The organism is Allobosea sp. NPDC055594 (assembly GCF_053618995.1).
In genome coordinates this window covers 1-57,671 of record NZ_JBSHIO010000014.1, presented here as the reverse complement: position 1 = coordinate 57,671, position 57,671 = coordinate 1, and the positions used below count along the sequence as shown (strand labels likewise).

Below are 57,671 nucleotides of genomic sequence, written 5' to 3'. Positions count from 1 at the left end.
GGGAAGTCGACTTTGGCGCGGATTGCGACCGGCATCCTGCCGCCGACCGAAGGCGAGGTCTTCTACAAGGGCCGCTCGGCCGCAGCGCTGAAGGGCAGGGACCGGCTCGATTATCTGCTCAAGGTGCAGATGGTCTTTCAGGACCCCTACGCCTCGCTCGATCCGCGCATGCGGGTCAGCCGCATCGTCGGCGAGGCGCTCTCGGTCCACAAGCTCGTGCCGAGGGCAGAACTCGACGGCGCGGTCGACCGGGCGCTGACCGAGGTCGGGCTCGATCTCGCCTATCGCGAGCGCTATCCGCACCAGTTCTCCGGCGGCCAGCGCCAGCGTATCGGCATCGCCCGCGCGCTGGCGGTGAAGCCCGAATTCCTGGTCTGCGACGAGCCGGTCTCGGCGCTCGACGTCTCGATCCAGGCGCAGGTGATCAACCTGTTCATGGATGTGCGCGAGCGGCACGGGCTGACCTATCTCTTCGTCAGCCATGATCTCGGCCTGGTCCGCCATATCAGCGACCGCGTCGCGATCATGTATCTCGGCCGCATTGTCGAGATCGGCAGTGCGACCGCGATTTTCGCCGAGCCGGCGCATCCCTACAGCGCGGCGCTGATCAAGGCGATTCCCTCCGCAGAACGCCGCAAGAGCAGCTTCCAGCCGCTGAAGGGCGAATTGCCCTCGCCGCTTTCGCCGCCCTCGGGCTGTCCCTTCCACCCGCGCTGCGAGCACGCCATGGCGGTCTGCCGCGAGGTCCGTCCGGAACTCGCCGAGATCGCCCTAGGTCGCAGCGCCGCCTGCCACCTGCACACGACACCGAAGGCCGCATGACTACGCTCAAGCTCGATCCGCCGCAGGGGCGCAGCACCCTGCCATTCACCGATGCGCGCCATCCGCAGCGGCCGCTGGAGATCAATTTCTATCGCCCGGCCGCGCACGGCCCGGATGACGAGGTCGTCTTCGTCCAGCACGGCATGCTGCGCAATGGCGACGAGTATCGCGATTTCTGGATCGAGGCCGCCGAGAAGCATAATCTGCTGATCGTCGCGCCGACCTTCGGCAATGCGCATTTCCCGCAGCCCGAGAGCTATAATAACGGCCTCGTCGTCGGCGAGGACGGCACGGTCGCCGCGCAGGACGACTGGCTCTATGCGGTGCCCGGGCGCGTTCTGGCGGCTCTGCACCAAGCCGGCGTCACCAGGCGCGACAAGGTGAGGCTGTTCGGCCATTCCGCCGGTGGCCAGTTCGCCCACCGCCTGCTGGCGACGCAGGCCGAGACGCCGTTCTCGGTCGTCTTCGCCGCCAATTCCGGCTGGTACACGCTGCCGACGCTGGAGCGGCGCTTTCCGGAAGGATTAGGCGGGCTCGGCTTCGGCGAGGCGGAGCTGGCGCGCTGGCTTGCCCTGCCGATGGTGATCTTCGCCGGCGATCAGGACATCGTGACGGGCGATCCCAGCCTGCCTTCCCAGGCCGAGGCGCTGGCCCAGGGGCCGATGCGCTATGCCCGCGCCCATTTCATGCTCGACTTCGCCAGCAAGGAAGCCGTCCGGCTCGGCCTGACCTGCAACTGGTCGCTGCTCACCGTGCCGGGCATCGGCCATGATGGGGCGGCGATGTCGCGCGCCGCGGCCGCCTATTGGTATGAGGGGCGGATTCCCTCGGTCGAGGAATTGAAGCCGGAGGCGATGGCGGTCGCCTGATCCGCGCGACCGGGCCCGGCCCGTTCCGCCGCACTGCAGCCAGCTATGGTGGCTGCGATCGGTGCATGACGTTCAGGTGATCCGGCGCACGCTTGCGCGGATCTCCTCCGGTTCGAACAGGCGCTTCCAGTCCGGCTTCAGGATGGTGTCCTTGCCGAAGACGATCGCCTTGTTGCAGGCGTCGGAGAACACGCCCTGAACCTCGCCGAAGGTCACGGCGGCGAGGATGTTCATGTGGCCGAGCAGGAAGTCGCGGGCCGCCTCGCGCGGCACGCCGCGCGCGATCGCCTCCTCCATCGCCTCGCGCATGGCGTCGAGCAGCGTGGCGCAGACCGTTTCCGACAGGCCGGGCTCGAGGATCGCGATCTGCTCGACCGTGACCCGGTGCGAGCGCATCACCGGCGCCCAGATCGTACGGGCCACCTCCTCGCCGAGGGCATAATGCTCCTCCGGCCCCTGCATCAGCGCGTTGACGATGTGCTGCTTGGCGGCGATGCCGCCGAAATGATCAGCCTTGGCCGCCGGGTCGGTCTCGTCGTTGAAGATCGGCGGATGGCAGGGATGGGTGATGAAATAGGTGATGTCGGCCCGTTCGGGCAGATGTCCGGCATGCGGCGCGGCGGCGTCGAGAATCACGACGATGCTGCCCGCGGCGAGCTTCGGCAGCAGATCCTTGGCGACTGCGCCGACATGGGTGTCCGGAACCGCCAGGATCACCACCTCGGCGCCGGTGATCGCCTCCTCGGCCGGCACGCAGTCGACGCCATGGGCGTCCTTCACGCGCTGCTGCCCGGCGGGGCTGACCTCGACATGGCGGGTCTGGAAGCGGGAGCCGGCGAGGTTGCGGCCGAGGCGCATCCCCATCTTGCCGCCGGCGCCGAAGAGCGCAACCGTGGTCATTCCTCACTCCCCTGATATGGCACTGGCCGGGCGAACCTCTTGATCGGGTCGTTCCCATGGAGGCGCTTCGGCCGCCAATCCGGGATGATGACCATATGGTGATCCTTTTGCCAACATTGCGCGGGAGCGCGCCTGCTGACGGCGTATACGCGATCGGAGCTGCGTGTCCGCGCCGATGCCGGCGCGATACGCACCAAAGCGCTGCGGCAGGTCGATCTTCGTCGCGCCGCGGATATGTCACCCGAGAGCCCATGACCGTGATGGCCCGCCCGCAAATCGGGACTTGGTGACTAGCTTTGGGATTCCCTGCTGATCCGCCTTTTGGACAGGGCAGGCATAATCAGCGATGGGTCGCATGCGTGGTCGGTCGCTGCTACCGGTATCGTTGGATCCGCGGCGCGGTGGTACCGGCCCGGCAGGATAGATGGTGCAAATCATGGCGCAGCATTCAAGCAACAATTCCAGCCACAGCCTCGCCCGACTGGTTTCGGGCAAGCTGATCGCGCTGGGCATCGTCCTCATCGTCGCCGGGATCGCCGCGATCGCGAGCCCGGCGCTGTCGACCATGGCCGTGACCCTGTTCCTCGGCCTGCTGCTCGCCATCGTCGGGGCGCTGAAGCTGTTCCATGCCTTCTCCATCAAGGAATGGGGCGGTTTCCTCTGGCAGCTGCTGATTGGGCTGGTCGAACTGCTCGGTGGGCTTCTGGTCTATTTCAACCCGATGAAGGGGGCGATCGCCATCACTCTGGTGATTGCGCTGGTGCTGATGGCGGAGGGCATCGCCCAGCTCGGCCTCGCGATCAGGATGCGGGCGCAGAGCGGCGTCGTCTGGATGTTCCTGTCGAGCATCGTCACCATCATCGTCGGCGTCGCCCTGGCGATGCGGCTCCCTGCCGGCGGCATCTACACGCCCGGTACGCTGGTCGGCGTCTCGCTTCTCTTTGCCGGCTGGGCCTATATCGCGATCGCGCTCGCTACCAGGCGGGCGGCGGCCTGAGCTCAGATCGCCGAGCGTTCTGCCGGACGCGAGCTGGCGATCCATCCCTTTGTTCAGGCATCGGGTCTGCCCGAAAAGTGGGTTCCACTTTTCGGGCAGACCCGATGCTCTAGCGCTCGGTCGGCAGCGGCAAGGTCTCGAAGGTTCAGGGCATGCGTAGTTTCATCGGCAAGACGTTGAAGCGCGGGGGCGCCGTTCTCGTGATCGTCGCGCTGTCCCTGTTGGGCCTGCGCATCTACGACACCCAGAGGGGCGCGCCGCTGGAGCCCTGGCACACCTTCGTGCCGGAGGAACTCTCGATCAAGGAACTCGACCGCGCCGGCTGGACCGACTATCTCAAGGCCGAGGACAAGGCCTTCGCCAGCGTGCGGGCCGAAGTCACGCAGAAGCTCGACCCGGAGGAGCGGGTCCCGGTCAACCGCTATTTCGACGGCAGCGCGATCCACCCGGCCCATTTCAAGCAGGACTGGAACCGCTCCTATGTGATGGAGCCGGAAGGCAAGCCGGTCGGCGTCGCCGTCTTCCTGCACGGGCTGACGGATTCGCCCTACAGCCTGCGCCATGTCGCGCGGCAATATCGCGAGCGCGGCTTCGTCGCCATCGCCATCCGGTTGCCCGGGCACGGCACGGTTCCGGCCGGGCTGACCGAGGTCGAATGGCAGGACTGGCTGGCGGCGACGCGCCTTGCCGTCAGGGAGGCGCGCAAGCGCGTCGATGCGGCCGCGCCGCTGCATCTGGTCGGCTTCTCCAATGGCGGGGCGCTCGCCCTGATGTATGCGCTGGAAGCGCTCGAGAACAAGGAGCTGGCGCGGCCGGAGCGGCTCGTGCTGATCTCGCCGATGGTCGGGATCACCGCCTTTGCGCGCTTCGCCGGGCTGGCGGGCCTGCCGGCGATCCTCCCGGCCTTCGCCAAGGCGGCCTGGCTCGGCGTGCTGCCGGAGTTCAACCCGTTCAAATACAACTCCTTCCCGGTCAACGGGGCACGGCAGTCGCATCTGCTGACCCAGGCGCTGCAGCAGAAGATCGTCCGGCTGGCGCGCGAAGGGCGGTTGACGGAGCTCGCGCCGACGCTGACCTTCCAGTCGGTCATGGACTTCACCGTGAGCACGCGGGCGATCATCACCTCGCTCTATGCGCATCTCCCGGCCAATGGCAGCGAGCTCGTGCTGTTCGACCTGAACCGAGCGGCCAAGTTCGGGCCGCTCTTGAGCACCACTTCGGACACGCTGCTGACCCGAATCCTGCCGGCTGCCCCGCGGAACTTCCGGCTCACGGTGATCACCAATGCCAACGAGGATTCCAGTGATGTCGTCGAGCGCGTGACGGAAGCCGGTGCCTCGACCGAGACCGTGCGCGATCTCGGCCTGTCCTATCCCTTCGACGTGTTCTCGCTGTCCCATGTCGCGCTGCCGTTCCCGGTCACCGACTCGCTCTATGGGCTGAAGCCCGATCCGACGGAGGATTTCGGCATCAAGCTCGGCTCGGTCGCGGCGCGTGGCGAGCGCGGCACGCTGATCGTCAACCTGGATTCGCTGCTGCGGATGTCGTCCAATCCGTTCTTCCCCTATCTGATCGACAGGGTCGACGAAAAGCTGCGGGCGGGCTCTTCCGCGGCCACGGCGGTGCCGGCGAAGAACTAGAGCCAGTTTCGCTCGGGTTTGCTCGTCGTTCCGGACAAGCCGCGAAGCGCGCCCGGCTCCGGAAACCATCGTAGATCATCGATCCCCACGATGTATTCCGGCGTTCCGCTTCGCTCCAGCCGGAAGGACGGTCCAGCTGATTGGAACCTGCTGCAGCCTTCAGAAGCGCCAGACCAGCGGCACGTAGAAGACCGCGATGACGAAGAACCAGATCATCAGCGGCGTGCCAAGCTTCCAGTAGCTGTTGAAGCTGTAGCCGCCTGGGCCCATCACCATCATATTGGTCGAGGTCGCGATCGGCGTCAGGAAGGAGGCCGCGCCGGCGACGCACAGGCTCATCAGGATCGGGCGCGGCGAGACGCCCATGCCGGATGCCGCCGCCATGGCGATCGGGATGACCAGCATTGTCGTCGCGGTATTGCTCATGATCTGGCCGAGGCTGGCGGTCAGCACGAAGAGCCCGGCGAGGAAAACGGCCGGGCCGGCGCCGCCGGTCAGCGCGACGAGATGGTCGGCGACGAGTTGCGCCGCGCCGGACTGCACCATGGCGGTCGAGAGCGGCATCATCGCCCCGACCAGGATCACGGTCGTCCAGTTGATGGCACGATAGGACTGCTCGACCGTGATCGTGCCAGCGAGGATCAGCAGGCCGGCGCTGACCAGCCCCGCCACGGCGGGCGGCACGATGCCGGTGGCGAGCATGACGACGAGGCCGGCCAGCACCGTGACGGCGACGCCGGCGCCGGCGCCCATCGGTACGGCCTGGCGTCGGACGAGGTCGGGCGAGTTGACGACGAGCACGTCGGGGTCTTCGAGATGCAGGTCGAGTGCCTTCCAGCTGCCTTCCAGCAGAATGGTGTCGCCGGCCTGCAGCACGTCTCCTGTTTCGAGATCGACACCGCCGCGCTGCACCGCCAGCACCACGAGGTCGCCGCTATCGGTGATCATGCCCGGGAACATCGGCCGGCCGATCAGGGCGGAGCGCGGCGGGATGACAACTTCGGCGAGGCCGGAGCGGCGGTTGAACAGGCTCGGCCCGGTTTCGTCCTCGGCTCCGTCCTCGCGCAGGGCGAGATGCTTCTCGGCGGCGAGATTGGCGATCGCTTCGGCCTCGCCCTTCACCAAGAGATAGTCGCCGACGGAAATGGCGGGTGCGCGCAAGGGCTTGCCGGTGGCGCCTTCCTGGACGGCGATGAGCTGGAGACGCGGATCGCCGGTGAGATCGAGCTCGGCGGGCGCCTTGCCGAGATAGAGCGAGCTCGCGCGCACGCGCAGGCGGAAGACGCCGTCGCTGAGCCCGTAATGCTCAACCAGCGTTTGGGCGTGGCGGCTGAAATCCGCGGGCAGCCGGGCGCTGCTCTGCGCCGGCAGCAGGTGTTTTCCGAGCAGGAGGATGATCAGCATCGTGCCGGCGAGCAGCGGCAGGCCGACCAGCGCGAACTCGGCGAAGGCGAAGCCCTTCATGCCGGCATCCTCGAGCGCTTCCGAGACGAGGATGTTCTTCGGCGCGCCGGTGAGCAGCAGGTTCGAACCGGCATGAGCGGCGAAGGCGAGCGGCATCAGGAGCTGCGAGGGCGACTGGCGCAGGCGGATCGCCGCCATCACCACGACCGGCATCAGCGCCGCGACCGCGCCGCCGCCGCTGATCAGGGCGCTGAGGCAGCCGACCGCCGCCATGATGATGATCAGCAGGCGGGTGCTCCTGTTCTCGCCGGCCTTGGCGATGAGCAGCTGCCCGGCCCAGGCGGTGACGCCGGTCTTCTCCAGCGCGGCGCTGACGATGAACAGGCTGGCGATGAAGAGCACGGCGCGATCGCCGAAGCCGGCCATCGCCTGTTCGAGCGTGACGGCACCGGTCGCCCAGAGCGCCAGCGCGGCGCCGATGGCGACGATGATCACCGGCAGCCTGTTCCAGGCGAAGAGCGCGATGGTGATCGCGGTGACGACGGCTGTGCTCTCGATCGGGGTCAAATCGGGTCTGGTCCTGTACTTGCTCTGCGCGGTCCGTCAGGCCTGGAGCATCAGGGCGCCGCCAATGAGGATGGCGAGCGCCAGCAGCAAGAGCCCGGCCACAGGCCAGCGGCGCAGATGAGCATCGGCCCGCTCGACGAAAGCGGCAAGACGGGCGATGGCGGGTGTCCCCGCTTCGGCGAGGACGACGATATCGCCTTCCGGAATGGCTCCCGGCAGGCGCTCAAAGCGCCTGACCAGCAGCAAGGCGAGAGCGCCGAGCAGCATCGGCCAGAGCAGCTTCCAGAGCGCGTCGGGCTGGATCAGGCTCGCCAGCGGCTCTCCGGAAATCGCCGGGTAGAGCGACCAGGGCAGGATCAGCGAGGCGGCGGCGACCGCGAGCCAGGGGACGAGCTGTCCAGCCGGTGCGATGGAGGCGGGATTGTCCCTGACATCGCGGGCGACAATCAGGGTGAAATGCAGCATCAGCATCGTGCTGCCGGCGCCGGCCAGCGCCATGGCATGGCTGACGAGCCCGTATCCGAGCATCGGCTTGCTCGCGAGCTTGGCCAGTGCACCGCTGGTCAGGGGCATGCCGCCGAGGCTGAGCGCGAGGACGGCGGTCAGCAGGAGCATCGGCCTCAGCCGCTGCCCGCCGGTCGCGGCGAGGACACCGACGGCGAGAAAGAGCGCACCCTTCACCAGCGTGTGATGGACGGCGTAATAGGCGACGAGGCTGGTCGAGCCCGGGTCGGCGTTTTCCAGCCCGGTGCCGAGCAGTACGGCGAGCAGGCCCATCTGGCTGACCGTGGAATAGGCCAGGATGGTCTTGGCGCGTGTCTGGGTGACGCCGACGATCGCGGCGTAATAGGCGGTGATGAAGCCGGCGCCGATCAGCAGCGTGCCCCAGAAGGGCAGGCCGGCCTCGAAAGGCAGGAAGCGGATCAGCCCGATCGCGCCGGCCTTGACCACGACGCCGCTGAGCACCGCCGAAGCCGGCATCGGCGCGGCCGGATGGGCGAGCGGCAGCCAGACATGCAGCGGGACGAGGCCGAGCTTCAGGGCGAAGCCGAGCACCAGCAGGGTGACGATCGCATCGCGCAGCGGCGCGGCGGGCAAGGTTGCGACCACGTCCCGGATCGCCGGGTTGGGGTCGGGATGGCCGGCGGCGAGCATAACGAAGGCGAGCAGCAGGAAGGCCTCGGCGAGCAGCGCCAGCACGACATAGACGGTTCCGGCCCGGTGGGCCCGCGCGGTCTGCTCATGGACGATCAGCCCGTAGGCAGCGAGGCTCGCCAGGGTGAAAAGCAGGTAGAAATTGGCGATGTCGCGGACGATGAACAGGCCGAGGCTGCCGGCGAGGGTCAAGAGCCACCAGACCGCGAACCCGGCCCTGGCCGGATCGCTGCGCATATAGGAGGCGGCGAAGGCGCCGGCGGCGCTCCACAGCAAGGCGGCGCCGCCGAGCAGGATGGCGCCAGGGCGGTCGAGCATCAGCGACAGGCGCAAGGGCGGCGGGAACAGGGCCGAGGTCCCATCCGGCACCAGAAGCGCGGCGAGCAGCGCGGGGAGCGGGGCGAAGACGAGCAGGGACGGCGCCCGCGCCCGGAAACCGCTGGACAAGCAAAGGGCCGCCATGGCCAGCGGCAGCAGGATGGTCGCGGCGAGGAGCGAGCCGGAGCCGGTCATGGCGCCACCACCGTCGCAAGGCCGGAGCGGCCGATCTGCAGGAGATCGAAGGGCTCGAGCGGGATGAAGCCGAGCAGCACAGCCGCCACGGCGAGAGCGAGCGCCGTCATCTCGAGACGTCGCGGGATCGGCCTTTGCACGGCGAGCGGCGTGGCGGGGCTGGCGAGGGCGGTGTTGATCACCCGGAAGACATAGCCACCGGCAAGCAGGCCGCCGGCCAGGATGGTGGCCGCCAGCCAGGGATGGCCGTTGATCACGGCTGCGGTCAGCAGCAGGCATTTGGCGATGAAGCCGCCGCTCGGCGGAATGCCCATCAGAGAGAGGCCGGCGAGGCCGAAGGCGGCGGCGCTGAGCGGCAGGGCGCGGCCGAAGCCGCCGAGACCGGCGATGCGGTCATGACCGAAAGCCTCGGCGACGACGCCTGCCGCCAGGAACATCGCGGCCTTGGCTAGCGCATGCGAGACGAGCTGGAGCGTGCCACCGGTCCAGGCGATGGTCTCCCAGGGCGGTGTCCCGTCCGGCCCCGAGGCGAGCGGGAAGACGATGAAGAGATAGCCGATCTGCGCCACCGTCGAATAGGCGATCATCAGCTTGAGCCGTGCCTGCCTGAGCGCCATGACGCTGCAGAACAGGATGGAGGAAGCCCCGAGCACGGCGAGGAGCTGTCCGGCGAAGGCTGCCGCCTCAGGCGGCGCGACATCGAGCACGAGGCGCAGGATCAGGAAGACCGGCGCCTTGATCACCAGCGCCGAGAGCACGGCGCTCGCGGCCGCCGGAGCCCCCGCATGGGCGGGCGGCAGCCACAGATGCAGCGGGAACAGCGCCGCCTTGGCGAGCAGCCCGGCGATCATCAGCGCCAGCGCGACCGACAGGGCCGAGCCGCCATCGCTCAGCCCGGACAGGATCCTGATGTCGAGCGTGCCGAAGGCGCCATAGATCAGGCCGACGCCGAGCAGATAGAGCAGCGATCCGAGCAGCGCGAACATCAGATAGCGCAGCGCTGCCGCCATGGTCTCGGCCCGGCCGTCGAGGCAGACCAGCGGCACGGCGGCGAAAGTCAGCAGCTCCAGCGCGACATAGAGGTTGAACAGGTCCTCGCCGAGGAAGACGGCGTTCAGCGCGCTCCAGGTCGCGAGCAGCAGGGCCCAGAAGGTCGTCGCTGCCCGGCCATCGCGGGTCTCGGGCGAAAGATCCTGCATGCCCCGCGCGAACAGGCCGGTTGCCGAGATCACCAGCGCGGTCATCGCGATCAGCGCGGCGGAAAGCCCGTCGGCGCGCAGGGCGATGCCGAGCGGGGGCTGCCAGCCGCCGACGACATAGGTCAGCGCATCGCCGGTGCGCAGGAGTTCGGCGAGGATCGCGATAGCGACGGCAAGGCCTGCCGCCATGCTGGCGAGGGCAACCTGCCTCGCGCGGTGCGGTGCGAGCGCCAGGATCGCCAGCACGCCGATGACCGGCAAGGTCAGCGCCAGCACGAGCAGATAGCCGCCCGGGGTCGTGACATGGACAGGGGCGAGGGCGAGCGGCATCATGACTCGGCTCGCGGCGTTTCGCCGGCCGCCGGCGGCTCCAGGCTTTCGCGGCCGGTCAGATCGAACAGGCGCCGCAGCAGCGCCACGGCGAGCGCGCTCGCCGAGAAGGCGACGACGATGCCGGTGATCACCATGGCCTGCGGGACGGGGTCGCCCGGCAGGCCGGCCGCGGCGCCGCGGCGCGCCACCGCCCCGAAGACCATGAAGATGCCGGCGCCGAGGATGTTGAAACCGACCAGCCGGCGCAGCAATCCAGGATGGGCGATCACGACGAACAGGCCGATGCCGGCGAGCGCCGCACCGCACAGGCCGAACAGGCTGGCGCTGTCGGAGATGACAGCGCTCACGGTGCCGGCGCCTTGTTGGACGGCCCGGCGACGAGCAGGCCGAGCGCCAAGGCGATCGCGACCGTCAGGGCAGCTTCGATGCCGACGATCAGCGCCTTGGCCAGGGGCTCGGGATAGGCGAGGAAGCCGTCGGCGACGGCAAAGCCGAGGAAGCCGATGGCGAAGAACAGCGCTGGCCCACCGACCAGGAGCAGCCGCAGCAATCTGCTGCGCGTTTCGGGCGCCGGGCTGAGCCCGGCCAGCATGACGAGCAGCCACATCGCGGCGAGGATGCTGCCGGCCTGGAAGGTGCCGCCCGGCGCGTCGGCGCCGACCCAGACCATGTAGACCGCAATCAGCACCCCGAAGGGCGGTAGGGTGCGGGCGAGATAGAGCAGCGGCTGCGGCGGGTTCGCTTCCTTCAGCGCTGGCGCGCCGCCCCAGAGATGATCGGGGGTGAGCGCCCAGACGCCGAGCAAGGCGAGCAGCACGACGACCTTTTCGAGCAGCGTGTCCAGTGCCCGGTAGGCGAGCAGCACCGCCGTCACCGGGTTGCCGAGCCCGGTCGCGTCGATCGCCGCGAGCGCCGGCGGCGCCAGCGTCGGTGCTGGCGAGGGAAAGGCGAGCACGGCGACGCCAAGGCCGAGGGCGACCGCGGCGCTGGCCAGGGCCGCGACGATGGTCGTGGCAGCATTGCTCTGACGTTGGGCGCTGCCCGCCTGCCGGCCGCGGCGCAGATGCGCTTCGGCGCGCAGCAGCAGCAGACCGGTGATGCCGCCGCCGATCGCCGCCTCGGTCAGCGCGACGTCGATCGCCCCGAGACGGGTCCAGGCCAGGCCGAGCAGCAGCCCGAAGGCGATGAAGGCGATGATCGCATTGCGGTCGTCGCCGGTGCGGGCGACATGGATGGCCAGCACGATGAGCCAGGCGACGAGCGCGAGGTCGAGGAGCAGGTTCATCGGCCGGACTTGCGGCGATGGAGGGCGCCGGCGATCAGCTGGCTCGCGGTCGCGGCCGAAAGCTGGGCGAGCAGCCAGACGCAGACCAGTTTCAGCCCGCCGGCGATGCTGTCGACCTGGGGCAAGAGCCCGAGCACGATCAGGCCGAGGCCGAGATTATCGGCCTTGCTGAGCGCGTGCAGCCGGCTCAGCGTGTCGGGAAAGCGTAGCAGGCCGAGCGTTCCGGCGAGGAAGAGCAGCGCGCCGCCGGCAACCATGACGAGGGTAAAGAGATCGGCGAGCGTGCTCATGGCTCGTCGCCCTTCGGCGCGGCAGTGTCGGCCGCCTCATCCGATTGGCCGAGGGTGAAGGCGGCGCAGGAGAAGGCGGCAAGCAGCATCAGCAGCAGTGCGACATCGGTCATCGCCGAGGTATTCGAGGCCGCGCCGAGCAGGAGCAAAGCAGCGGCGGCGCCGGTTCCGAGCAATTGCACCGCCATCATGCGTTCGACCGCGAGTTCCGAGCGCAGCACTCTGAACAGGCCGAGCGCCGTGACGGCCAGGATGAAGAGCGCCGCCCCGGTGAGGAACTCAGCCATTGCGGCCTCCGTCCTGCAAGGTCTCGCAGAAGGCGGCTTCGTCGGCGGCGAGCTGTTCGGCCACAGGCTCGCGCAGATCAAGGCAGTGGATGTGGAGCGTGCCGTCGGCCTCGGCCGCGACCGGCAGCTTGCCGGGTTGCAGGCTCATCACCGCGCAGCAGGCCTGGCGCGCCATGCCGGCGGGCAGGGCGGTCCGGTAGGTGACGAAGCCCGGCTGCAGCGGGGGCACGGGTGCGAAGGCGCGGCGCGCGACATCGATGCCGGCCGCAACCGATTGGGGCAGGAAGCGGACGAGAAAGCGCAGCACGCCGGGAAAGGATAGACTGCCACGCGCCGGCCAGAGAACCGTGCTCGTCCAGGCTGCCGCCGCGGCTGCGACGACCCCGACCGGCAGGTCCTTCATGGCGGGTCCCATCAGGACCAGCCACAGCCCGAGAAAGCCGGCCCCGCGGGTCAAGAACACATGCCTCGGGGTGGAGTTCTCGGGCATCGATGCCGTTTCTCGCGAGCCTTCATGCCGGCGCGTTGCCATGTCGGGGGCGACGGCGTCCGACCGAAGGCATGTCGACGCTGCGCCAATCCGTGGTTCACGGGCCGGAATCGGCCTGATGATCCGCGGTCAAAGTACCGTTCGGTCATGCCATCGGCATCAGCCCCCTGTCTCAATCCTGTGCCCGGCGTCCCATTCTCGCCTTCTGCCGCCCGGACTGGCTGCCGGGAGGTGCAAGGCCGTGCGCGGGCGGCTATCCCTTGGCAAGGGCCGATCGGAATGACGGGTAGGCCGGGGGAGCGGACGATGCGGACCAGACAGCGAGGCACATCGGCAACAACCGATCGTGGGCGGAGCGTATGAGCATGGCACCGCTGATCGAGCCGCGCGCCGGCGACGCCGAGGATGATTTCAGCAGCACCAAGAAGCGGTCGCTGCTGGCGATCGCGGGCAGCCTGCTCGGCGAGATCAATCTGCCGAAGCTGGCGCTGGCCTGGGTCATCCTGGCACTGGTGCCCGGGGTGCTGCTGGGGCTGGCGCCGCTGGTCGCGACCGCGTGGTTTGCCTCGGTCGCCGATCGGCTCTTCGCGCTAGCCGGCATCGGCTCGCTGCTGCTGCTGGCGCTGATCGCGGTGGCCGGCTGGTATGGCTTCAGGCCGCTCTTGCGTCTGGTCGAACGCAGCTTCTGGTCGCTGAACTCGCTCGCCGTGCAGCCGGTCTACGCATTGTGCCGCGAAGGGCTGCGCCATCTCGCCGAACGTTTCCTGACGGTCGGCGCGAGCGAGGACAAGCGGGCCGCCCTGCGCGCCGCGACCGCTATCGGCGCTGGCCTGCTCGCCAGCGCCGGCGCTGCCACCGTGGTGGGCCTGGTCTGGCCGGCGACGCGCTGGTCCGGCGAGTTCGCCGATCTCGTCCATCCCCTGCGTCTGCTCGTGCCGGCGCTGGCCAATACGGTCGCGGTCATGGCGGCCTACCTCGCGCTCGCCTCGCTCGCCTGGGGCCTGGCCGACGGGCTGATGGACCAGCCGCGCGATCTCGGCGGCTTCGACGAGGCTCCCGAGCAGGCGCGGCGCTGGCGGGTGGTGCACCTGTCCGACATCCATATCGTCGGCGAGCGCTACGGCTTCCGGATCGAGAGCGGCCGCGCCGGGCCGCGCGGCAATGAGCGCCTGGGCCAGGTGCTCGACAGGCTGGACGAGATCCATGCCGCGGAGCCGCTCGACCTCCTGCTGATCACCGGCGACATGACCGATGCCGGGCGCTCGGCCGAATGGGCGGAATTCCTCGATCTGATGGTGCGCCATCCGGCGCTGGCGGAACGCTGCCTGATCCTGCCCGGCAACCATGATCTCAACATCGTCGATCGGGCCAATCCGGCCCGGCTCGAACTGCCGACGAGCCCGGGCAAGCGTCTGCGCCAGATGCGGACGCTCTCGGCCATGGCGGCGATCCAGGGCGAGCGCGTCCAGGTGCTCGATCGCGAGCGCGCGGGGCTGGCGGGCACCCTGGCGGCGGCGCTGGAGCCGCATCGCGAGGCGATCGGCGTCTTCGCCGATGCCGGCACGCTGCGGCTATCGGCCGGGCTTTCCACGGTCTGGGCCGATGTCTTCCCGATGGTGCTGCCGCCCGCCGAGGAGGACGGGCTCGGCGTCATCCTGCTCAACTCCAATGCCGAGACGCATTTCTCCTTCACCAATGCGCTCGGCCTGGTGGCGGAGGAGGATCTGCAGGCGATGCTCGCCGTGCTGCGGCGCTTCCCGAAGGCGCGCTGGATCATCGGCCTGCACCATCACCCGGTCGAATACCCGCAGCCCGCCAAGGCCTTCTCGGAGCGGATCGGCACCGCACTGATCAATGGCAGCCGCTTCGTGCGCCAGCTCAAGCCGATGGCGCATCGGCTGGTCGCGATGCACGGGCATCGCCATGTCGACTGGATCGGGCGCTGCGGGCCGCTGAAGATCGTATCGGCCCCGTCCCCGGTGATGGAGGCGACGGACGACATGCCGACGGGCTTCTACATCCACACTCTGGCGGCCGCCGCCGATGGCGGGCTCGCCTTGCTCGCGCCGGAGCGGATCGAGATCGCGCCCCGGCCGCCGGCCGCTCTCAGTTCCTGAGGGCGGCGGCAGCTTCTTCCGGCACCGCGTCGTTCTCCGGCGATCCGAACAGCTCGGCGAGCCAGAGGCTCGACGGATGCTGAGCGCAGAAGGTCAGGAAGGCGATGGTGATCGGCACGCCGATGAAGGCGCCGAAGACGCCCCAGAGATAGCTCCAGAAGAACACCGAGAACAGCACCATCGCCGGCGAGATCGAGAGCGCGCTGCCGGCGACGCGCGGCTCGATATAGCTGCCGACGGTGAACTGGATCAGGTTGAGGCAGGCGAAGACGCCGATCATCGCCTGCCAGGAGCCGAACTGCGTCATCGCGAACAGGGTCGGGAAGACCGTGGCGACGAGCGGGCCGAGGAAGGGGATGTAGTTCAGCAGGAAGGCGATGAAGCCCCATTCCTCGGCGAGCTGCAGACCGATGAGCTTGGCGAAGGCCCAGACCAGGACGCCGGTGATCAGGCTCATCCAGGTCCGAACCAGCATGTAGCGGCGGATCTTGCGGGCGGTCGCCATGGCGCCGCCGAGCAGGACCTGGCTGGTTTCGCGGTTGCGCATGCCGCGCAGCTTGCGTCCGAAATCGTCGACCTCGAGCAGGCCGAGGATCACATAGACCATCACGACAATCCAGAAGCTCATCGTGGTGTTGAGGCGCCCGGTGATCGTCTGGGCGGTGCGCAGCATCCAGGAGACGTTGAAGTTCTCCGACCAGACGCCGGCGACCGCGATGCCATGGCCTTCGAGCCAGACCACGCCCTGGTCGTAGAACATCTGGAAACGCGCGGCGTCGTTGACGATCCAGCGGCCGACGCGGCCGAAGGCCCAGGCGATCAGCCAGCCGAAGGCGAAGAAGACGACGACCATGACGGCGATGCTGATCACAAGCGCCAGCATTCGCGGCAGCACGGATTGCAGGCGCTTCTGCAGCGGCCAGACCAGTGCGATGATGAAGAGCGCGAAGGCGACCGGGGCGAAGACCGAGCTCGCGATCGAGAGCGCGGCGACCGCCAGTATCGTGGCGATCAGGATCTGCGAACCGTGAAAGATCTTGCCGGTCGTCATCTCTTGTCCTGGTCAGGCTGGGCGTTGAGGCGGGAGGGCGGTTCCGTTGGCGAGGCGAGTCGTCTCAGACGCCGTCGGTCAGCTCGTCGAGATCGAGCGTCGAACTCTTGCCGATAGCATCGCGATGCTCGCGATAGAAGGCTTCGGCGGAACGCCGGCCTTCATTGTGGAGCATGGTCAGGAACTCCCATTCGGCGTTCAGCTTGGAGGAGTAGCCGAGCTCCGCCATGGCAGAACTGGTGATGCGGTGCAGGCGCATCCGGGCCCAGCGTGCGCTCTCGCCGGTCGCGGTCTGGGCGCTCTGGCGCAGCAGCGCCATCATCCGCAGCTCTTTCAGCAGCACGGCGTTGAACGAGACCTCGTTGAGCCGGTTCAGGATGTCGCGGGCCGTGCGCGGCGTGCCGGGACGCTCGACCGGGTTGATCTGGACCAGGATGGTGTCGAGCGCGTCGCTCTCCCGGATCAGCGGAGTCATGGTCGGATTGCCGGAATAGCCGCCGTCCCAATAGCTCTCGCCATCGATCTCGACGGCCTGGAACAGCGTCGGCAGGCAGGCCGAGGCGAGCAGCACGTCGGGCGTGATCTCGGCATTGCGGAAGACCCGCCCGCGGCCGGTGCGGACATTGGTGGCGGTGATGAAGAGCTTGATCGGGCTTTTTGCAAGGCCGTCGAAATCGATGACCTCGGCGAGGATGTCGGTCAGCGGATTGGTGCCGGCCGGATTGAGGCTGTAGGGTGAAACCACCCTCGACATCATGTCCATGGCGACGAAGAGCGGCGAATTGTCGAGCGTCCAGCGGCCGAGCAGGATGTCGAGCGGGCTGCGCTGGAAGGGGCTGAAGCGCGCCGCCTCCGAGACCTTGCGCCAGAACAGGTCGAGCGCCTCGCGCGCGCCGGCCCGGCCTCCTCTGGCGAAGCCGGAAGCCAGCACCGCCGCATTCATGGCACCGGCCGAGGTGCCCGAGATCGCCTCGATCTCGAGCCATTCCTCCTCGAGAATGCGGCAGAGCACGCCCCAGGTGAAGGCGCCATGTGCTCCGCCACCCTGGAGAGCGAGGTCGATGCGCAGCGAGGGGCGCTCCGCGGGCTTGCCGTTCTTGCCGGCGCGTAGCGGTGAAAGGGTGCTGGTCACGTCGTAGCCATCCTGATTGCGAGGCGTGCCGGGGACGTCATGCCGACTTCACCAGGCCGGAGAACCCGGCGACGGCGAGCAGGCTCAACGCCCAGCCGACCAGCGACTGGAAGTAGAAATAGGTGATCGCGACCCGCCCGCCCGGCTTGGAGGGGTTTGGCCGCCAGAAGGTTCTCTGGCCCATGTCGAGCACGGGCAGCAGCGTGTCGAGCGAATACATCCACGGGCTGAAGGCCGGATAGCTCGAGGCCTCCCAGCGTTCGCGGAAACAGGCGAGCTGGGTCTGGCCGGGGGCGGCCAGCCCCTGCGACTGGTTGCTGGCGAGGAGCGTGCGCTGCTCGCTGGTTTCGATGCCGCAGAGCGTCCATTCGGGGGCGCGCAGCACCACGGCACTGTTCGGCATCACGGCGCCCTGTCGTTCGGCATAGGCGAAGATGCCGACGCCGAGGACCCAGAACAGCAGGAGCCAGACGAAGGCGAGCAGCGGCTGGCGGCCATAGGCCAGGGTCATGCCGAGAATGCCGTCGGTCGCGGTCAGGAGTGCGCGCAGGACCCGGTTTTTGGCGCGCTTGCGTCTTGCCTGGCGCTGCAGGCGCTCCTTGACGATGAGCACGGCGCGAGCGTCCTCGCCATGGCCCATTTCGCGGAAGACCGAGGCCAGTTGCTCATAGGGCTGCGGCCAGAAATCCTCGCCCCAGCGCTCGGGCTCCTGGCGCGCCAGCCAGTCGAGCCGGCTTGCGGCATCGACCGGTCCATCGATGAAGGCGCCGTAGCGGCAGCGGTTCAGCAGCAGGTCGCCGGGCCCCGGCCAGCATGCGGCTTCATCATGGATGGTGCCGAGGGTGGCGCCGGTCAGGGCCAGCGTGCCGTTCACCTTGGCGCCCCGGCGCAGGAAGAAGGCGCCCTTGATCACGCTGCGTGCCAATTCGAGCGCAATGCCGCCGGGCACGCCGAGGACCGCACCGGATGCGTCGACATCGCCGCCGATCTGTGCGGCGCTGAGGCGTGCTTCGCCTTCGAGCCGAGCGCTGCGGAGCACGACGCTGCCGCGAATTTCGGCCTCGCTGGCCTCGATCGCCGTCCCTTCATCACGGGTGATCGCGGCGCCGGCGCAGTCGAGATCGGCCGTCAGGACCGCGCCGGAGAGATTGATCCCGCCGCGCATCGTCGTGCCGCGGGCAAGGACATTGCGGACTTCGAGGCTCGGCGCGAGCAGGGCATAGCCGTCGGAGACGCGCAGGGTCGCGCCATCGCATTCGAGATTGCCGCCGAGGCGCGCCTGGACGAGATTGACCTCGCCGCCGATCTCGGCGCCACGCAGATAGATGCCGCCGCGCGCTTCCAGACGCTCGGCCTGCAGGCCGGGCAGCTGCGAGCCGTCGAGGAACAGCCGGTTGATGATCGCCGCCCTCAGGACCGGCGTTTCCTCGAAATGACAGTCGTTCAGGCCGATGTCGCGGAAGACGCGGCAGGCCTCGAGATCGAGAATGCCGCTGATCCAGGCGCCGCTGATCCGGACGCCCTTCTCATGCGGCCGGCAGCCTTCCTCGCCGCCCAGCATGAGGAAGCGCAGGAAACCGGCGCGGACGACCCGCGCCGGATCGGGCTCGGGCGGGCGCGAGCCGTCGCCCAGCCGGTCGAAATTGCCGGAAAGCAGCTTGGCGACGACTTCCTCCTCCGCCGGGAGGAGTGGCCGGAAGTCGTCGAGGCGCGCGGTCGGATTGGCCCATTGGGCCAGTTCGCCTCCCGCTCCGGCGCCCCATTCCAGCGTCATGGGGTGGCGGGCGCGGCCGTCTCGGTCGCGGCATGCGCGGACAGCGCCTCGCGCAGCGCCGCTTCCTTGGTCTCGTCGAAGGAGGTGCGCATCAGCGTGCCGCCGACGCCCTTGAGATCGGCGAGGACCTTGTCGGTGGTCATCTTGCGGATCAGGAGGAAGAGCCCGGCCGAGTTCGGCTGCAGCGCGCCGGCGGCATCCTTCATGAACTGGTCGTTGATGCCGACATCGCTGAGCTTGCCGCCGAGCGCGCCCGAGGCGGCGCCGATCGCGGTGCCGAGCAGGGGCGCCAGGAAAATGAAGCCGATCAGCGTGCCCCAGAGCGCGCCCGAAGCGGCGCCCGCGGTGGTGAGGTTGAGCATCTGGTTGAGCTTGACCTGGCCCTTTTCGTCCTTGGTGACGACGACGGCGTCGCCGAGCTCGATCAGATATTCGCGCTGGAGGGAAAGGACCTTCTGGCGGACCTCCTCGGCCTTCTGCTCGGAGGGGAAGGCGATGAAGACGAGATCGCTCATCAGTGCAGCTCCATGTTTGCACGGGGGGGTCGACCCTGCGCCGCCACTCCGGCGGCGCGGCCAATGAGAAATTCGGCCAGCAGCGGGACGGGGCGACCGGTGGAAGCCTTGGCGGCGCCCGCGGTCGAGGCGGTGCCGGCAATGTCGAGATGTGCCCAGGGATAGGCCCTGGCGAAGCGGGAGAGGAAACAGGCTGCGGTGATCGCGCCCGCCGCGCGTCCACCGAGACTGCCGGCGTCGGGCAGACTGCCGCCGGGCTGGCCGAAATAATCGTCCCAGAGCGGAAGCTGCCAGGCGCGATCGCCGGACATGCCTCCGCAGTGCAGCAGTTCGGCGGCCAGGGTCTCGTCATTGGCGAACAGGCCGCTCGCATGCGAACCGAGCGCCGCGACGCAGGCCTCGGTCAGGGTGGCGACGTCGATCACGCAGGCCGGCTTGAAGCGCTCGGCATAGGTCAGCACGTCACAGAGCAGCAGCCGGCCTTCGGTGTCATCGGACCCCATCTCGATGGTCTGGCCGGACATCGAAGTCACCACGTCGCCGGGTTTGCCGCCATGGCCGCCGGGCATGTTCTCGGCCGCAGCGATCAGGCCGACGACGTCGAGCGGCAGGCCAAGCCGGGCGACCGTGCGCAGCGCGCCGAGCACGCTGCCGGCACCGCTCATGCTGAACCGCGCATTCGGGGCCTCGGCGCCCGGCGGCGGGGAGAGGCGGGCGGGACCAGCGCTCATGCCCTTGCCGACGAGCACGATCGGCTTGCGTGAGGCCTTGCGGCCCTGGGGCTGCATCACGATGAGCTTGCAGGGATTGGCGGCGCCCGTGCCGGCCTGGAGGAAGGCTCCCATTCCGAGGGCTTCCAGGGCCTGGCGCTCCAGCACCTCGACCGCGAAGCCGAATTCTTCGCCCATGTCGCGGGCGGTCCTGGCCAGGAAGTCCGGAGTGCAGACATCACTCGGCAGGTTGCCGAGCTCCTTTGCCAGGGCGACTCCTTCGGCGACGGCGATGCCTTGCCGCAGAGCCAGGACGAGTTCCAGGGTCAGGGTCTGCGGGAGGAGCAGCATGATGCTGCGCATCGGCCGGCTCCGCGCCTTTCGAGCCTGAGCCGAGGCCGGAGGGAAGAAATTGTAGCTGCCAGAGGCGAGGTGCTGGCCGGCCTGCCGGACGCGCCAGCTCAGCGAGCGTCCGGGCACTTCATTCTCGGCCAGCGTCACGACGGCTTCCGAAACGGCGCCCTCGGCGATGACACTTGCCGTCGCGGCCAGAGCCCGCCAATAGGCGCTGTCGGAAAAGGCCTCGCGCTGGCCGAGGCTGACCAGCAGCGTCCGGGGCGCAGGCGAGCCTGGCAGATGATGCAGCAGCACGGTGGCGCCGGGCATCTCGGCGAGCTCGCCATGCGCCATGATCTGGGAGAGCCGGCCTGCGGTGCTGGCATCGAGGCGAGCGGCGGAGCCGCTCACCGGTCCGGTGCTGAACAGGCCGATGACGAGCAGCTCGGTCCGGAGTCTTTCGGCATCGCCGACCACCGGCATGATCTCCAGAGAATGTCTCCAGGAAGGCATCGGCGCATCGCTTGGTTGAGGAGGATTCTGCCGGACGGCGGGCGGAATACAGCTCTCCACGAGCCGCGGAGCGAAGGACGCTCCGCTTATGTGGGGGGTAAGGTCGGGCGGCCCTCCTGGCTTCCAACCGCGGCGGTACGGTCGGGAGCCGTCGGCAACTGGCGGATGCGCTGTCCCGGCAGCAGCGCCTGGATCCCGCCGCTGACCACGATCTCGCCGGGGGTGAGGCCCTGCGAGACGATGACCTGGTTCGGGTCGAAGCGCATCACGTCGATGTTGCGCAGGGAGACGGTCGATTTTGCGGGATCGACGACCCAGACCGCCGGCGAGGAGCCCTGCTGGGTCAGGGCGCTCGCCGGAACGGCGATGATCGCGGCAGTCGCGGTCTCGACGGTGCCGACGACGGTCGATCCGAGCCGCATCGCCTCCGGCGGGTCGCTCAGCCCGACCCGGATGGCGAAGGTGCGCGTGACGGGGTCGGCCTGCGGCGCGATCTCGCGGACACGACCGAGCGCGGTGACACCGGGAGCATCGGCGAGAGCGACGCGGACCATGGTCTCGCCCGACTTCTTCTCGAGCAGGCTGGCGGGAATGTTGAAGACGGCGTCGCGGCCGTCATCGCGGGCGAGCTGGGCGATGACCTGGCCGGGCTGAACGACCTCGCCGGGCTCGACATTGCGGGCGGTCACCGTGCCGGCGACGGAGGCCCGCAGCTCGGTGAAGCCGAGCCGGTCCTGCGCCAGTTCGAGCTGGGCCTCGGCATTCTCGAGCTGGGCCTGGGCCGCTTCCTGCGCCTTGAGCGCCTGGTCGAAGCGCGGCCGGGTGGTGAAGCCCTGGGCCATCAGCCGTTCCTGGCGCTCGAAAGTGCTGCGCGCGGTGCTGACCTCGCCCCTGGCCGCCTCCAGCGCCGCCTTGGCCGCGGTCAAGGCGTTGCGCTCCAGCGTCGGGTCGAGGCGGGCGACGAGCTGCCCGGCGGCGACGCGATCGCCGACATTGACCGGTCGTTCGGTGACGCGGCCGCCGATGCGGAAGGCGAGGCCGACATTCTTCTCGGCCTGGATCTCGCCGCTGAGCTGGATTTCGTTGGCGAGCTTGCCGGCCTCGACGGTGACGACGCGGACGAAGCGCCCTTCCGCCGGCGCGGCCGGCTCGTTCTGGCAGGCGGCCAGTGCGAGCAGCAGGAGCGCTGCGGCCGCGGGACGAAGGCGAAATGCCGAAGGATGGGTCATGGCGCAGCAGCTCCCGCGACAGCCTTGGCACCGGGCTCGGCCGCCTTGGGCGCGGCGGAGCCACGGGCGAAGACGGTGACATAGAGGACCGGCAGCAGGATCAGGGTCAGCACGGTCGCGACCAGCAGCCCGCCCATGATGGCGAAGGCCATCGGTCCCCAGAACACCGTCGGCGCGATCGGGATCATGCCCAGCACCGTCGAGACGGCGGTCAGCATGATCGGCCGGAAGCGGGTCGAGGCTGCATCGAGCGCCGCATCCGTGATGCTCTTGCCGCTCTCGCGCTCGCTCTCGATCTGGCCAATCAGGATAACCGCGTTCTTGGTGATGATGCCGATCAGCGCGAGGATGCCGAGCAGGGCGACGAAGCCGAGCGGCATGCGCGAGAGCAGCAGGGCGCTGACCACGCCGATCATGCCGAGAGGCGCGATGCTGAGCACGATCGCCAGCAGGCGGAAGCTGCGGAGCTGCAGCATCAGCACCGTGAACATGATCAGCAGCATCACCGGCACGACCGCGATGACTGAAGCCTGCGAGATCGCGCTTTCCTCGACGGTGCCGCCGAGCGCGATGCCGTAGCCGGCGGGCAGGGTCTTGCGCAGCTCCTCGATGCCGGAGGCGAGCCCGCTGACGACGGTTTCGGGCAGGACGCCCGGCTTGACGTCGGCGGCGACCGTCAGGGTCGGGATGCGATCGCGCCGCCAGATCAGCGGCGAATCGAGCCCGTAGCTGAAGGTCGCGAACTGCGAGAGCGGCACCTGCCGCCCGCTCGGCAGCGCGACCTGCATGGTCCGCAGCGTGTCGAGCGAGAGGCGGTCGGCGTCCTGGGCCCGCACGACCACGTCGACGAGATAGATGCCGTCGCGGATCTGGGTCACCACCGTGCCGGAGACGACCGCGTTGACGATGCTCGCCAGGGCCTGCGAGCTCAGGCCGAGCCGACGGGCCTCGTCCTGGTCGACCCGCAGGCGCAGCTCGCGCATGGGCTCGATCCAGTTGAAGTTGACCATCTCGGTCTTCGGATTGGCGGCGATGACCTGCCCGACCTTCATCGCGATATTGCGAACTTCGGCGAGGTCCGGGCCGCTGACACGGTACTGCACCGGCCAGCCGACGGGGGGGCCGAGCTCGAGCGGATAGACGCGCGAGACGACGTTCGGGAAGTCCTTGGCGAGCAGCGCCTCCAGCTTCTTATGCAGGCGTTCGCGTGCGGCGATGTCCTTGGCGACGACGACGGCCTGGCTGAAGAATTCGTTCGGCAACTGGGCGTTGAGCGGCAGGTAGAAACGGATCGCGCCACGCCCGACATAGGTGCTCCAGCGCTCCACATCGGGATCGCCCTTGAGCGCGGCGTCGAGCCGATGCGCGATGGTCTCGCTGGCATAGATCGAGGCGTTCTGCGGCGCGGTGAGATCGACCAGAAGCTCGGGCCGGTCCGAAGCGGGGAAAAACTGGCGCGGTACCAGAGCCAGCGCCAGGATCGAGGCGACGAAGAGCCCGATGGTGACGGCGATGGTGAGCCAGCGCAGGCGGATCGCTCCTGTGAGCAGGCTGCGGAAGCCGCGTTCGACGCGGCCGGGCCCCGAGGCCGCGGCTTTTGGTGCCTTCAGCATGGCGAGGCCGAGCACCGGGGCGAAGACGACCGCGATGAAGAATGAGACGATGAGTGCGATCGTCACCACCGCGAAGAGCGAGAAGGTGTACTCGCCGGCCGAGCTCGCAGCGAAGCCGATCGGCACGAAGCCGGCGATCGTGACGAGCGTGCCCGCCGCCATGGCAGTGGCGTAGCGCTCGAAGGCGAAGGTCGCCGCCTTCGCTTTGTCCTCGCCGGCTGCGAGCCGTGTCACCATCGCGTCGGTCGTCGTCATGGCGTCGTCGACGAGGAGTGCCAGCGCGATGATCAGCGCGCCCAGCGAGATGCGCTGCATGTCGATGCCGATGATCAGCATGCAGGCGAAGACGACGGCGAGAGTCAGCGGAATCGAAAGCGCGACGACGAGGCCCGGCCTGACGCCGAGGCTGATGAAGCTGACGACGAGGATGATCGCGATCGACTGCCAGAGCGACGTCATGAAGTCGTGGATGGCCTCGTCGACCGTGACGGCCTGATCTGCGACCAGATGCGGCTCGATGCCGTGCGGCAGGTCGGCGGTGATCTTCGCCATCGCCGTCTTGATGTTGGCGCCCAGCGCCAGGATGTCGCCGCCCTCGCGCATGGCGATGCCAAGGCCGATCGCCTCCTGGCCGTTGACGCGGAACATCGGCTGCGGCGGGTCGGCATGGCCGCGGCGCACGGTCGCGATGTCGGCGAGGCGGACCATGCGGTCGCCGACCGGGAAATTGACCTGGAGCAGGTCGGCCTCGGACTGGAAGGCACCCGAGACGCGCAGCGAAATGCGCTCCTCCGGCGTCTGGATCATGCCCGAGGGACGCACGATGTTCTGGGCCTGCAGCGCGGCCAGGAGCGCGCCGCGGTCGACGCCGAGATTGGCGAGCTCGCGCACCGAGAATTCGACGAAGATGCGCTCGTCCTGCGCGCCGATGATCTCGATTTTGGAGACGTCCGGCACCAGGAGCAGACGCGAGCGCGCCGCCTCGACATGGTCGCGCAATTCACGACCGGTGAAGCCGTCTGCCGTGAAGCCGTAGATGATGCCGAAAGTGTCGCCAAAACGGTCGTTGAAGACCGGGCCGAGCGTGCCGGCCGGCAGGGTATGGCGCATGTCGGCGACGAGATTGCGCACACGGTACCAGGTGTCCTGCACCTCGCGACCGGGCACGGACTGCTTCAGATTGACGAAGATCGTGGTGACGCCCGGCGTGGTGTAGCTGCGGACGTTGTCGAGCCCGGGGGTCTCCTCGATCTGCCGTTCCAGGCGCTCGGTCACCTGGCTCAGCATGTCTTCCATCGTCGCGCCGGGCCAGGCTGCGGAGACGACCATGGACTTGATGACGAAGGACGGGTCCTCGTTACGGCCGAGGCGGATGAAGGCGAAGATGCCGGCCAGCACCGAAATGATCATGAGGTAGATCACGACCGAGCGGTTCTTGAGCGCCCATTCCGAGAGGTTGAAGCTCATCGCGATTCCGTCCCGGCCAGCCGCACTTGCTGGCCTTCCTTCAACTGGCTCACCCCGGCGGTGACGACGATGTCCCCGAGTGCGAGGCCCTTGCCGATCAGTGCCGTGGCAGGGTCGGCGCTGATTACTTCGAGCTTGCGCAGCGACACGGTGAACTTGGTGGGGTCGACCACCCAGACGCCCGAATCCTGCCCTTGCCGCGCCAGCGCCGTGGCCGGAATGGCGATGGCCGAGGTCTCGGCGCTGCGGATCGCGCCCGAAACCGCCGTGCCCAGCCGGAAGGATTGCGGCGGTTCGGCAAGGCCGACCCTGACCCTGAAGGTCCGCGTCACCGGATCGGCCTGGGGCGCGACCTCGCGGACGCGGCCGGTGGCGGTCACGGCCGGGTCGCCGGCGAGCGCGATATGGACGCGCGCATCGGGCGGCAGCGCGCGCACGACATCCGCCGGCACCTCGAAGACGGCATCGCGGCCCTCGCGCCGGGCGAGCTGGACGATCATGCGGGCGGGGGCGACGACCTCGCCGGGCTCCGCGCCGATGCGGGTGACCACGCCCGGCGCATCGGCCTTCAGGCTGGTGAAGCCGACGATGTCCTGCGCCGAGCGGACGCGTGCCTGGGCCGCGTCGACCTGGGCCCGGGCGGCGGTGCGGCCCTGCTCCGCCGCCTCGAAATCGGCGCGCGTGGTGACGTTGCGCTCGAGCAGGTGGCTCTGGCGTTCGAACTGGTTCTCGGCCTTGCGCAGCAGGCCCTGTGCCGCGGTGAGGGCGGCGCGGGCCGAGCGCAGCTCGTTGAGCTCGTTCTCCGGATCGAGCCGGGCGACGATCTCGCCCTCGCGCACGGTCGCGCCGACGCCGACGCTCCGCTCGGCCAGTCGCCCGCCGATCCGGAAGGACAGGGCGGCCTGGTCCTGCGCCTCGATATGCCCGGTGAAACTGATGTCACGGGTCTCGCGTGGCGCCTCGACCGTGATCGTGCGCACGGTCCGGACCGGCGGTGCCGGGGCGGCCTCCTCGCTCCGGCAGCCGGCGACGGCGAGCGCGATCGCAGCGAGCGCCGCACCTTGCAGCGAGCGGGCCGTGCGGAACCTGTCGGGCTTGCCCATGCTAACCACCCGTGTGCCGAAACGGCTGCGCGCTGCGCAAGAATCGCATCGGCGTCAGCGCGCAAGCAGACTGGATGTCCTGCAAGCCGTTCAAAGGCATGATCTCATTCCTCTGGCAACCGCAAGACGACGGCGCGGAACCTTGCGCCGAGCAGGATCCGCCGCACCGTACGCTTCGGGTGACGGCAGGAACGCTACCAACAGACTGGCGGAGGCGGATGAGCTCAGAATCCCAACTCTGCGCTGGTCATCCCAATCTTTGGAGGGGCTGCTCGGCTTCGCTCGCGAGGGCCAGTGCGAGCGAGGACCTGCCCCTGAAGCCGAGCGCGACCGGGATCAGCAGCAGGAAGCCGGCCGCCGAGACGGTGGCCATCAGGCAGTAAACATGTTCGCCCCATTCACCGTAGAGATGGCCCGCCAGCGTGGTCAGGACAGCCATGATCCCGGCCCAGCTCGCCGCCAGCCAGGCTTGCGCCTGTGCCAGCAGCCCGACAGGCACGATCCGTGCGAGCAGGAAGACGCTGCTCAGATGCGTCGCTCCGAAGGTCAGCCCGTGGGTGAACTGGAGCAGGACCAGGAAGCCGATCTGCGGATCCTGCGCCATCCCGACCCAGCGCAGGGTCGCGATCACCGCGCTGGCGGCGAGCAGAGCGGCGGCGCCGGCAGAGCCCCGCACGATATAGCCGAGCAGGCTGAAGAAGGCCATTTCCGAGACGATGCCCGCGGCCCAGAGCGCGCCCATGGTTCCGCCAGACATGCCGAGGCTCTGCCAGTGCAAGGTGCTGAAGCCGTAGACCGCGGCATGGCTGGCCTGAACGAGCGCGGCGCCGGCGATGGTGAGGACGAGCAGATGCGGCGAAGCGAGCTTCCCGGCCGGTTGCGTGGCGGCGGCCGGGCGTTCCGGGACGCGAATGACCGCCACGGCCCACGCCGCAAGCGTGGTCGCAAGGGCCGACAGAAGCAGCATTCCGATGATCGAGCTGGCAGGGAGCCAGTCCAGCATCCAGCCGGCGGAGAGGTTCGCAATCGCGAAGCCGGCCGAGCCCCAGAGGCGGATACGGCCATAGCGCAATTCCGGGGTCCGCAGTTCGTTCAGGCTTCGCAAGGTGACGGCGTCGGTGAGGGCGATCAGCGGCCCCTGGGCGAGCGCGATGGCGACGACCAGCAGGAGGATCGGCAGGAAACCGCCGGCGAAGGCGAGCAGCCCCGTACCGATGGTGACCGCGGCCGAACAGATGACCAGCGCCGCCCTCGCGCCTCCGCTGCGGTCGGCCAGCGCGCCGACGACCGGGTTCGCGATGATGCGGGCCAGGAGCGGCGCGGCCAGCATGATCCCGATGGCTTCGTCGCTGAGCGACTGCGCGCGCAGCCAGAGCGGAAAAAACGGCAGGTTGACGCCGAGCTCGAAGAACAGGGCGGCGTAGAGAAAGGAAAGCCGCCCGGTGGCCGCCTTCATGCCTCATGCCCGGCGTCGGCCGGGCCGGCTTCGGGCGTGCGGAGGTCGAAAGGTGCCGCTGAGAGCTGCGCCAGGCTGCGCTCGCGCGCTTCGCTCGGGCTGTGGCCAAATTCGCGCCGGAAGGCCCGGCTGAAGGTGGAGTGGTCGACGAAGCCGACCTCGTTGCCGATGATGTGGATCGACGGTGAATCGCGATGCGAGCTCAGGCGGCGATAGGCCTCGCGCAATCTTTCGCGGTTGATGAAATGGGCGACGCCGCCCGTGCTCTCGAACAGGCGGTAGAGCTTGGAGCGTGACATCGCCATCAGACGGGCCAGTTGCTCGGGGCCGAATTCGGGGGAGGCCATGTTCTGCCGGACCACCAGGCGGGCCCGGTCGATCAGCAGGGAGGCCAGAGAGGCTTCCGCCGCTTCCGCGCGGGCGGCGCGCGGGACGACACAGGCGGCGACGAGGGCGCGCGTCGCCGCGGCGAGATCCTGAGCATGGGCCGGCGGGATATGGGGCAGTTGCCGGGCCAGATTGTCCATGTAGCCGGCGAGCAAGGCGCCGAGCTGGGGATTGATGTCGAGCGCATGCGCCTGTTCTAAATCGTCGCGCTCGTTGCGGCAGAAATCCCTCGGCAGGAACAGGGTCAGGACCTCGGTATCCTCGGCCTGGCCTTCGAATGGCAGGGCGAGCGACCGAAAGCTGATGTTCGGCCGCGCGGCCGCGAGATAGTCGCCGCCCCGTCTCGGATAGGAACGTGCGGACACCACGCACCAATGGTCCAGGAAGGAGCGGGGGCGGTGCCGCCAGTGCCGGGCCGGCGTGTCGGAATACAAGGTTCGCGTGAGGATGATGTTGCCGAAGGTCCAGGAGGAGAATTCGACGGCGAAGGATTCCGAGGTTGCCGGCGTCGGCAGGAGGTCGATCGTGCCCGAAAGCAGCGAGCGCCACGCTTCGAACTGATCGCGCGCAGGCAGATCCCTCGTCGAGAAGCTCTGAACGAAGACGGACCCGGTCGGCGCATGCGGAGTGCTGTGAGTGGAAGTTGTCACGCCGCCTTCCTTTTTTATGGTGCCAATTGGGACTTCCAGGATTGCAGTCAACGCGCGCCCGATTCCAGTTCGTCTTGGATGATTTCGTCAACCTGTATTCGGTCTGATGCGATTTCTTTTGTTTTGGATCAATTCTGAATTTCGATCTGAAGGTCTGATCCGGCTTTGCGCTTCCCGGACCGGACGTTTCCTCTAGCGCAGGGACGCGGCATCGAAGATGCGGATCGGGGCGGTGACGAGGAGGCTGGCCGCCGAACCGAGCGCATCCGCAGCCGCCAGGGGCGGGGATATATCCGTGTCCGTGATGACCTGGCCCTGCAGCAGCCGGTCTCCGATCAGACGGACGGCATCGGGGCTGGCGGCATAGAGATCGTGGTTGATGCGGTCGCCGGCGTTGATGGCGCTGAGATCTAGCACGGTGATGCCCGACAGTCCGGCAAACTGCTGCTGGTACTCGTCGCGGGTCAGGTCGATGCCGCCGAGGCGCGTCGCCCCCCTGGAGATGAAGCGCGAGAGCTGCAGCGCCCGGTCATGCTGGGCGACGAACAGGGTGATCTGCGGCCGGCGCTTGCCCATATCCTCGACCTGGCGCCGGAACACGCCGACATCGAGGTCGGGCGAGGCGAGGATCAGATTGCTGATCTTGCGCGGCACGCCGCCCTGCTCGAGCGCGAGCTGGCGGACAGCCTCGACGGCCGGCCAGCTGCCCATGGAATGGGCGAGGATGACGATGTCGCTGACGGACGGGCTGTTCGCCGCGGCCTTCAAGAGATAGGCGAGGTCCGAGCGCGAATAGGAGGCGTTGTCGAAATCGCGGGCATAGTCGAGCAAATGGCCGCGCGATGGCCAGGAGAACAGGGCCGGCAGCGCATTCGCATCGGCATCGTGTGCGAGTTGCGCAAAGCGGAAGACCGCCCGGTCGAACGGCGTGTTGAAGCCGTGCACGAAAACGAAGACGCGACGCTTCCGGCCATTCGCCTTGTTGAACCAGGACGCCAGCTGCGGCTTGGCGATCGGCGTCACCGAGCTGACGGTGAAATCCGTCTCCGGATTGCCGGGGACAGAACGCGGCAATTGGATGGTGCCGACCTCGCGGTCGCGCGGGATCGAGACGACGATGTTGGAGAAGGAGACGGTGTCTCCGCGATCGCCGCTAAACAGGACGCCCGGCTCGGCCGAAGGCGCGCGCGTCGTCGCGGTGAGCATGTCGACCCGGTCGGTGCCCGGAACAGCGGGCACGATCTGCAGCATGCCGGTCGGTGCGGAAGCGCAGGCGCCTAGGCCGAGCGCGCAGGCCAGCGCCATGACGGCATGTCGCCAGGGTCGGCGGTTTCGATTCGGAGTCACCGACGGACTCCAGAATGTGAACGCCGGGCCGCCGGAGCGTGAGATGGACAGCACAAGAGAGATTCGCTTCGATTTCCGCGCATCGGTGTCACTTTGGCCATCCGCGCTGCGGCTGTGAATCGGAGGCTCACTCAAGGTCATGACAGGATAAAGAAGCCGCCCGATAGCAGCAAGCTTGCGGTCGCCGGGCTTTGGTAGGCTTCGGAGGTAACTTTGGGACAGGCGGCCCACTTTTTGGGATTCTGTGCCGATGCCCATTCCGCAAGGCGATCTAAGTTTCCGAGAATACGCACCGGCTCTGTGCCCGGTCATCACATTTGTACCGACGCAGTCCTTGCAGGGTGCGCCAATGCCAGGCTCGGGGGAGAAGGCACTATGACTGTCGAGAGCACGGCGCCGAAGACGACGATGCAGCGATTTCTCGATACCGTCGAGAAAGTCGGGAACATGGTTCCCCATCCGGTCATCATCTTCCTGATCCTGATCGGCATCGTCATCGTCCTTTCCGCCGTGCTGAGCCTGTTCGGCGCGGCCGTCACCTTCGAGCGGATCAATCCCGACACGCACAAGGTCGAGACGGCCTCCACGGCGATCCGGAGCCTTCTGAACGTCGAAGGCATCCGCTTCATGTATTCCTCGCTGATCCCGAACTTCATGAGCTTCACCGCGGTGGGGCTGATGATCGTCGCGATGATCGGCGCCGGCGTCGCCGAGGAATCGGGGCTCGTCACCGCGCTGATCCGCAAGCTCGTGATCGTCTCGCCGGCCTGGGCGCTGACCTATATCCTGGCTTTCGTCGGCATCCTCGCCTCGATCGCCGCCGATGCGGGCTATCTCGTGCTGATCCCGCTCGCCGGCATCGCCTATCTCGCGGTCGGACGGAATCCGCTGGCTGGCCTGGCACTCGGCTTCGCGGCGGTCGCCGGCGCCTTCACCGTCAACATGCTGATCAAGCCGCTGGACGCGGTGCTGGTCGAGTTCACCAATGACGCTGCGCGCCTCGTCGATCCCAACCGCTCGATCGGCCTCGCCTCCAATCTCTGGTTCTCGATCGCCTCGGTGATCTTCCTCACCGTTGTCGTCGCCTTCATCACCGACAAGATGATCGCGCCGCGCCTGGGCGCCTACGACCCGTCCAAGGCGGCCGAGGGTACCACCACCGAGCAGGGCGCCGTGCTGTCCGAATCGGAGAGCCGCGGGCTGCGCTATGCCGGCTTCGGCATGCTCGGGCTGATCGCGGTCTTCCTCGTGCTCACCGTCCCGTCCTGGGCGCCGTTGCGCAATCCGACCACCGGCGAGCTGATCGGCAACTCGCCCTTCATGAACGGGCTGATCGCCCTGATCATGTTGATGTTCCTGGTCAGCGGCTGGTGCTACGGCATCGGCGCCGGGACGCTGCGGACCCTGACCGAAGTGATCGCGGCGATCGAGAAGTCGATCAAGAGCATGGGCGGCACGATCTTCCTGTTCTTCGTGCTCAGCCAGTTCGTCGCCTATTTCACCTATACCAATATCGGCACGGTGATGGCGCTCAGCCTGTCGGGCGTCCTGCAGGCGGCCAATATCGGCGCGCTGCCGCTGCTGCTCGGCTTCATCGTCGTGGTCGCGATCATCGACCTCCTGCTCACCGGCGCCATCGCCAAATGGGCGATCTTCGCCCCGGTCTTCGTGCCGCTGCTGATGAAGCTCGGCGTCGAGCCCGAGGCGGTGCTGGCGGCCTATCGCGTCGGCGATTCCCCGATGAACGCGATCACCCCGCTCAACGCCTATTTCGCCCTCGTCGTCGGCTTCGCCCAGAAATACGACCGCAATGCCGGCGTCGGCACCATCGTCTCGCTGATGCTGCCCTATGTCGTCTGGATGTTCGTGCTGTGGACCGCGCTCTTCGCGGTCTGGAAGATGCTGGGCCTGCCCTGGGGCCTCTGATCGACCGCCGGATCCACATTTAAAATCAATCCAGACCCAACCCTCGGATGGATGTCATGAGCACTGCCAATATCCCCCTCGATGTCGAAGGCGCGATCGACCACCTGATGAACTTCCTCTCGGTTGAGGGCGTCACCGGCGAGGAGGCTGCGATCGCCGCCGCGGTCAGCGAAGCCCTGAAGAAGGCCGGCGTGCCCGCTTCCGCGATCCGCTTCGACGATGCCAACACGCGCATCCCGGTGCCGACCCAGACCGGCAACCTGATCGTCGACCTGCCTGGCACCAAGCCCGGCCCGCGGCTGATGTTCTCGACCCATCTCGACACCGTCCCGCTTTGTGCCGGTGCCAAGCCGAAGCGCGAGGGTGACCGGATCGTCTCCGATGGCACTACAGCGCTTGGCGGCGATGCCCGTACCGGCGTCGCGCTGCTCGTGGTGCTGGCCGAGACGCTGCTCAAGCACAAGCTGCCGCATCCGCCGATCACGCTGCTCTTCACGGTTCGCGAGGAGAGCGGCCTGCACGGCGCGCGCGAGCTCAACCCGGCCGAGCTCGGCGGTCCGGTGATGTGCATCAATGTCGATGGCCAGCTCGCCTCCGAGCTGATCATCGGCGCGGTCGGCCAGGAGAACTGGGAAGTCGAGATCAAGGGCAAGGCCTCCCATGCCGGCGTCGCGCCGGATAGAGGCATCTCGGCGACCCTGGTCGGCGCGCTCGGTCTTGCCGAGGCGAAGCGCACCGGCTGGTTCGGCAAGGTCGTCAAGGGCGACGAGTTCGGCACCAGCAATATCGGCATTTTCGGCGGCAAGAACGGCAAGCCGGCCGGCGACGCCACCAATGTCGTCACCGACTACGCCTTCCTGAAGGGCGAGGCGCGCAGCCCCGAGCTGAGCTTTGCCACCAAGATCGTCGATGGCTACGAGGCGGCCTTCGCCAAGGCCAAGGCCGAGGTCACGGACCATGAGGGCGAGACCGCGGAGGTGACCTTCCGCCGGGCCGCCGCCTATCCGCCCTTCAAGCTCGCCGACGATGCGAAGGTGGTGAAGCGGGCCGCTCGCGCCCTCGGGATCCTCGGCATTGAGCCGACCTATCTGTTCTCGAATGGCGGGCTCGATGCGAACTGGCTCGACAGGGCCGGTATCCCGACCATCACCATCGGTGCCGGCCAGGCCGAGATCCATACGATCAAAGAGTTCGTGAAGCTCGACGAATACGAGAAGGGCTGCCGGCTCGGCATCCTGATGGCGACGCTCGAAGACTAAAGACAAAATCGAGCGGGCGGTGACGGCCCGAGCAGACGCAACAAGGAGCTGAGCGTGAGCCCGATAGCCTATACCGCCCTGATCATCGCAGTCGCGGTCGTCCTGTTCGTCACGAACAAGGTGCCCGTTGTGCTGGTGGCGATGGGCACGGCGCTCTCGCTCTGGGCGACCGGGGTACTCACCCTGCCGCAATCGCTCGGCGGGCTCGGCGATCCCGCCGTGATCTTCATCGCCTCGCTGTTCATCATCAGCTCGGCGCTCGAGGTCACCGGCGTCACGGCCTGGGCGGGCCAACTGCTGATCAAGGGCGCGGGCGAGGAGAGCCGCACGCGCCTGCTCCTGCTGACCATGACGCTCGTCGCCCTGCTGACCGCCCTGATCAGCGTCAACGGCGCCGTCGCGGCGTTGATGCCGGTCGTCGTGGTGATCGCGGTCAGGCTGCGGCGGAACTCGTCGCAGCTCCTGATGCCGCTGGTCTTTGCGGCCCATGCCGGCTCGCTGCTCGCTTTGACCGGCACGCCGGTCAACGTGCTGGTCTCCGAGGCGGCGGCGGATGCCGGCGTCGGCGGCTTCGGCTTCTTCGAGTTCGCGCTCGCGGGCATCCCGCTGCTGCTCGGCTCGATGGCGATCATGATCCTGTTCGGCGAGAAGCTGCTGCCCCAGCGCAACGGCGCGACCATGCCGGCCGATTTCAGCCGGCATGCCAGAACATTGGTCGAGCAGTACGGGCTCGCCAGCGGCGTCTTCCAGCTGCGCGTGCGTCCGACCTGCCCCTATATCGGCCAGCCTGCGACCGCGGTCGATGTCAGCGGCTATCCGGGCCTGCAATTCGTCGCGATCCAGGAGGGCGAGAGCGGCGGCCCGCTGCGCCGGGGGACGATCGCCGAGGGCGATTACATCCTGCTGCGCGGCGAAGCCGAGGCGGCCGCGAACCTGTCGGTCAAGATGCATCTCGCCTTCCGCGACGAGGGCGCCGCGGCCGGCGAGGGCGAAGAGACGCTGTTCAACCGCCGCTCGGGCCTCGCCGAGGTGGTGATCCCGCCGCGCTCCGGCCTGATCGGGCAGAGCGTGTTCCCGGGCATGGTCACCGAAAGCGGCGACCTGATCATCCTCGCCGTGCAGCGTGCCGGCAATGAGGTCGCCGCCGCGAGCGCGACCAGCGATGGCGGCGGCATCGTGCTGCAGACCGGCGACACCATGCTGCTCCAGGGCACCTGGAAGGCGCTCGACACCCATCTCGACGATCCCGACGTGCTGGTCGTCAGCTCGCCGGAGCTCGTCCGGCGCCAGGCGGTGCCGATGGGGCCGGGGGCGAAGCAGGCGATCGTCATCCTGTTCGCCATGGTGCTGATGCTGGCGACCGGCATCGTGCCGCCGGCGGTGGCCGGGCTGCTCGCGGCCGGCGCCGTCATCCTCTGCGGCATCATGAATGTCGAGCAATCCTATCGCGCGATTTCGTGGACGACGGTGATCCTGGTCGGCGCGATGATGCCGCTCTCGACCGCGATGGTGGAGACCGGTGCCGCCAAGATGCTGGCCGAGCGGCTGGTCTATATGGTCGGCGATGCCGGGCCGATGGCGCTGCTCGCCGGGCTGTTCGTGCTGACCGCGGTCATGGGCCAGCTGATCAGCAATACCGCGACCGCGCTGATCGTCATCCCGATCGGCGTCGCCGCGGCCGCCAGCATGGGCATCTCGCCGCGTCCGGTGCTGATGAGCACGGCGGTGGCGGCCGCCGGCGCCTTCCTGACGCCGATCGCGACGCCGACCAATCTGATGGTGATGGGGCCGGGCGGCTACGCCTTCAGCGATTACTGGAAGCTCGGCCTGCCGCTGTTGATCTGGTTCTTCGTGGTCGCGGTCTTCATCGTGCCCCTGATCTGGCGCTTCTGACGCACCCCACCGCGGCATTCGCGATCTGTTTTCAGTACCGGCCGGCGCGAACCACCGCGCCGGCCTTTGCCGTCTGACGCAGGGCCATGAAGTTGACCTTCGGCTCGTTCCCATTCGACAATCTTCGTCGTGCGGAAATGCGCATAGCGCATCGCGTATCGCTGTTGCTTACTCGTGAGTAAGGTCATGAACAGCGAGTACGAGCGCTGGAGACACCGCGGCGATCAATGATCGCGGGCTCGACGGGAGGATCAGATGAACGAAGCCGGGGCTCCTGTGCTCCTGGCGGTCGAGGGGGCCGTTGCGGTCATCACCCTCAATCGCCCGCAAGTGCTCAACGCGATCGACGCTGCGACCGCGCGCGCCTTCGGTGAGGCCGTGGCGGGCATCGCCGCCGATCCCGCCGTGCGCTGCGTGCTGCTGCGCGGCGAGGGCCGGGCCTTCTGCGCCGGCGGGGACGTTTCCCGTTTCGTCGATGGCGACCCGCTCGGTGCGGTCGAGGCGATCATCGACCCGTTCCATGCCGCTCTGAAACAGCTCGACTCCCTCTCCGTGCCCACGGTCGCGGCGGTACAGGGCGCCGCTGCCGGCGCCGGGTTCAGCCTCGCATTGGCCTGCGATCTCGCGCTTGCCGCCGACGATGCCGTGTTCACCCTCGCCTATGCCCGCATCGGCGCGAGCCCGGACGGCTCGGCGACCTACCGGCTGCCGCGGCTGGTCGGGCCGCGCAAGGCGCTCGAACTCGCCATGCTGGCCGAGCCGGTCAAGGCGCCCGAGGCGCTCGCGCTCGGTCTGGTCAATCGCGTCGTGCCCGCCGCCTCGCTTCAGGACAAGGCGCTGGCGCTGGCGCAGCGGCTCGCCGCCGGTCCGACCGGAGCCTATGGCCGGATCAAGGACCTGATCGGCCATTCGCTCGACAACGCGCTCTCCGCGCAGCTCGATCGCGAGCGCGAAGCGTTCCTCGCCGGTGTGCGCACCGCCGACTTCAAGGAGGGCGCGAGCGCGTTCCTGGCGAAGCGGCCGGCCCGGTTCGAGGGGCGCTGAGATGATGGCATTGCAGGCGGGCCCGGTAGCCCGGCCCATTCTGGAGGTCGCGGGTGTCTCGCTCGCCTTCGGCGGCGTGCGCGCTTTGACCGACGTCTCCTTCCAGGTGCCGGAAGGCTCGATCACCGCAGTGATCGGGCCCAATGGCGCCGGCAAGACCTCGCTGTTCAACACGATCTCCGGTTTCTACCGGCCGCAGGCCGGGCAGATCAGCTTCGCTGGCGAGAGCCTGACCGGCGTGCGCGCGCCGGAACGGGCGGCGCGGGGCCTCGCCCGCACTTTCCAGAACATCGCCCTGTTCCGCGGCATGACCGTACTCGACAACATCAAGCTCGGCCGGCACGCGCATCTGCGCACCGGCGTGCTCGACGCGCTGTTCTATTGGGGCCGGGCGCAGAAGGAGGAGCTGGAGCTGCGGGCTGAGATCGAGGAGCGGATCATCGACTTCCTCGAGATCCAGCACATTCGGAACGCCTCGGTCGCGACCCTGTCCTACGGGCTGCAGAAGCGTGTCGAGCTCGCCCGGGCGCTGGCGATGCGCCCGCGCGTCCTGATGCTCGACGAACCGGTCGCCGGCATGAACCGCGAAGAGACCGAGGACATGGCCCGCTTCATCCTCGATGTGAAGGAGGAATGGGGCGTCACCATCCTGATGGTCGAGCACGACATGGGCATGGTGATGGACATCTCCGACCATGTCGTCGTGCTGAATTTCGGCCAGGTCATCGCCAGCGGCACGCCGCGGGAGGTCCAGGGCAACGAGGCGGTGATCGCGGCCTATCTCGGTGCCGGCGATGTCGGCGAGCTCTCGCGCCGGATCAAGGCGGAGGCGGTGTGATGGACGCGCTCTTCCTCTTCGAAGTCACCCTGGCCGGGCTCGGTGCCGGCGCGCTCTATTCGCTGACCGGCGTCGCCTTCGTGCTGATCTACAAGGCGACCCGCGTGGTCAATCTCGCCATCGGCGAGATCCTGATGCTGGGCGGCTATGCCTTTCTCGGCTTCGCCGCAGGGCTCGGCCTTTCGCCCTGGCTTGCTTTGCCGCTCGCCATCGCGGCCGGCGGCGTGCTCGGCTGGCTGGTCGAGCGCACCATGATCCGGCCGATGCTCGGCGAAAGCCCGATCTCGGTGTTCATGGTGACGATCGGCCTCGGCTCGATCCTCGCCGGCGTCGTCCAGCTCGGCTGGGGCGCCGATCCGCTACGGCTGCCCGAATTCATGCCGTCGACACCGGTCTTCATCGGCGAGGCCTATCTCGCGCCGAAGGTCGCGATCGGCTTCGTGGCGGCGGCCGTGGTGATCGGGCTCTTTCTCGCCCTGTTCCGGTTCTCGCGCGGTGGCGTCGCGCTGAAAGCGACGGCGGCCGACCAGGGCGCCGCCTATTCGGTCGGCATCGACGTGCCGCGTGTCTTCTCCGTCGCCTGGATCCTCGCCTGTGCCACCGCCGCGGGCGCGGGCGTTCTGGTCGGGGCGATCGGCGGGATCTCGCCGACCATGGGCGTGTTCGGGCTTTCGGTGCTGGTCGTCGTGATCATCGGCGGGCTCGATTCGATCGCCGGGGCGCTGGTCGGCGGCCTCTTGATCGGGCTGGTCGAGGCGCTGGCCGGCGCCTTCCTCGGCGGCGAGTTCAAGCTCGTCGTCACCTTCGCTTTGCTGCTCGTGCTGCTGATGGTCCGGCCCTACGGCCTGTTCGGCACGCATGAGATCGAGAGGCTTTAGCGCCATGCGGATCGGCACGCTCAAGACCAGCTATGCCGCCGACGAGGCGCTGTTCGATAGCTCCGTGCAGCGCACGCTGCTTGTGTTGCTCGCACTCGCTGCGGTCGCCTTCCCGTTCGTTGCGAGCCCGTACTGGCTCTTTCTCGCCTGCCTCTGCGCCATCAATGTCGCGAGCGCGACGGGGCTGAACCTGCTCACCGGCTATACCGGGCTGGTCAGCCTGGGGCAGGCGGCGTTCATGAGCGTCGGCGCCTATACGGTCGCGGTGCTGGAGATCCGGCTCGGCACGCCGTTCCTGCTCAACCTGCTGATCGGTGCCGGGCTCGCCGCGATGATCGGCATCCTCGTCGGCATTCCCAGCCTCAAGGTGAAGGGGCTCTACCTCGCCATCGCGACGATCGCGGCCTCGGTTATCCTGCACTTCCTGTTCTCGCACTGGTCGCTGACCGGCGAGGCGCGGGGCCTGTCGATGCCGCCGGCGCGGCTGTTCGGGGTCAGCCTCGACCAGCCCTTCTCGCTCTACTGGCTGATCATGCCGGTGACCTGCCTGATGGTGCTCGGCGCCGCCAACCTGCTGCGGACCCGCATCGGGCGCGCCTTCATCGCGATCCGCGACCGCGACATCTCGGCCGAGGTACTCGGCATCCCGCTGCTGCGCTACAAGCTGACGAGTTTTGCGATCTCGTCCTTCTATGCCGGCCTCGCCGGCGGGCTCTGGGCCTATTTCTTCCGGGTCGTGACGCCGGAGAGCTTTCCGCTGGTCAACTCGATCTTCTACCTCGCCGCGATCATCGTCGGCGGCATGGGGACGATCCTCGGCGGCATCCTCGGCGCGGTCTTCATGACGCTGGTGCCCGAGCTCCTGAAATTCGTCGCGAACTGGGCGACGCCGATCTATCCGGACGCACTCGCGGCACTGGCGCCGGTACGCACCATCGTCTTCGGCGGGCTGATCGTCGGCTTCCTGATCTTCGAACCGCGCGGACTCGCCGAGATCTGGCGGCGGGTGCGGCGCTTCTTCCATCTCTGGCCCTTCAGGACCTGAAGGCGCACGGGACACGTGCCTTTGACGAAACGGCCGTCGCCAAGAGCGGCCATATCAGCGGGAGGACGAACATGAGCAAGATGAGGTTGAACCGGCGGGAGCTTCTGGCCGGGACGGCGGCAACCGCCGCGATGGCGTTCGGGATGGGGCCGCTCGCGGCGCAGGAGGGCGGCGACATCGTGCTCGGCGGCTCGATCCCGCTGACCGGCGTCTTCGCCTTCGCCGGGGTCGGCATCCATGCCGGCATCCAGGACTATCTCAAGATCCTGAACGATGGCGGCGGCATCAAGGGCCGCAAGATCCGGTATGTCGCCGAGGATACCGCCTACAAGGTCGACGCCTCGGTCGCCGCCTTCAACAAGATCACCAGCCAGGAGAAGGTCTCGCTCTACTATGGCGATTCGACCGGCTTCTCGAAGACGATCAATCCCGAGCTCGAGCGCCGCGGCACCATGATCATGGCCGGCGCCTCCTTCGCGACCGAGCTCAACGATCCCAAGAAGTACCCGCTGCAGTTCATGGCGGGGCCGGACTACACCGAGATGTTCGGCATCCTCCTGCGCTACATCGCCAAGGAGAAGCCGGGCGCCCGCGTCGCCTTCGTCTATTCCGACACCGAATTCGGGCGCGACCCGATCGTACCGGGCGAGGCGGTCGCCAAGGAGCTGAAGCTCACCGTCGTCGAGAAGATCGTGACACCGCCGGGCAGCGTCGACGTCTCGACCGAGGTGCTGAAGCTGCGCCGCGCTAATCCCGACTTTACGATCTTCCACGGCTATGTGCTGGCGCCGATCCCGGAATTCGTCACCCAGGCGAAGCAGATGGGCATGAAGAGCCAGTTCATGGGCACCTTCTGGACCATGGACAATTCGACGGTGCAGCGCATGGGCGATGCCGCCGACGGCTTCATGGGCGTGATGCCCTACCGCTACTATTACGACAAGGACGGTACCGCGCCGATGCTGGAGAAGATCCGGCAGATGCGCACCGAGTACCAGTCGACCGGCTACCTGCAAGGCTTCGTCACCGCCATGCTGATGGCCGAGGCGGTGAAGCGCACGCTCGATGCCGGCAAGGAGCTGACCGGCGCCAACCTCAAGGCCGGGCTGAACAGCATCAAGGACTTCGACACCGGCGGCCTGTTCGGCGTGCCGATCTCGATTCCCGGCAATTCCGTGCCGGTCGGCCGGATCTATCGTTTCGACAGCAAGGCCAAGCAGATGCTGCCGGCCTCCGACTGGATCAAGCTTTGATCCTCAGGCGCAGGGTGAGGGGCTGAAGGCATGGCCGGGACCGCGGTGCTCGACGTCAACAATGTCGAGGTCGTCTACAACAGGACGGTGCAGGTGCTGCGCGGCCTGTCGCTGCGCGTGCCGCAGGGGCAGATCGTCGCCCTGCTCGGCTCGAACGGTGCCGGCAAGTCGACGCTGCTCAAGGCCGTCTCGAACCTGCTCGCGCTCGAGGATGGCGCCGTCACCGGCGGCGCCATCCATTTCCAGGGCGACGATATCGCGAGCCTTGCCCCGCATGGCCTCGTCCGGCGCGGCCTGTTCCATGTCATGGAGGGACGGCGCATCTTCGAGGACCTGACGGTCGAGGAGAACCTGACCGCCGCGACTTTCGCGCTGACCGGGCGCAAGCTGCCGGCGGCGGACTTCGATCTGGTCTACAGCTATTTCCCGCGCCTGCACGAGCGCCGCAAGGGGCTGGCGGGCTATCTCTCCGGCGGCGAACAGCAGATGCTCGCCATCGGGCGGGCGCTGATCGCGCGACCCTCGTTGATCCTGCTCGACGAGCCCTCGCTCGGCCTCGCGCCGAAGCTGGTCGAGGAGATCTTCACGATCATCGCCAGGATCAATGCCGAGCAGGGCGTCTCGATGCTGCTCGTCGAGCAGAACGCCGCGGTCGCCTTCGCGGTCGCGAATTACGGCTACATCCTCGAAATGGGCAAGGTCGTGATCGACGGCCCGGTCGAGAAGCTGGTCCGCGACCAGGACGTGCGCGAATTCTATCTCGGCCTCGGCGGCGCCGGGGGCGAGCGCAGCTATCGCGACATCAAGCACTACAAGCGCCGCAAGCGCTGGCTTTCGTGAGGTCGGCAACGATGCGCGAGCTTCTCAATCTCACCCTGCCGCAGATGCTGCGCGAGAATGCGCGGACGATGCCCGAGCGCATCGCCCTGAGGCAGAAGGATTTCGGCATCTGGCTGCCGATCGACTGGGCGGAGTACGACCGCCGCGCCCGGCATTTCGGCCTTGGCCTGCGGGCGCTCGGCCTCGCCGAAGGCGGGCATGTCGGTATCCTCTCCGAGAACCGCGCCGAATGGGTCGTCGCCCAGCTCGGTGCCGGCATGGTCGGGGCGGTGGCGATCGGCGTCTATGCGACCAGCCCGGCCAACGAGGTCGCCTATGTTCTCGGGCATGCGGAAGTCGAGATCGTGGTCTGCGAGGACCAGGAGCAGGCCGACAAGGTGCTGGAGCGCATCGCGGAGCTGCCGAGGCTGAAGCGGATCGTGGTGATCGATCCCAAGGGCCTGCGGCACTACGGCTCGGAGCTGATCATCTCCTTCGCCGATGTGCTGACGAGCGGCGCCGAATACGAGATCGCGCATCCCGGCCTGGTCGAGGCCTGCCTTGCCGCCCAGACTCCGGCCGATATCGGCCTGATGGTCTACACCTCCGGCTCGACCGGCAAGCCCAAGGGCGCGATGCTGAGCTATCGCAACATGCGGGCCCAGGCTGCCGGCGTGATCGAACGGCTCGGCTACGACGCCGACACCACCAACCTGTCCTATCTGCCGCTCTGCCATGTCGCCGAGCAGATGCTGAGCACCATGGCGCCGATCTATGTCGGTTCCTGCGTCTCCTTCGGCGAGTCGATCCGCACCGTGCAGGAAGATCTGCGCGAGATCGCGCCGACGCTCTTCCTCGGCGTGCCGCGGATCTGGGAGAAGCTGCACGCCGCGATCCACATCAAGCTGATGGAGGCCGGCGGTTGGCGCCGGCGTCTGTTCGAGGGGGGTCTCGCCGCCTGCGAGCCCTTCGCCACCAAGCCACCGGCGGCGCGCAGCCTGCGCGAGAAGGCGGTCGCCGGCCTCTACCATCTCGTCATCTTCCGGGCGCTGCAGAACTTCATCGGCCTGCGCAAGGTCAAGGTCGCGCTTACCGGCGCGGCGCCGATCCCGCCGCGCATCGTGCAGTTCTTCCGCACGCTCGGCGTGCCTCTCGTCGAGGTCTACGGCCTGACCGAGACCTCGGGAATGTCCGTCGGCCAGCGCCTTCAGCGCCTGCTGCCTGCTTCAGTCGGCGAGGCGGTTGCCGGTGCCGAACTCAAGCTGGGCGCCGAGGGCGAGCTCCTGCTGCGCGGCGACATCGTCTTCGAGGGCTATTTCCGCAATCCCGAGGCGACCGCCGCCGTGCTGCGCGATGGCTGGCTGCACACCGGCGACGTCGCCGCGATCGAGGATGGCCAGACAAGGATCGTCGACCGGCTGAAGGACATCATGATCACCGCCGGCGGCAAGAATCTCAGCCCCTCCGAGATCGAGAACACGGTGAAGGGCAGCGCCTTCATCAAGGAGTGCATCGTCGTCGCCGATGGCCGGCGCTATCCCTCGGCGCTGATCCAGATCGATGCCGAGACGGTCGGCAAATGGGCCGAGGAGAACCGCATCGCCTTCACCCATTTCCGCAGCCTCGCCGAGCATGGCCGCGTGCGCGAGCTGGTCGCCGCCGAGATCGAGCGGGCCAATGCCCAGCTCGCGCCGGTCGCGCAGCTCAAGCGCTTCCACCTCCTCGTCAAGGAACTCGACCATGACGATGACGAGGTCACCGCGACGATGAAGGTGCGTCGCGCCAACATCGCAAAGAAATACGCCGCCGAGATCGAAGGGCTGTACAAGCCCGAGCGGCAGGCCGAATCCGCCTGAAGGAGCAGTTTCATGAGCCGACATGTCGTCATCACCGCGGGTGTCCGCACTGCCATCGGCACGTTCGGCGGGGCGCTCTCCGGCAATGCCCCGACGCAGCTCGGGGCGCTCGTCGTGGGCGAGGCGCTGAACCGCGCCGGCCTGCCCGCTGCCGAGGTCGGCCATGTCGTCTTCGGCAATGTCATCCTGACCGAGTCCAAGGATGCGTACCTCGCCCGCGTCGCGGCGATCGAGGCCGGGATTCCGGTCGAGGTTCCCGCGATGACGCTGAACCGGCTCTGCGGTTCCGGCGTGCAGGCGATCATCTCGGCGGCGCAGGCGATCATGCTCGGCGATTGCGACACCGCCGTCGCCGGCGGCGCCGAGACGATGAGCCGCGCGCCGCATCTGCTCGCCACGGCGCGCTTCGGCCAGCGCATGGGCGATGCCGTCGTCGCCGACCATCTGACCGGTGTGCTGACCGACCCGTTCGGCAACGGTATCATGGGCATCACGGCGGAAAACGTCGCCGAGCGTTACGGCATCGACCGCGAGGCGCAGGACGCCTTCGCCGCCGAGAGCCAGCGCCGTGCCGCCGAGGCGATCGCCGCCGGCCGCTTCAAGGACCAGATTCTGCCGGTCGAGGTGCGCAAGGGCCGCGACACCATCAGCTTCGGGACCGACGAGCACCCCAAGCCGGCTACGACGGCAGAGTCGTTGAAGGGCCTGCGGCCGACCTTCAAGAAGGACGGAACGGTCACGCCCGGCAACGCCTCCGGCATCAATGACGGTGCGGCCGCCATGGTGCTGATGGAGGAAGGCCGTGCCAGCCGCGAGGGCAAGCCGGTGCTGGCGCGCCTCGTCGGTTATGCCCATGCCGGCGTCGAGCCAGGCGTGATGGGCATCGGCCCGGTGCCGGCTGTGCAGGCTCTGCTCAAGCGCACCGGGCTCTCGCTCGGCGATTTCGACGTGATCGAGTCGAACGAGGCCTTTGCCGCCCAGGCCTGCGCGGTCGCCAAGGAGCTCGGCTTCGATCCGGCCAGGGTCAATCCGAATGGCGGGGCGATCGCGCTCGGCCATCCCGTCGGCGCGACGGGCGCGATCATCACCCTCAAGGCGGCCTATGAGCTTCAGCGCAGCGGTGGCCGCTATGGGCTGGTGACGATGTGCATCGGCGGCGGTCAGGGCATCGCGCTGGCGATCGAGCGGGCCTGAGCCGGATGGCGGCGCCACTCTGGAAGACGCAGGCGCAGCGCGAACAGGAGCGCGCGCTGAAGCGCGAGGCCGTGTTGCGCGCCGCGGCGCGTGCCTTCAGCGAGCAGGGCTTTCACCGGACCTCGCTCGACGATGTCGCAGAACGGCTCAACGTCACCAAGCCGACGATCTACCACTATGTCCGCAGCAAGGACGAGATCCTGTTCGAATGCGTGCGGATCGGACTGGAGCGGCTCGATTCGGCGTCGGCCCAGGCCGAGGCGCAGCGCGGTCGCGGGCGCGGTCTCGAGCGGCTGATCGTGCTCTGGACCGAATATGCGCGGATCGTTACCGAGGATTTCGGGCGCTGCCTCATCCTGGTCGGCGAAGACCCGTTGCCGGCGGAGACGCGCAAGGAGCTGCGCGCTCTCAAGGGCAAGATCGACAAGCGCTTCCGCGGCCTGATCGAGCAGGGCATCGCCGACGGCTCGATCCAGCCCTGCGACCCCAAGCTGCTCGCCTTCGCGGCCGCCGGCGCGCTGAGCTGGATCGCCCGCTGGCATGACTCGGCGGGTTCCTTGCCGGTCGATGAGATCGCCCGGCAGACGATTGGCTTCTTCGTCAACGGCATCGGCGCGAATGGCGCAGGAGCAGGGAACGCTCGCCACGCCGGAAGCATGTGAGCGCGGTGTAAGCCGGTCCTACCGCCTGTCGGAAGCGCGGATTTTCCGAACCGCTTGCAGGCCGAGGCAGCGACACGCGCGCCCGGCTGCTAAAATTTGCGATTGATTGACATCAATTACGCGTGTTCCCGAACACCGCATTGAGGCGGGCAGCGGCCAGGGTCGTTGCTAAAGCGTCTTACGCTGGCGATAGTGCAGTGCGGCAAGCCGCTGCGACGCTCCGACGTACAAGCCCCGTGGCGTGTAGGGAAAAGCGATATGATCGGTCCCTTCTCGGTGAACCCATCCGCCGGTGCAAAGGCGGAAGCCCTGTTTCGCAGTGATCTCGGCGATTATCTGGTCGATGTCGCGCAGCGCAATCTACTGATGCTCGACGTGCTGCGAAGGCGCGGCGACAATTATCTCGAGCATGTGGCGATGATCGCCCCGCATGTCCTGGGCTTCAGCTTCGAGCCCGTGATGAGCGGCCGCAGCCTGCCGCGCCCGGTCAACTACTGGCTGGTCCGGATCATTCCACCGGAGGGCGTCGTCACCAACGAGGCAGCGCGCCCCTTCATCGTCGTCGATCCGCGCGCGGGCCATGGGCCGGGAATCGGCGGGATGAAGCCGGACAGCGAGATCGGCGCGGCGCTCGCCGCCGGCCATCCCTGCTATTTCATCGGCTTCCTCCCCGATCCGGTGCCGGGGCAGACGATCGAGGATGTCGGCTGTGCCGAGGCCGCCTTCATCGAAGCCGTGATCAAGCGCCATCCCGACTACCCCGGCAAGCCCTGCGTGATCGGCAATTGCCAGGCCGGCTGGGCCGTGCTCGGGCTCGCCGCCGCAAGGCCCGATCTGATGGGGCCGATCATGGCGGCGGGCGCGCCGTTGGCCTATTGGAACGGCAAGGACGGCCTCAACCCGATGCGCTATTCGGGCGGCATGCTCGGCGGCTCCTGGCTGGCCTCGCTGACGGGTGATCTCGGCGCCGGCATCTTCGACGGGGCCTATCTCGTCCAGAATTTCGAGAAGCTGAATCCGGCCAACACCTGGTGGGGCAAGCTCTACGACGTCTGGTCGCAGGTCGACACGGAAGCCGAGCGCTTCCTCTCTTTCGAGAAATGGTGGGGCGGCCATGTGCTGCTCAACTGCGAGGAGATCGAATTCATCGTCGAGGAGCTCTTCGTCGGCAACAAGCTGACCAAGGGCGAGGTCAGGCTGTCCTCCGGCAAGACGATCGATCTGCGCGAGGTCACCTCGCCGATCGTGGTGTTCTGCTCCTGGGGCGACAACATCACCCCGCCGCAGCAGGCGCTGGGCTGGATCACCGATCTCTATGCCAGCGATCTCGCTCTGATCGCCGCCGAGCAGACCATCGTCTACTGCATCCATCCGCAGGCCGGCCATCTCGGCGTGTTCGTCTCGAGTTCGGTGGCAAAGAAGGAGCACACTGAACTCACCGAGAACATGGACCTGATCGACATCCTGCCTCCCGGCCTGTGGGAGGCGGTGATCACGCCGCGCGAGCCTGGGCAGGATTATGCCGACCTCGCCGCCGGCAACCATGTGCTGCGCTTCGAGCCGCGCAAGCTCGAGGATATCCGGGCGCTCGGGCTGAACAGCGCCGAGGACGATCGGCGTTTCGCGACCGTCGCCAAGCTCTCGGAAATCAACGCCGATCTCTACAAGACCTGGCTACGCCCCTGGGTGAAGGCCGTCGCCAATGCGCCCGCTGCGGAATTATCGCGCCGGCTCAATCCGCTGCGCTCGCAATTCGAGGCGTTCTCGCACAACAACCCGTTCCTGCGTGGCGTGCCGGTCCTGGCGGAGCAGGTTCGCCGTAACCGCCGCCCGGCAGCCCCGGGCAATCCGTTCCTGGCCTGGCAGCAGATGGCTTCGCAGAACATCGCCGCCTCGCTCGACCTGTTCCGCGACATCCGCGATTCCGCCACCGAACTCCTGTTCAAGCAGGTCTATGGCTCTCCTGCGCTGCAGCAGGCGCTCGGCGTCACCGATGAGACGGCGCGCCCCGTACCCGCCGATCGGGAGCGTGGCGTTGCCGAGCTGGAGGCCGGGCTCGCCGGTCTGCGCCAGCGGGTCAGCGAGATCAACGCGAACATCGCCGTGCTGCGCGCCTTCATGTTCGTCCTGGCAGCAGGCAAGAGCCTCGACGAGCGCATCTTCGCTGCGCTCCGGCGGCTGCAGAAAAAGCATCAGAGCCTCGAAGGCACGACGCTCTGGCAATTCAAGGCTAAGGTCCGGGAGCAGTTCTTCATGCTGCGCTTCGACCGGGACGAGGCCGTCGCCGCGATCGAGCGTGTTCTGCAAACGCAGGCGCCGCCGATCTCGCTGGAGGAGTTCCACGGCATCCTGACCGCGGCCGGCCCGCTCGAAGGCGAGGCGCTCACCCGCTACGAACGCGTCAGCAGGATGTTCCCGGATCATGCGCCGGAGCGCGAGCCGCCGGCGCCGGGCGTCGAGACGTCCGCTTCGACCGTTCGCGCAGCCACGCCCAAGCCGGCAGCGCAGCGGCGCAGGCCCGGCACCGGATCGCGCCGCCGCACCGCACCGCAGAAGTGACCCCGAAAATGGCTCAGACCAGCACGCTCGCCGCCGAAATCGGCCATCCTCGGCGTACCGCTGCCAATGGCGACAAATATGAACGCCTGATCGCCAAGGCCCGCGAAATCCCGCCGGCGCCGACGGCGGTCGCGCATCCCTGTGACGAATCCTCGCTGAGGGGCGCGCTCGACGCGGCGGCGCAAGGCTTGATCACGCCGATCCTGGTCGGCCCCAGCGCTCGGATCGTCGCGACGGCGAAGCAGGCCGGGCTCGACATCGCCGGGCTGGAGATCGTCGATACCCCGCACAGCCATGCCTCGGCGGCCAAGGCGGTCGAGCTGGTGCATGCCGGTAAGGCGGCGCTGCTGATGAAGGGCAGCCTGCACACCGACGAATTGCTGGCCGAGGTCACCAACAAGGAGACCGGGCTGCGCACCGGCCGGCGTGTCAGCCATGTCTTCATCATGGACGTGCCGACCTATCCCGAGCCGCTGTTCATCACCGACGCCGCGGTCAACATCTTCCCCGACCTAGAAGCCAAGCGCGACATCATCCAGAACGCGATCGACCTGCATGTCGGGCTCGGATTGGGGACGCCGAGGGTCGCGATCCTCTCGGCGGTCGAGACGGTGACGACAAAGATCCCGAGCACGCTGGAGGCGGCGGCGCTCTGCAAGATGGCCGATCGTGGCCAGATCTGCGGCGGCCTGCTCGACGGGCCGCTGGCGCTCGACAATGCGATCAGCCCGGAAGCGGCCAGCATCAAGGGCATCGTCTCGCCGGTCGCGGGCAGGGCCCAGATTCTGGTGGTGCCGGACCTCGAAGCCGGCAACATGCTGGCGAAGAACCTGACCTTCCTGTCGGGCGCCGATGCCGCCGGCATCGTGCTCGGCGCGCGCGTGCCGATCATCCTGACCAGCCGCGCCGACAATGTCCGCACGCGACTCGCCTCCTGTGCCGTCGCCGGGCTCTATGCCCATGCGCTGGCCCAGTCGCGCCCGATCGGAGGCTAGGCGGTGAGCGAGGTCCTGTTCGTCGTCAATGCCGGCAGTTCGAGCATCAAGTTCAAGCTCTATCGCGTCGTCGGCGAGGATATCGCGCTGGTCTTCGGCGGCGCTGTCGACGGCATCGGCACAAGGCCGCGGCTCAAGGCGAAGGACCATGCCGGCGAGACACTGATCGAGCGCAGTTTCGGCGCGGAGGAGGTCGCGAACTCCTCACAGGCGCAGCGCATCATCGCCGATTGGGTCGGCGGGCAGATGAAGGACGCGCAGCTGATCGGCATCGGCCATCGCGTCGTCCATGGCGGGCCGGTCTATTCGGCCCCGGTCTTGGTCGACGACGCGGTGATGCGGACGCTCGAGACCTTCATCCCGCTGGCGCCGCTGCACCAGCTCAGCAATCTCGACCCGATCCGCGTGCTGCGCGAGCGCCGGCCCGATCTGCCGCAGGTCGCCTGTTTCGACACCGCCTTCCATCGCGGCCATCCCGAATTGTCGGACCGCTTCGCCCTGCCGCGCGAACTCTATGACGAGGGCGTCCGGCGCTACGGCTTCCACGGCCTGTCCTATGAATATGTCTCGCAAGCGCTGCGCGGCATCGCGCCGGAGATCGCCGAGAAGCGCGTGATCATCGCCCATCTCGGCTCCGGCGCCTCGGTCTGCGCGCTGGAAGGCGGCCGCAGCATCGAGACGACCATGGGCTTCACCGCGCTCGACGGGCTGCCGATGGGGACACGCTCCGGCTCGCTCGACCCGGGCGTCGTGCTGCACCTGATCGAGCAGAAGGGCATGAGCCCGGCCGAGGTCGGGCATATGCTCTATCATGAGAGCGGGCTGCGCGGCCTGTCCGGGATCAGCAACGATGTCCGGGCCCTGCTGGAGAGCGACAGGCCCGAGGCTGCGATGGCGATCGACTTCTTCAGCCTGCGCGTGGCGCAGGCCTTCGCCAGCCTGTCGGTCTCGCTCGGCGGGCTGGATGCTCTCGTCTTCACCGCCGGCGTCGGCGAGAATGCCCATCAGGTCCGGCGCAATGTGGTCGAGCGCCTGCGCTGGGCCGGGTTCGCGCTCGATGAAGAGGCCAACCGTCGCAATGACCGCCGGATCGAGGCACCCGGCAGCCGCGTACCGATCCTCGTCGTGCCCACGGATGAGGAACGCATGATCGGCCAGCACACGCTGCGCCTGCTGCGCCGGCCACAGGATTGCATCGCGAGGCAGGCCGGGGCCCCGCACCGGCCCGAGCTCGGAGAAAGATGATGAATTTCGCCCGCTTATCGCCCGCGACGGCCCTGGCGGCGACGCTCCTGACCTTCGGCAGCGTCATGACCCCGGTCTCTCGCGACGTCTCGCTCAGCACTCCGGCGCAGGCCCAGTCGCGAATCAAGGAATTCCTGCAGCGCTTGCGCAGCGGGGCGCTGCCCGCCGGTATCGCCAAATCGAACGGCCGGATCGAGGCGACGCAGATCGATGTCGCGGCGAAGTATGCCGGGCGGCTGTCGCAGGTGCTGGTCAATGAGGGCGACGATGTCACGGCCGGGCAGGTCGTCGCGAAGATCTCCTCGCCGGAATACGAGGCGCAATTGCGCGGCGCCCAGTCTCAGGTCCTCAAGGCCAAGCAGGGGCTCGCCGAGGCGAACGCCCTGATCGTCCAGCGCAAGAGCGAGATCACCCTGACCCAGGCCGAGCTGGAGCGGGGCCAGCAGCTCGTCGACAAGGGTTATCTGACCCGCCAGACCTTCGATCAGCGCGTCGCCAAGGCCGATACGGCGAAGGCCGCGCTGGTCGCCGCCGAGGCCCAGCGCGAACAGGCTGCGTTCGCCATCAAGAGCGCCGAGGCCGAGGTCGATCGGATCGAGGCCGTGCTGGTCGACATGACCCTGGTCGCGCCCCGCAGCGGGCGGGTGCAGTATCAGCTCGCCCGGGCAGGCGAGGTCGTCGGCGCCGGCTCGCGCATCCTGACGCTGCTCGATCTCAGCGATGTCTACATGACGATCTATCTGCCGGCCGCTCAGGCCGGGCTGTTGGCGCTCGGCGACGAGGCGCGGATCACCGTCGACCCGCTGCCGAACTACGTCATTCCCGCCAATGTCAGCTTCGTCGCGGCCGATGCCCAGTTCACGCCGAAGAGCGTCGAAACCGCTGATGAGCGCGAGAAGCTGATGTTCCGCGTCAAGCTGCAGATCGACCCGCGCGTCCTGAAGAAATACCACCGCCAGGCCAAGACCGGCGTGCGTGGCATGGGCTTTGTGCGCACCAGCGCCTCGATCCAGTGGCCCGAAGACCTCAGCGTGAAGCTCCCCTGATGAGCGACGGTTACATTGCCAGGGTCGAGAACGTCTCGCACCGCTACGGCAAGACGGTCGCGCTCGACGACGTCTCGATCGCGTTCCCGGCGCGCCGGATGGTCGGGGTGATCGGCCCGGACGGGGTCGGCAAATCGGCCCTGCTCGCTCTGGTCGCCGGTGTCCGCCAGATCCAGACCGGCGTGGTCACGGTCTTCGATGGCGACATGGCCGACAAGGCGCATCGCGAGAAGCATGGCGCCCGCATCGCCTATATGCCGCAGGGGCTCGGCCGCAATCTCTACCCGACGCTGAGCGTCTTCGAGAATATCGACTTTCACGGGCGACTGTTCGGTCAGGGCGAGGCCGAGCGGCGACGGCGCATCGACGAATTGCTGCAGGCGACCGGGCTCGACCCGTTCGAGGACCGCCCGGCCGGCAAGCTCTCGGGCGGCATGAAGCAGAAGCTCAGCCTGTGCTGCGCCCTGATCCACGATCCCGATCTCCTGATCCTCGACGAGCCGACGACCGGCGTCGATCCGCTCTCACGCGGCCAGTTCTGGGATTTGATCAACACGATCCGCGGCCGGCGTCCGCAGATGAGCGTCATCGTCGCCACCGCCTATATGGACGAGGCCGAGCGCTTCGACTGGCTCGCCGCCATGGACGACGGCAAGGTGATCGCCTCCGGGCCGGTTGATGAGATCCTTGCGAAGACCGGGCAGAGATCGCTGGAGGCGGCGTTCATCGCGCTGCTGCCGGAGGCGAAGCGGGCGCATCATCAGGAGGTGGTCGTGCGGCCGCGTCCGGCCAGCGACAGCGCCGTGCCGGCGATCGAGGCCGAGGGGCTGACCCGCCGCTTCGGCAATTTCACCGCCGTCGACCATGTCAGCTTCCGCATCGAGCGCGGCGAGATCTTCGGCTTCCTCGGCTCGAATGGCTGCGGCAAGTCGACGGTGATGAAGATGCTCACCGGCCTGCTGCCGGCGAGCGAGGGCACGGCCAAATTGTTCGGCAAGCCGATGGGCTCGAACGACATGGAGACGAGGCGGAACGTCGGCTACATGTCGCAGGCCTTCTCGCTCTATACCGAGCTGACCGTTCGGCAGAACCTCGAGCTGCACGCCAAGCTCTATCATCTGCCGAGCGAGGAGATCGAAGGTCGCATCGCCGAGCTGCTCGAGCGCTATGATCTGAAGGACGTGGTCGATGCCCGTCCCGACAGCCTGCCGCTCGGCATCAAGCAACGCCTGCAGCTTGCTGTCGCGGTGCTGCACCGGCCGGCCATGCTGATCCTCGACGAGCCGACCTCGGGCGTCGACCCGATCGCGCGCGACGCCTTCTGGCGCACGCTGATCGATCTTTCACGCGATGACGGCGTGACGATCTTCCTCTCGACCCATTTCATGAACGAGGCGGAGCGCTGCGACCGCATCTCGCTGATGCATGCCGGCAAGGTGCTCGCCGTGGGCACGCCCGAGGAGCTGGTGCGCGAGCGGGGCAGCGCCTCGCTGGAGGATACCTTCGTCGACTATCTCGCCGAGGCCGCCGGGATCGACCGCGAGGCCAGGACCGAGGCGCCCGATCCGAACGCGGCGGCGCCGGCCCCGGAGCCGATCCGCCCGCCGCGCCGCTTCGACCCGAAGCGGCTCTGGGCCTATTCGCGGCGCGAGACGATGGAGCTCTTGCGCGACCCGATCCGGCTCGCCTTCGCCTTTCTCGGCCCGCTCGTCCTGATGATCGCCTTCGGCTTCGGCATCTCCTTCGACGTCGAGAATCTGCGCTTCTCGGCGCTCGACCACGACAACACGCCCGAAAGCCGGCAATTGGTCGAAGCCTTCTCGGGCTCGCGCTATTTCGAGGAGCGCCCGCCGCTGCGAAGTTCCGGCGAACTCGACCAGCGCCTGCGCACCGGCGAACTCCAGCTCGCCATCGAGATCCCGCCGGGCTTCGGCCGCGACCTGCAATCGGGCCGGAAGCCCGAGGTCGCGGTCTGGCTCGATGGCGCCATGCCGTTCCGCGCCGAGACGACCAAGGGCTATGTCACCGGGCTCGCCGCGCAATATGCGAGGGAATGGCTGGTCCAGAACAGCACCGGCACGAGCGCCGCCAGCCTGATCAATATCGAGACGCGCTTCCGCTACAATCAGGCCTTCAAGAGCGTCAACGCCATGGTGCCGAGCGTGATCATGCTGATGCTGATCCTGATCCCGGCGATCATGTCGGCCATTGCCGTCGTGCGCGAGAAGGAGACCGGCTCTATCGCCAATTTCCAGTCGACGCCGATCACCAAGTTCGAGTTCCTGTTCGGCAAGCAGCTGCCCTATATCGCGATCGCGATGATCAGCTTCGTGCTGCTGGTGCTGCTGGCGCTCTTCCTGTTCGGGGTGCCGATCAAGGGCTCGGCGGTGCTGCTGGCCCTGGGAACCCTGCTCTATGTCACGGCGACGACCGGCTTCGGCCAGCTGATCTCGACCTTCACCAAGACGCAGGTCTCGGCGGTGTTCGCCACCGCGATCCTCTCGATCATCCCGGCGGTGAACTTCTCCGGACTGCTCGTTCCGGTCGCCTCGCTCTCCGGCGGCGCGCGCTTGATCGGGCTCGGCTTTCCCACGGCCTGGTACCAGCCGATCAGCGTCGGCACTTTCACCAAGGGGCTCGGCTTCGACGATCTTTCCTTCAACCTCGTGATGCTCGCCGGCTTTTCACTGCTCTTCCTCGCCCTGGCGCAGCTTCTGCTGCGCAAGCAGGAACTCTGAGATGAGCGCCGAGACTTCCGCCACCACTCAGGGCCGTTCAGGCCAACGCCTGTCCGGGCTGCGCACCCATCTGCAGAACATCGTCCAGCTCGTGATCAAGGAGCTGCGCAGCATCCGCGCCGATCCGGTGATGCTGATCCTGCTGGTCTACTCCTTCTCGATCGCCGTCTACACAGTGGCGACAGGCGCCTCGACCGAAGCCAAGAACCTCTCGGTCGGTATCGTCGACGAGGACCGCTCGGACCTTTCCCGTCAGATCCGCAACGCGCTGAACCCGCCGCTGTTCAAGAGCGCGGTGCCGATCAACGCCGGCGAGATCGACGAGGAGATGGACCATGGCAGGCTGGTCTTCGTGCTGGAGATCCCGCCTTCCTTCCAGGCCGACCTGCTCTCCGGCCGGCGCGCTTCGGTGCAGCTCAATGTCGACGCCACCGCGATGACGCAGGCCGGCAATGGCGCGGTCTATATCCAGTCGATCATCGCGCAGGAGGTGACGAATTTCCTGGCCGGCCGCGAGACGGTGACCAGCGCCCCGGTCAATGTGGTGATCCGCGCCAAGTTCAATCCGAACTTGGATTCGGCCTGGTTCACCTCGGTGATGCAGGTGATCAACAGCATCACCCTGCTGACGGTGATCCTGACCGGCGCAGCCCTGATCCGCGAGCGCGAGCAGGGCACGGTCGAGCATCTCCTGGTGATGCCGGTGGTGCCGACCGAGATCATGCTGGCCAAGATCATCGCCAACGGGCTCGTCATTCTGCTTGCGGCCGGGCTGTCGCTGGCGCTCGTCGTGCAATGGTGGCTGCAGGTGCCGATCGCCGGCTCGCTGACGCTCTTCCTCGCCGGGGCCGCGCTCTATGTCTTCGCCGTCGCGGCGCTCGGCATCATGCTGGGCACGCTCGCCACCACGATGGGGCAGTTCGGGCTGCTTGCCATTCCGATCCTCGTGCTGATGCAGCTCCTCTCGGGTTCGAGCACGCCGATGGAGAGCATGCCGGTCTGGCTGCAATACACCATGCAGGTGATCAGCCCGACGCCGCATTTCGTGGCTTTCGCGCAGGCGGTGCTCTATCGCGGCGCCGGCCTCTCGGTGGTCTGGCTGCAACTCGTCGCGCTGATCGTCATCGGTGGCGTCTATTTCAGCTACGCCCTCAGCCGCTTCCGCCGCGTGATCTTCGGAGATTGACCCATGACGCCGATCGGTGAACTCGTCCGTGGCAAGAAGGGTCTGATCGTCGGCATCGCCAATGAAGGCAGCATCGCCTTCGGCTGCGGCCGGGTGCTGCATCGGCTGGGGGCCGAGATCGCGGTGACCTATCTCAACGCCAAGGCCGAGAAATGGGTGCGCCCGCTCGCCGAGGAGCTCGCCAGCCCGATCATCATGCCGCTCGATGTCGAGGTGCCCGGCGAGCTCGACGCGGTGTTCGCGGCGATCGCCAAGCAATGGGGCAAGCTCGACTTCGTCATCCATTCGATCGCCTTCGCGCCGCGCGAGGACCTGCATGGCCGCGTCGTCGACGTCTCGCGCGAGGGCTTCGAGCAGGCGATGCGGGTGTCCTGCTACTCGCTGATCGAGATGACGCGCGCCGCCGAGCCGCTGATGGCGGAAGGCGGCACGATCCTGACGATGAGCTATTATGGCGCCGAGAAGGTGCTCGATAACTACAACATCATGGGGCCGGTGAAGGCGGCGCTCGAGAGCACGACGCGCTATCTCGCCCATGAACTCGGCCAGAAGAGCATTCGCCTGCATGCGCTTTCGCCGGGCCCGCTGAAGACGCGCGCCGCCGGTGGCATCGCCGGCTTCGACGAATTGCTGTCGCAGGCCGCCGCGCGGGCGCCGCAGGGACGCGTCGTCACCATCGACGAGGTCGGCCAGGTCGCCGCCTTCCTGATCAGCGACGCGGCCACGGGCATGACCGGCAACACGATCTATGTCGACGCCGGCTATCATATCATGGGGTAGGACGCCGGGCGGGTGTTTCAGCCGAGCCGGTAGGGCAGGATGCCGCGCTCCCAGGGGTCGACGATCACGGCGCGGTCGAGCGGCGGCACGGCACGTTGTGGGCAGTCCGGCCGCTCGCAGAGCCGGCAATTGATCCCGATCTCGGCGATCTTGCCGCTGCTGCGGATGGCGTCGGCGTAGATCAGCTCGTCGGCATAGGCCATCTCGCAGCCGATGCCGATGGCGTAGCGCGAGCGCACGGCGTCGAAGCGCGATTCGCCCTTGCTGATCGCCCGGGCGATCGAGAGGTATTGCCGGCCATCCGGCATTTCCGCCCGCTGCACCAGGAAGCGATCCGGCATCTCGAAGGCTTCGTGGATGTTCCAGATCGGGCAGGCGCCGCCATAGCGGGCGAACTGGAAGCGCGTCGCGCTATGGCGCTTGGTGATGTTGCCGGCGCGGTCGACACGCAGGAAATACATCGGCACGCCTTCCTGCCCGGCGCGCTGCAAGGTCGAGAGCCGGTGGCAGACTTGCTCCAGGCTGGCGCCGAAGCGGATGGCGAGGCGTTCGACATCGTGCCGCATCCGGCGTGCCTCGTCGCGAAAGGCGCCATAGGGCATGGTCAGCGCGCCGGCGAAATAGTTCGAGAGGGCGGCCGAGCAGAGGAGCGCGCTGTCGCGGTTGAGGAAGCCGGCTTGCGCCACGATCGCGTCGGCCGTCTCGCCATGGGTGAGCCGGGCGACATGGCGGGCGAGGGCGAAGACCTGGCTGGAGACCGGCAGCGCCTCGTTCAGCGTGATCCTGCCGGCCTCGCGCTCCAGCCGGCTCTGGGCGGGATGGCTGTCGGGCGGGCATTCGACGACGCTAAGCCCGTGCTCGCTGGCGAGATAGATCTCCATGCGCTGGCGGGGGTCGCCGGGGATCTCCGAGATGCGCGTCGCCAGGGCTTCGGCGGCGAGGTCGAGTTCATCGACGTAATTGCCGATGAAATGGAAGAAGTCGCGGACCTCGTCGAAGGCCGAGATCGGCCGGCGCGGCTGCGAGGGCTCGGGATGGACGGCCTCGTCGAGGGCGCGATAGCGCGCCTCAAGGCTCTGGTATTGCGCGTGCAGATCGAGCAGGGCGCGGCCGATCTGCGGCATCTGGACGGCGGCGGTGCGCAATTCGCGCGGATTGACCTCGATCGTCCCGAACAGCGGATCGGCCAGGGTCTCGCGCAGATTGGCGGCCAGCCGGTCGCCGAGATCGTCGGTGAAGATCGAGAGGTTGACCCGGAAGACGCGGGCGAGATCGACCACCATCGTGCCCGAGAGGCTGCGCTGGCTCGCCTCGATCTGGCTGAGATAGCTCGGCGAGATATTGAGGCGCCGCGCCAGTTCGAGCTGGGTCCAGTCGCGTTCCTCGCGCAATCTGCGAATGGTCGCGCCGGCGAAGAGCTTGCGTCTCAACTTTTCTGTTGGCGAATTTGTTAATTTTGCCATTTTGCAATTTTGCACAAAATCCCTTGCCGCCACAAGGCGCGCGGCGGATAGGGCAGGCGAGGGAGACGGCCATGCAAGACATCCTGAACGATCTCGAATCGCGTCGCGCGGGTGCTCGGCTCGGCGGTGGCGAGCGGCGGATTGCGGCGCAGCATGGGCGCGGCAAGCTGACGGCGCGCGAGCGGATCGAGCTTCTGCTCGACAAGGACTCCTTCGAGGAGTTCGACATGTTCGTGCAGCACCGGGCGGTCGATTTCGGCATGGACAAGGCCGAGAAGATCCCGGGCGACGGCGTCGTCACCGGCTGGGGCACGGTCAATGGCCGCACCGTCTTCGTCTTCTCCAAGGATTTCACCGTCTTCGGCGGCTCGCTCTCCGAGACCCATGCCCAGAAGATCATCAAGATCCAGGACATGGCGCTGAAGATGCGCGCACCCATCGTCGGCATCTTCGATGCCGGCGGCGCCCGCATCCAGGAGGGCGTCGCGGCACTCGGCGGCTATGGCGAGGTCTTCAAGCGCAATGTCCAGGCCTCCGGTGTCATCCCGCAGATCTCGGTGATCATGGGCCCCTGCGCCGGCGGCGACGTCTACTCGCCGGCGATGACCGATTTCATCTTCATGGTCCGCGACAGCTCCTACATGTTCGTCACCGGCCCCGAAGTGGTGAAGACCGTCACCAACGAGACGGTGACCGCCGAGGAGCTCGGCGGCGCCCGGGTCCATACCTCCAAGTCGTCCGTGGCTGACGGCTCCTTCGAGAACGATGTCGAGGCGCTGCTGCAGGTGCGCCGGCTGATCGACTTCCTGCCGGCCAACAACACGGCCGGCGTGCCGGAATG

46 protein-coding genes (1 of these 46 running past the window's edge) are annotated in these 57,671 nt (G+C 67.7%); 25 read left to right on the top strand and 21 right to left on the bottom strand.

Going from position 1 to position 57,671, the window contains the following annotated elements; translation table 11 throughout:
* A protein-coding gene (locus ACWGRX_RS22245; RefSeq protein ID WP_452119338.1) for an ABC transporter ATP-binding protein crosses the window boundary here: on the top strand, positions 1-822 show its 3' portion. It extends 186 nt beyond the left edge of the window; only the last 822 of its 1,008 coding nucleotides appear in the window; its start codon lies off the left edge, out of view; the stop codon is at positions 820-822.
* Positions 819-1,691 carry an alpha/beta hydrolase family protein gene (locus ACWGRX_RS22240; protein ID WP_452119337.1) on the top strand — a complete coding sequence of 291 codons (873 nt, stop codon included), beginning with the start codon at positions 819-821 and terminating at the stop codon, positions 1,689-1,691. Before ACWGRX_RS22245 ends, ACWGRX_RS22240 begins: the two co-directional genes overlap by 4 nt.
* Positions 1,692-1,763: 72 nt before the next feature.
* Here ACWGRX_RS22240 and ACWGRX_RS22235 read toward each other — a convergent pair whose 3' ends face one another.
* On the bottom strand, positions 1,764-2,591 hold the full coding sequence (locus ACWGRX_RS22235; RefSeq protein ID WP_452119336.1) for a phosphogluconate dehydrogenase C-terminal domain-containing protein: 828 nt from the start codon (positions 2,589-2,591) through the stop codon (positions 1,764-1,766).
* 436 nt (positions 2,592-3,027) lie between these two features.
* Here ACWGRX_RS22235 and ACWGRX_RS22230 point away from each other — a divergent pair, with 436 nt between their 5' ends.
* Both ACWGRX_RS22230 and ACWGRX_RS22225 read left to right on the top strand, forming a co-directional pair.
* Entirely contained in the window at positions 3,028-3,588 is a 561-nt protein-coding gene (locus ACWGRX_RS22230; RefSeq protein WP_452119335.1) for an HdeD family acid-resistance protein, read from the top strand.
* A gap of 152 nt (positions 3,589-3,740) precedes the next feature.
* Positions 3,741-5,228, top strand: coding sequence for an alpha/beta hydrolase (locus ACWGRX_RS22225; RefSeq protein WP_452119334.1), 1,488 nt, complete (start codon positions 3,741-3,743; stop codon positions 5,226-5,228).
* A gap of 159 nt (positions 5,229-5,387) precedes the next feature.
* Here ACWGRX_RS22225 and ACWGRX_RS22220 read toward each other — a convergent pair whose 3' ends face one another.
* Genes ACWGRX_RS22220 through ACWGRX_RS22185 form a run of 8 tightly spaced genes read right to left on the bottom strand, consistent with a single transcriptional unit; the run spans position 5,388 to position 12,718 of the window.
* Positions 5,388-7,199, bottom strand: a complete 1,812-nt coding sequence (locus ACWGRX_RS22220; RefSeq protein WP_452119333.1) for an SLC13 family permease — start codon at positions 7,197-7,199, stop codon at positions 5,388-5,390.
* A 36-nt stretch (positions 7,200-7,235) separates the two neighbouring features.
* The gene (locus ACWGRX_RS22215) at positions 7,236-8,867 is read right to left on the bottom strand and encodes a complex I subunit 5 family protein (protein WP_452119332.1); all 1,632 of its coding nucleotides are present in this window, start codon (positions 8,865-8,867) and stop codon (positions 7,236-7,238) included.
* Positions 8,864-10,399, bottom strand: a complete 1,536-nt coding sequence (locus tag ACWGRX_RS22210) for a complex I subunit 5 family protein (protein WP_452119331.1) — start codon at positions 10,397-10,399, stop codon at positions 8,864-8,866. The genes ACWGRX_RS22215 and ACWGRX_RS22210 overlap by 4 nt, the downstream gene beginning before the upstream one ends.
* Positions 10,396-10,746, bottom strand: a complete 351-nt coding sequence (locus tag ACWGRX_RS22205) for an NADH-quinone oxidoreductase subunit K (protein ID WP_452119330.1) — start codon at positions 10,744-10,746, stop codon at positions 10,396-10,398. The genes ACWGRX_RS22210 and ACWGRX_RS22205 overlap by 4 nt, the downstream gene beginning before the upstream one ends.
* On the bottom strand, positions 10,743-11,684 hold the full coding sequence (locus ACWGRX_RS22200; RefSeq protein WP_452119329.1) for a hydrogenase subunit MbhD domain-containing protein: 942 nt from the start codon (positions 11,682-11,684) through the stop codon (positions 10,743-10,745). The genes ACWGRX_RS22205 and ACWGRX_RS22200 overlap by 4 nt, the downstream gene beginning before the upstream one ends.
* Positions 11,681-11,974 (bottom strand): monovalent cation/H(+) antiporter subunit G, encoded by a 294-nt coding sequence (locus tag ACWGRX_RS22195; protein WP_291638048.1) that lies wholly within the window; start codon positions 11,972-11,974, stop codon positions 11,681-11,683. The genes ACWGRX_RS22200 and ACWGRX_RS22195 overlap by 4 nt, the downstream gene beginning before the upstream one ends.
* Positions 11,971-12,261 (bottom strand): monovalent cation/H+ antiporter complex subunit F, encoded by a 291-nt coding sequence (locus ACWGRX_RS22190; protein WP_452119328.1) that lies wholly within the window; start codon positions 12,259-12,261, stop codon positions 11,971-11,973. Before ACWGRX_RS22190 ends, ACWGRX_RS22195 begins: the two co-directional genes overlap by 4 nt.
* A complete protein-coding gene (locus tag ACWGRX_RS22185; protein WP_452119327.1) occupies positions 12,254-12,718 on the bottom strand; it encodes a Na+/H+ antiporter subunit E in 465 nt (154 codons plus the stop codon). The genes ACWGRX_RS22190 and ACWGRX_RS22185 overlap by 8 nt, the downstream gene beginning before the upstream one ends.
* A gap of 398 nt (positions 12,719-13,116) precedes the next feature.
* Between ACWGRX_RS22185 and ACWGRX_RS22180 the strand changes: the two genes are divergently transcribed.
* Positions 13,117-14,868 (top strand): metallophosphoesterase family protein, encoded by a 1,752-nt coding sequence (locus ACWGRX_RS22180; protein WP_452119326.1) that lies wholly within the window; start codon positions 13,117-13,119, stop codon positions 14,866-14,868.
* On the opposite strand, the gene ACWGRX_RS22175 is transcribed toward ACWGRX_RS22180, so the two are convergent.
* From ACWGRX_RS22175 to ACWGRX_RS22125, 11 genes are all read right to left on the bottom strand, one after another.
* Entirely contained in the window at positions 14,858-15,919 is a 1,062-nt protein-coding gene (locus ACWGRX_RS22175) for an AI-2E family transporter (protein ID WP_452119325.1), read from the bottom strand. The genes ACWGRX_RS22180 and ACWGRX_RS22175 overlap by 11 nt on opposite strands.
* Before the next feature lie 64 nt (positions 15,920-15,983).
* Positions 15,984-17,051 (bottom strand): patatin-like phospholipase family protein, encoded by a 1,068-nt coding sequence (locus tag ACWGRX_RS22170; RefSeq protein WP_452119324.1) that lies wholly within the window; start codon positions 17,049-17,051, stop codon positions 15,984-15,986.
* Positions 17,052-17,088: 37 nt separating this feature from the next.
* Positions 17,089-18,825 carry a hypothetical protein gene (locus ACWGRX_RS22165; protein ID WP_452119323.1) on the bottom strand — a complete coding sequence of 579 codons (1,737 nt, stop codon included), beginning with the start codon at positions 18,823-18,825 and terminating at the stop codon, positions 17,089-17,091.
* A complete protein-coding gene (locus ACWGRX_RS22160) occupies positions 18,822-19,340 on the bottom strand; it encodes a DUF1269 domain-containing protein (RefSeq protein WP_291638055.1) in 519 nt (172 codons plus the stop codon). Before ACWGRX_RS22160 ends, ACWGRX_RS22165 begins: the two co-directional genes overlap by 4 nt.
* Positions 19,340-20,899 (bottom strand): leucyl aminopeptidase, encoded by a 1,560-nt coding sequence (locus ACWGRX_RS22155; protein WP_452119322.1) that lies wholly within the window; start codon positions 20,897-20,899, stop codon positions 19,340-19,342. The genes ACWGRX_RS22160 and ACWGRX_RS22155 overlap by 1 nt, the downstream gene beginning before the upstream one ends.
* 86 nt (positions 20,900-20,985) lie before the next feature.
* Positions 20,986-22,128 carry an efflux RND transporter periplasmic adaptor subunit gene (locus tag ACWGRX_RS22150; RefSeq protein ID WP_452119321.1) on the bottom strand — a complete coding sequence of 381 codons (1,143 nt, stop codon included), beginning with the start codon at positions 22,126-22,128 and terminating at the stop codon, positions 20,986-20,988.
* Positions 22,125-25,208, bottom strand: a complete 3,084-nt coding sequence (locus tag ACWGRX_RS22145) for an efflux RND transporter permease subunit (protein WP_452119320.1) — start codon at positions 25,206-25,208, stop codon at positions 22,125-22,127. The genes ACWGRX_RS22150 and ACWGRX_RS22145 overlap by 4 nt, the downstream gene beginning before the upstream one ends.
* Positions 25,205-26,311 (bottom strand): efflux RND transporter periplasmic adaptor subunit, encoded by a 1,107-nt coding sequence (locus ACWGRX_RS22140; RefSeq protein ID WP_452119319.1) that lies wholly within the window; start codon positions 26,309-26,311, stop codon positions 25,205-25,207. The genes ACWGRX_RS22145 and ACWGRX_RS22140 overlap by 4 nt, the downstream gene beginning before the upstream one ends.
* 247 nt (positions 26,312-26,558) lie before the next feature.
* Entirely contained in the window at positions 26,559-27,767 is a 1,209-nt protein-coding gene (locus ACWGRX_RS22135; protein WP_452119318.1) for an MFS transporter, read from the bottom strand.
* The gene (locus ACWGRX_RS22130) at positions 27,764-28,804 is read right to left on the bottom strand and encodes a helix-turn-helix transcriptional regulator (protein WP_452119317.1); all 1,041 of its coding nucleotides are present in this window, start codon (positions 28,802-28,804) and stop codon (positions 27,764-27,766) included. The genes ACWGRX_RS22135 and ACWGRX_RS22130 overlap by 4 nt, the downstream gene beginning before the upstream one ends.
* 192 nt (positions 28,805-28,996) lie before the next feature.
* Positions 28,997-30,109 (bottom strand): alpha/beta hydrolase, encoded by a 1,113-nt coding sequence (locus tag ACWGRX_RS22125; RefSeq protein ID WP_452119316.1) that lies wholly within the window; start codon positions 30,107-30,109, stop codon positions 28,997-28,999.
* Positions 30,110-30,526: 417 nt separating this feature from the next.
* On the opposite strand from ACWGRX_RS22125, the gene ACWGRX_RS22120 reads away from it, so the two are divergent.
* The 19 genes from ACWGRX_RS22120 to fabI all read left to right on the top strand — a co-directional run bounded on the left by ACWGRX_RS22120 (position 30,527) and on the right by fabI (position 55,367).
* A complete protein-coding gene (locus tag ACWGRX_RS22120) occupies positions 30,527-32,077 on the top strand; it encodes an AbgT family transporter (RefSeq protein ID WP_452119315.1) in 1,551 nt (516 codons plus the stop codon).
* A 47-nt stretch (positions 32,078-32,124) separates the two neighbouring features.
* Entirely contained in the window at positions 32,125-33,336 is a 1,212-nt protein-coding gene (locus ACWGRX_RS22115) for a M20/M25/M40 family metallo-hydrolase (RefSeq protein ID WP_452119314.1), read from the top strand.
* 54 nt (positions 33,337-33,390) lie between these two features.
* Positions 33,391-35,229: an SLC13 family permease gene (locus ACWGRX_RS22110; protein WP_291649066.1), complete on the top strand. Its 1,839-nt coding sequence runs from the start codon at positions 33,391-33,393 to the stop codon at positions 35,227-35,229.
* A 255-nt stretch (positions 35,230-35,484) separates the two neighbouring features.
* Positions 35,485-36,273, top strand: coding sequence for an enoyl-CoA hydratase-related protein (locus tag ACWGRX_RS22105; protein WP_452119313.1), 789 nt, complete (start codon positions 35,485-35,487; stop codon positions 36,271-36,273).
* A 1-nt stretch (position 36,274) separates the two neighbouring features.
* Complete coding sequence (locus ACWGRX_RS22100) at positions 36,275-37,111, top strand: ABC transporter ATP-binding protein (protein ID WP_452119312.1); 837 nt, start codon at positions 36,275-36,277, stop codon at positions 37,109-37,111.
* Positions 37,111-37,989, top strand: coding sequence for a branched-chain amino acid ABC transporter permease (locus ACWGRX_RS22095; protein WP_452119311.1), 879 nt, complete (start codon positions 37,111-37,113; stop codon positions 37,987-37,989). The genes ACWGRX_RS22100 and ACWGRX_RS22095 overlap by 1 nt, the downstream gene beginning before the upstream one ends.
* A gap of 4 nt (positions 37,990-37,993) precedes the next feature.
* Positions 37,994-39,034, top strand: a complete 1,041-nt coding sequence (locus ACWGRX_RS22090; RefSeq protein WP_452119310.1) for a branched-chain amino acid ABC transporter permease — start codon at positions 37,994-37,996, stop codon at positions 39,032-39,034.
* Positions 39,035-39,105: 71 nt separating this feature from the next.
* On the top strand, positions 39,106-40,287 hold the full coding sequence (locus ACWGRX_RS22085) for an ABC transporter substrate-binding protein (protein ID WP_452119309.1): 1,182 nt from the start codon (positions 39,106-39,108) through the stop codon (positions 40,285-40,287).
* A gap of 30 nt (positions 40,288-40,317) precedes the next feature.
* Positions 40,318-41,127 carry an ABC transporter ATP-binding protein gene (locus ACWGRX_RS22080; RefSeq protein ID WP_291638071.1) on the top strand — a complete coding sequence of 270 codons (810 nt, stop codon included), beginning with the start codon at positions 40,318-40,320 and terminating at the stop codon, positions 41,125-41,127.
* An 11-nt stretch (positions 41,128-41,138) separates the two neighbouring features.
* Positions 41,139-42,962 carry an AMP-dependent synthetase/ligase gene (locus ACWGRX_RS22075; RefSeq protein ID WP_452119308.1) on the top strand — a complete coding sequence of 608 codons (1,824 nt, stop codon included), beginning with the start codon at positions 41,139-41,141 and terminating at the stop codon, positions 42,960-42,962.
* Positions 42,963-42,974: 12 nt separating this feature from the next.
* The gene (gene bktB, locus ACWGRX_RS22070; RefSeq protein ID WP_452119307.1) at positions 42,975-44,156 is read left to right on the top strand and encodes a beta-ketothiolase BktB; all 1,182 of its coding nucleotides are present in this window, start codon (positions 42,975-42,977) and stop codon (positions 44,154-44,156) included.
* 5 nt (positions 44,157-44,161) lie between these two features.
* A complete protein-coding gene (locus ACWGRX_RS22065) occupies positions 44,162-44,818 on the top strand; it encodes a TetR/AcrR family transcriptional regulator (protein WP_452119306.1) in 657 nt (218 codons plus the stop codon).
* Between the two features lie 258 nt (positions 44,819-45,076).
* Positions 45,077-47,377, top strand: coding sequence for a DUF3141 domain-containing protein (locus tag ACWGRX_RS22060; RefSeq protein WP_452119305.1), 2,301 nt, complete (start codon positions 45,077-45,079; stop codon positions 47,375-47,377).
* Positions 47,378-47,385: 8 nt separating this feature from the next.
* Positions 47,386-48,372 (top strand): phosphate acetyltransferase, encoded by a 987-nt coding sequence (locus ACWGRX_RS22055; protein ID WP_291638076.1) that lies wholly within the window; start codon positions 47,386-47,388, stop codon positions 48,370-48,372.
* A 3-nt stretch (positions 48,373-48,375) separates the two neighbouring features.
* Complete coding sequence (locus ACWGRX_RS22050) at positions 48,376-49,617, top strand: acetate/propionate family kinase (RefSeq protein ID WP_452119304.1); 1,242 nt, start codon at positions 48,376-48,378, stop codon at positions 49,615-49,617.
* Positions 49,617-50,663, top strand: coding sequence for an HlyD family secretion protein (locus ACWGRX_RS22045; protein WP_452119303.1), 1,047 nt, complete (start codon positions 49,617-49,619; stop codon positions 50,661-50,663). The genes ACWGRX_RS22050 and ACWGRX_RS22045 overlap by 1 nt, the downstream gene beginning before the upstream one ends.
* Positions 50,663-53,401: a ribosome-associated ATPase/putative transporter RbbA gene (gene rbbA, locus ACWGRX_RS22040; protein ID WP_452119302.1), complete on the top strand. Its 2,739-nt coding sequence runs from the start codon at positions 50,663-50,665 to the stop codon at positions 53,399-53,401. Before ACWGRX_RS22045 ends, rbbA begins: the two co-directional genes overlap by 1 nt.
* 1 nt (position 53,402) lies before the next feature.
* A complete protein-coding gene (locus ACWGRX_RS22035; RefSeq protein ID WP_452119301.1) occupies positions 53,403-54,587 on the top strand; it encodes an ABC transporter permease in 1,185 nt (394 codons plus the stop codon).
* 3 nt (positions 54,588-54,590) lie between these two features.
* Positions 54,591-55,367, top strand: coding sequence for an enoyl-ACP reductase FabI (fabI, locus tag ACWGRX_RS22030; protein WP_452119300.1), 777 nt, complete (start codon positions 54,591-54,593; stop codon positions 55,365-55,367).
* A gap of 17 nt (positions 55,368-55,384) precedes the next feature.
* Here the strand turns inward: fabI and ACWGRX_RS22025 are convergent, their stop codons facing one another.
* On the bottom strand, positions 55,385-56,797 hold the full coding sequence (locus ACWGRX_RS22025; protein WP_291638081.1) for a short-chain fatty acyl-CoA regulator family protein: 1,413 nt from the start codon (positions 56,795-56,797) through the stop codon (positions 55,385-55,387).
* 104 nt (positions 56,798-56,901) lie between these two features.
* Here ACWGRX_RS22025 and ACWGRX_RS22020 point away from each other — a divergent pair.
* On the top strand, positions 56,902-57,671 hold a 770-nt coding region (locus tag ACWGRX_RS22020), incomplete at its 3' end, for an acyl-CoA carboxylase subunit beta (RefSeq protein ID WP_452119299.1).

Coding starts and splice junctions, on each gene's coding strand:
- ACWGRX_RS22240 (WP_452119337.1), top strand. CDS start 819: ATGACTACGCTCAAGCTCGATCCGCCGCAGGGGCGCAGCACCCTGCCA.
- ACWGRX_RS22235 (WP_452119336.1), bottom strand. CDS start 2,591: ATGACCACGGTTGCGCTCTTCGGCGCCGGCGGCAAGATGGGGATGCGC.
- ACWGRX_RS22230 (WP_452119335.1), top strand. CDS start 3,028: ATGGCGCAGCATTCAAGCAACAATTCCAGCCACAGCCTCGCCCGACTG.
- ACWGRX_RS22225 (WP_452119334.1), top strand. CDS start 3,741: ATGCGTAGTTTCATCGGCAAGACGTTGAAGCGCGGGGGCGCCGTTCTC.
- ACWGRX_RS22215 (WP_452119332.1), bottom strand. CDS start 8,867: ATGACCGGCTCCGGCTCGCTCCTCGCCGCGACCATCCTGCTGCCGCTG.
- ACWGRX_RS22210 (WP_452119331.1), bottom strand. CDS start 10,399: ATGATGCCGCTCGCCCTCGCCCCTGTCCATGTCACGACCCCGGGCGGC.
- ACWGRX_RS22200 (WP_452119329.1), bottom strand. CDS start 11,684: ATGAACCTGCTCCTCGACCTCGCGCTCGTCGCCTGGCTCATCGTGCTG.
- ACWGRX_RS22195 (WP_291638048.1), bottom strand. CDS start 11,974: ATGAGCACGCTCGCCGATCTCTTTACCCTCGTCATGGTTGCCGGCGGC.
- ACWGRX_RS22190 (WP_452119328.1), bottom strand. CDS start 12,261: ATGGCTGAGTTCCTCACCGGGGCGGCGCTCTTCATCCTGGCCGTCACG.
- ACWGRX_RS22180 (WP_452119326.1), top strand. CDS start 13,117: ATGGCACCGCTGATCGAGCCGCGCGCCGGCGACGCCGAGGATGATTTC.
- ACWGRX_RS22175 (WP_452119325.1), bottom strand. CDS start 15,919: ATGACGACCGGCAAGATCTTTCACGGTTCGCAGATCCTGATCGCCACG.
- ACWGRX_RS22165 (WP_452119323.1), bottom strand. CDS start 18,825: ATGACGCTGGAATGGGGCGCCGGAGCGGGAGGCGAACTGGCCCAATGG.
- ACWGRX_RS22160 (WP_291638055.1), bottom strand. CDS start 19,340: ATGAGCGATCTCGTCTTCATCGCCTTCCCCTCCGAGCAGAAGGCCGAG.
- ACWGRX_RS22155 (WP_452119322.1), bottom strand. CDS start 20,899: ATGCCTTCCTGGAGACATTCTCTGGAGATCATGCCGGTGGTCGGCGAT.
- ACWGRX_RS22150 (WP_452119321.1), bottom strand. CDS start 22,128: ATGACCCATCCTTCGGCATTTCGCCTTCGTCCCGCGGCCGCAGCGCTC.
- ACWGRX_RS22145 (WP_452119320.1), bottom strand. CDS start 25,208: ATGAGCTTCAACCTCTCGGAATGGGCGCTCAAGAACCGCTCGGTCGTG.
- ACWGRX_RS22140 (WP_452119319.1), bottom strand. CDS start 26,311: ATGGGCAAGCCCGACAGGTTCCGCACGGCCCGCTCGCTGCAAGGTGCG.
- ACWGRX_RS22135 (WP_452119318.1), bottom strand. CDS start 27,767: ATGAAGGCGGCCACCGGGCGGCTTTCCTTTCTCTACGCCGCCCTGTTC.
- ACWGRX_RS22125 (WP_452119316.1), bottom strand. CDS start 30,109: ATGGCGCTGGCCTGCGCGCTCGGCCTAGGCGCCTGCGCTTCCGCACCG.
- ACWGRX_RS22120 (WP_452119315.1), top strand. CDS start 30,527: ATGACTGTCGAGAGCACGGCGCCGAAGACGACGATGCAGCGATTTCTC.
- ACWGRX_RS22115 (WP_452119314.1), top strand. CDS start 32,125: ATGGATGTCATGAGCACTGCCAATATCCCCCTCGATGTCGAAGGCGCG.
- ACWGRX_RS22105 (WP_452119313.1), top strand. CDS start 35,485: ATGAACGAAGCCGGGGCTCCTGTGCTCCTGGCGGTCGAGGGGGCCGTT.
- ACWGRX_RS22100 (WP_452119312.1), top strand. CDS start 36,275: ATGATGGCATTGCAGGCGGGCCCGGTAGCCCGGCCCATTCTGGAGGTC.
- ACWGRX_RS22095 (WP_452119311.1), top strand. CDS start 37,111: ATGGACGCGCTCTTCCTCTTCGAAGTCACCCTGGCCGGGCTCGGTGCC.
- ACWGRX_RS22090 (WP_452119310.1), top strand. CDS start 37,994: ATGCGGATCGGCACGCTCAAGACCAGCTATGCCGCCGACGAGGCGCTG.
- ACWGRX_RS22085 (WP_452119309.1), top strand. CDS start 39,106: ATGAGCAAGATGAGGTTGAACCGGCGGGAGCTTCTGGCCGGGACGGCG.
- ACWGRX_RS22080 (WP_291638071.1), top strand. CDS start 40,318: ATGGCCGGGACCGCGGTGCTCGACGTCAACAATGTCGAGGTCGTCTAC.
- ACWGRX_RS22075 (WP_452119308.1), top strand. CDS start 41,139: ATGCGCGAGCTTCTCAATCTCACCCTGCCGCAGATGCTGCGCGAGAAT.
- bktB (WP_452119307.1), top strand. CDS start 42,975: ATGAGCCGACATGTCGTCATCACCGCGGGTGTCCGCACTGCCATCGGC.
- ACWGRX_RS22065 (WP_452119306.1), top strand. CDS start 44,162: ATGGCGGCGCCACTCTGGAAGACGCAGGCGCAGCGCGAACAGGAGCGC.
- ACWGRX_RS22060 (WP_452119305.1), top strand. CDS start 45,077: ATGATCGGTCCCTTCTCGGTGAACCCATCCGCCGGTGCAAAGGCGGAA.
- ACWGRX_RS22055 (WP_291638076.1), top strand. CDS start 47,386: ATGGCTCAGACCAGCACGCTCGCCGCCGAAATCGGCCATCCTCGGCGT.
- ACWGRX_RS22045 (WP_452119303.1), top strand. CDS start 49,617: ATGAATTTCGCCCGCTTATCGCCCGCGACGGCCCTGGCGGCGACGCTC.
- rbbA (WP_452119302.1), top strand. CDS start 50,663: ATGAGCGACGGTTACATTGCCAGGGTCGAGAACGTCTCGCACCGCTAC.
- ACWGRX_RS22035 (WP_452119301.1), top strand. CDS start 53,403: ATGAGCGCCGAGACTTCCGCCACCACTCAGGGCCGTTCAGGCCAACGC.
- fabI (WP_452119300.1), top strand. CDS start 54,591: ATGACGCCGATCGGTGAACTCGTCCGTGGCAAGAAGGGTCTGATCGTC.